Raw genomic sequence first — 54,372 nt, 5'->3', positions numbered from 1 at the left:
CTTCATCGACAACGACGAGGACGGGATACCAATGATCGCGCTCGGCATCGAACAGGCCGTTGAGGAAGATGCCGGCGGCGCGCATCTGGCCCTCGGCATCAACACCTTCGAGATTGAGGACGGCGGAGACGCGGTGCTGGCGGATGCGGCGGGCGATCTCCTCGAGTTCGTTCTCCTCGCGATCGGCATCCACGACGACATGGCCATAACGCTCCGACAGGGTGACGAAATCACCCTCGGGATCGATGACGACCTGCTGCACCCAGGCCGCGCTCTGTTCGAGCAGACGGCGCAGGAGATGGGACTTGCCCGAGCCGGAATTGCCCTGCACCAGAAGGCGCGTGGCGAGCAATTCCTCGAGATCCATGGGAACGGGCGCGCCGTTCGGCTGAACGCCCAGTTCGACCGCTACCTGCATTTCCGGAGAGGGCCTGACCTTTTGTTGAGCGCCCTTTTAGCATGGCCGCCGCAGGAGTCCCGCACTGCGAGACCGCGTCCACAGATTCGCCTGCTCAGTCGAGGATTTCGTACTCGATGGGCTTGAAGGCGTAATTGTTGGACTGGAGCGCCGAACAGGCCGTAAGGCCGATGACGAGATCCATCTCGGCCTCGAAGACCACGTGATCGCCGGCCTTGCTGAGCGGCGGCTCGACCTTCAGCTCGCCGGAGGCGCCGTCGACCGTGACGTTCATGAAGACGTTGAAGGCCACGGGGATCTGGTCCGGCCCGATGCCGAAGGGCGCCAGCGCAGCCGCCAGATTGCCGAAGCAGCCGCGATGCGGGTGCTCGTCGCCGTAGATGATGCGAAACGTATCCGCCGAACACGGCGTCAGCAGGAAATCATGGCGGCCGACGTGGTCTTCGAGGATGCGCAACATGATGTTGCTGCGGTTCGAATAAAGCGGATCGCCGGTGGTGAGGAAGATTCGACTGGCGTAATCGAGGGTGCGGCCCGACGAGATGACCTCGCCGAGATCGTGCGCATTGAAGGCCAGCAGGTCGGCGACCTGCTCGCCCTGCGGGTCGATCACTTTCAGCCGCTGACCCTTGCGAAGCGGAAACGCCGTGCCGGAGCGCGGCGGGATTTCATGACGCATCGGCGAGGTTCCGCGACGGGGGATGGAACGGGCATTGCCAATCATTGGCCACCGCACGGCCGCTGTATTGCCGGGCGGCCGAGGCCTCGCCATGACGCGCGATCATGGGATTGGGCGTGCCGGCCAAAGCGAGGTCGCGTTCGAGGATGCTTTCGCGCAGACGCTCATACTTTCCCTGTTCGCGCAGCATTTCGAACTGGCGGCGGATGTTGAAGACGATGGCCGGAGCTTCGAAGCGCCGGGCCGGGCGGCTGGCGTTCGGGTGCAGGCCCACGATGAAGAAGGCCTCGCCGCCCACGCTGAACGAGAAATGCGGGCTTTCGGGGTCGGAATCGACTTCGGGATCGTGCGGCACACCGCGCCAGGCGTCCTTGTCCGCCAGGGATTGCAGGCGCTGCCACATATGCCCTTCGAACTCGGCTTCGGAGAGGGTGCGGGGCTCCTCGAAAAGGACGACGAGGCTCTGGAACAGATTGGGTTCGGCCCGGTAGCGCTGGGCCAGTTCGAACAGAGCCGGATAGATCCGCAGATCGTCCCAGCCCGATGTCATGTCACGGGCGCGGATGATTTCCATCTGATCGCGCGCAAGCGCCGACTTGGCGCCGACGCACGAGAAATCGGGCGCGCGGAGAAAGCGCTGGAAGCGTTCGGACAGATCGTTTTTGGAGACAGACATGAAACGCAGAACTCGTGCGGACCGGACTCAAGGTACGCACGAGAACGCCGGTGGTTCCCGCCCGCACCATGAAGCGGGCGAGCTGTTGCGAAACTTAGTTATCGCGCACTTCTGTCTCCGGACGGTCGTCGCCCTCGGCGACTTCCTGGTGCCAACGGCCCTTCTCGTCCTGATATTCGATGCCGTCGGTTTCACCTGCGAGCGCCTGTTCGGCGGCGGCGTTCTGGGCGGCGGCAAGCGCGTCATCATGGGAGGCGAAGGTCTCGGAAAACACGTCGGCGACCTTGTAGGCCCAGCCGCCATTGTGCTCGACGATCTCGTAAGTGACTTTGGTCACGGCGTTTTCTCCCTCGGCTCAAACCTGATCTTCGCCTCAACGCAAAGCGCGGCGAGGCGTTCCTCATCGCAGGATAGATCATGGATCCGCGAGGTCGAAAGCACGGGAGATTACGTGTTCACTTCTGTTTGTTCGGAACCGGCTGAAACCCTTGCTCCTTAGAACCGTTCTTTTCTTGGCTGGGCCGCGATGGTCCGTAGAAACCCCGGGGAAGAACCTTGACCGATCATGCCCACAGCGGCGGCGGCCTCAACCGCCGCAACTTCCTGACGGCGTCCGCGACAGGCGCTGCCTCCCTGCCGCTCGTTTCACGCGTTTCGGCGCAAGGCTCCCCGCCGCCGGCGGCGAACGCCGACCCCCGCGCACCGGTCGACGTGACACTGAAGGTGAACGGCCGCGATCATTCCCTGAAGATTGACGGACGGACCACGCTGCTCGACGCCCTGCGCGAGCATGCGGGCCTGACCGGCTCCAAGAAGGGCTGCGACCAGGGCCAGTGCGGCGCCTGCACCGTGATGGTGGACGGTACGCGCGTGCTGTCGTGCCTGACACTGGCGGTGATGGCGCAAGGCTCGGAGATCACCACGATCGAGGGGCTTGCGGCCAATGGCGCGCTGCACCCGATGCAGCAGGCCTTCATGGACCACGATGCCTTCCAGTGCGGCTATTGCACGCCCGGACAGATCATGTCCGCGGTGGCCTGCGTGAACGAGGGCCATGCCGAAACCGACGACGACATCCGGGAATATATGAGCGGCAATCTGTGCCGTTGCGCCGCGTATCCGAACATCGTCGCCGCCATCAGGCAGGCCAAGACCGAGATGGGGAAAGCCTGATGCGCCCGTTCGTCTACCAGCGGGCGGACGCGCCCGAAGCCGCCATTCTCGCCGCCCGCCCGGCCGGCACCGAGGCCAAGCCGCCGACCGAGGCGGCGACGCAGTTCATCGCCGGCGGAACGAACATTCTCGACCTGATGAAGCTCGACGTGATGCGGCCCGGCACGCTGGTCAACGTGAAGCAATTGCCGGCCGAGATCGCCATGAGCGATGCGGGGCTTCGCCTTTCCGGCGCGGTGCGCATGGCGCAGGCGGCGGAGGACGACAATGTGCGGCGCGATTTCCCGGTGATCGCCGACAGTCTGAAGCTCGCGGCCAGCCAGCAGATCCGCAACATGGCGACGCTCGGCGGCAATGTGCTGCAGCGGACGCGATGCGCCTATTTCCGCGACGTGACGTTTGCGCAGTGCAACAAACGCAATCCGGGCTTGGGCTGCGCGGCGCTGGACGGCCACAACCGGACGCACGCCATTCTGGGCACGAGCGACGCCTGCATCGCCACCTATGCCGGGGATTTCGCGCAGGCCTTGATCGCCCTCGACGCCCAAGTGGAAATCGCGGGACCAAGCGGGGCACGCGCCATCCCCTTCGCGGAATTGCACCGGGAACCCGGCGACACCCCGCATATCGAGACCGTTCTGAAACCGGGCGAACTCATCACCGGCTTCATGGTGCCGAATGGCGCGTGGACGCGTCGCTCGCTTTACCTGAAGGTACGCGACCGGCAATCCTATGCCTTCGCCACAGCCTCGGCCGCTGTGGCGCTCGACCTCGACGGCGGCACCGTGCGCGAGGCGCGCATTGCGCTTGGCGGCGTGGCGACGAAACCGTGGCGCGCCCGCGAGGCCGAGGCCGCTTTGCGTGGAAAGATTCTGGACGAGGCGGGCGCGAATGCCGCCGCCGAGGCTGCCTTCCGCGACGTCCGTACCTTCGAACACAATGCCTTCAAGGCCGATCTGGGCAAGCGCACTCTGGTGCGCGCTCTGCTCGATGCCGCCCGCATGGAGATTCCCGCATGAGCGCCGCCGCCCCCGAACCGAAGGCGAATATGGGCCGACCGATCGTGCGTTACGACGCACGCGCCAAGGTGACCGGCGCCGCGCGCTATCCGTCCGATCAGAAGGTGGATCGCCCGGCCTTTGCCTATCTGGCGATGAGCGGCATCGCCAAGGGCACGATCACCGAACTGGACGAGAGCGATGCGCGTGCCGTGCCGGGCGTGCTCGAGATCTTCACGCACAAGAACACCGACGACCTCGTGCAGACGAAATACAGCGCGAGCGGCGGCGGAGCGTCGACCTCCATGCAGGGCTTCGGCCCCGAGATCCTGCACGCCAAGCAGATCGTGGCCATGGTGGTGGCCGAGACCTATGAGGCCGCGCGCGAGGCCGCCTTTCGGCTGAAGATTTCCTATGAGGAAGAGGCGCCGTCCGCGACCTTCGATTCACCCGGCGCGGAGGCGCAGGATGCCGGCATCATCGCCGGCGCGGTGACGAAGGCCAAGGAATGGCTGAGCACCGGCGACGCGGAAAAGGCCCTGGCGGATGTCGCCGTGACCGTGGACGCCGAATATCTGATGCCGGCGCAGCACCACAACCCGATCGAGCTGTTCACCACGACGTGCGTGTGGGACGGCGGCAAGCTGACGATCCACGAACCCAGCCAGTTCGTCTACGGGCTGAAGAACGCCGTGGCGGAACGGCTCGACATGAATGCCGACGACATTCATGTCGTCAGCGCCTTCGTGGGCGGCGGGTTTGGCGCCAAGGCGCAGATGACGCCGCGCACCGGCCTCGTGGCGCTGGCCGCGCGCAGGCTGAACCGGCCGGTGAAGCTCGTCGCCACCCGCGACCAGGGCTACACGGTCTCGACCTATCGCGCCGAGACGAAGCATCATGTGAAGCTCGGCGCCGACGAGAAGGGCAAGCTCGTGGCTTATTGGCACGAGGGGCAGGAGGTGACGTCGCGCCCGGACGCCTATTCGGTGAAGGGCACGGACGAGACATCGCACCTCTACCATTTCGGCGCCGTGCACACGAAAGTGGACATCGTGCATGCCGACCGTGGCACGCCGGGCTTCATGCGCTCGCCGCCCGTGGTGCCTTACGTCTATGCGCTGGAAAGCGCGCTCGACGAACTGGCGGTGAAGCTGAAGATGGACCCGGTGGAGCTGCGCCGCGTCAACGATTCCATGACCGACAGCTTCGGCAAGGAATATTCCAGCCGCTCCCTGATGACCTGCTACGACGAGGCGGCGAAGGCGTTCGGCTGGGAGAAGCGCAATCCGGAGCCGCGCTCCATGCGCGATGGCGACTGGCTGATCGGCTGGGGTTGCGCCACGGCCGTCTACCCGACGCATGTCGGTTCGGCCGCCGTGCGTGTGCGGCTCGGCTCGAACGGCAGCCTGCTGGTGCAGACCGCCGCGCACGATCTCGGCACGGGGGCCTATACCGTGATCGGCCAGATGGCGGCCGAAGAGCTCGGCATTCCGTTCGAGCGCCTCACGGTGGAATTGGGCGACAGCACATTGCCGGCCGCCCCGGTGGCGGGCGGCTCCAACACCACCGCCAGCACCTGCTCGGCCGTGCTGAAGGCGTGCAATTCCATCCGCGCCAAGCTGTTCGAGGCCGCCGCTGCGCCCGATGGCGAGCTCTCCGGCGTGCCAAATGGACAGATCCGCATGCAGGAAGGCCGCGCGGTCGCGGATGATGGGCGTGCCGCCGATCTTTCCGCCATGTTCCGCAGGCTGGGCGTGACGCAGATCGAGGAATACGCCGAGTTCATCCCCGAAGGCGCGGGCGAGGATTCCATCGCCAAGCTCTACAAGGGCACGCCCACCTTGCTTGGCGGTTCGCAGGGCAAGAAGCTGATGTATGCGCTGGGCGCGGAATTCGTCGAGGTGCGCGTCAATGTCCGCACGCGTGAGGTGCGCTGTTCGCGTGCCGTGGGAGCCTTCGCCGGCGGCCGCATCATGAACACCCGTACGGCGCACAGCCAGTTGATGGGCGGCATGATCTGGGGCATTTCCTCGGCGCTGCACGAGGAGACGGAGATCGACCACAAGCGTGCGCGCTATGTGAACGACAACATCGCCGAATACCTCATCCCCGTGAATGCGGACATCGGCGAGATCGAGGTCATCATGATCCCCGAGGAGGACCACGAGGTGAACCCGGCGGGTGTGAAGGGACTGGGCGAGCTTGCCAATGTGGGCACGGCCGCGGCCATCACCAACGCGGTGTATCATGCGACCGGCATCCGCGTGCGCGATCTCCCGGTGAGGATCGAGGACCTTCTGGCATGACGCAGCCGGACGCGCTGACGATCGCCGGGGCCGATTGGCCGGAATTCGGCCTTGTCGACGATGTGCGCCCCGCCATGGCGGCCGCGCGCGCCCGCGGCAGGCCGGCGGCGTTGGCGACGTTGTACAACGCGGAGGGCGGCGCGCCGCGCGGGATCGGCGCGCAGATGCTCATCACCCACGACGACGTGTCCGGCTACGTCTCCGGTGGCTGCGTGGAAGCCGATATCGTGCATCATGCGATGGCGGTTCTGGACAGCGGGGCGCCCTGCCGCCTCGTCTACGGGCGCGGCGGACCTCTCGACATCCGGCTGCCCTGCGGCGGGCGTATCGAATTGCTGATCGAACGGCTGGCGCCGGACGACGAGGCCGTGGGAAATTTGTTGGCCCTGACCGAACGACGGCAGCCAGGCCTGTGGTTGAGCGATGGGACCTCCCGCGCGGTCCTGACGGAACGCGAATGCCCGCAGGACCTGCCTCCCTCCCTGGCGGAGGCCCTGGTGCGCTTCCAGTGCGGTTCGCACGGGAATTCGAGCGCCTTCCATCGCCTCTACCAGCCGGTGCAGCGGCTCGTCGTGCTTGGGGCCGATCCGACCTCCCTCGCGATCGCGCGCATGGGCGCCCAGATGGGACAGGATGTGGTTCTGGTGCGGCCAATCGGGCCTGAAGCGCCACCGATGGTGGACGGATTGACGTATTCACGCGACCGGGCCGCGCATGCGCTGGAGGAGATCGCGCCGGATCGCTGGGCCGCAATTGTCGTGGCCATGCACGACGATGTGGGCGAGCACGATGCCCTGATGGCGGCCCTGCCCTCCAATGCGTTCTATGTCGGCCTTCTCGGAAGCCGCCGCCGCCTGGCGGACAAGCTGGAACGGCTGACGCGCGATGGAATTCCGGAAAACCTGATCAGCCGACTGCACGCGCCGATCGGCCTTCCCATCGGCGGATCATCGCCCTGGAACATCGCGTTGTCGGTTCTGGCGGAGATCACGCAGGAAGCCCATTCGGCGCAACAACGCATCTGGCCGAAGGTGGATGAACAGGCGGCCTGACGCGCCCAATTATAGCGCGATCGTGCTGGCGGCCGGCGAAGGCCGGCGGTTTGGCGGCCGCAAGCTTCTGGCCCCCCGGGGGGATGGCGTTCTGCTGGACGGGGCGCTGCGCGCCGCATTGGCCACGAACGCGGCGGACATCATCGTGGTGACCGGGCCGGATCGCGGCGAGATCGAAGCGGCGGTCCGGGCGTGCGCCGGCTCGGAAAGGCGGCTGCGTTTCGTGCATGCCGAAGACTATCGAGAGGGGATGGCCGCGAGCCTGCGGGCGGGCATTGCGGCCGTGCCCGCCGAGCACGAGGCCGCGCTGATCCTGCTGGGGGACATGCCGCGGACGCCACCCGGAATCGTTCGGGATCTTTGGTCCGCATTGGGGCCGCAGCATCTGGCGGCGGCGCCGGTCCATCGCGGGCGCAGAGGACATCCGGTGCTGATCCGGCGCGCTTTATTTGCGGACATCGCGACGTTGCGCGGCGATCGCGGTGCGGGCGCGCTACTTGGCGGATTGGGCAGCGCCCTTGCCCTCGTCGAGACCGATGACGCCGGAACGCTGTTCGATGTGGATCATCCGGGCGATCTCGACGCTTCAAAGCTGGCATCGGGCGACATCAGAGAGTAAAGGCGGGTTCCATAGACGATGCAAATGACTACATTTGCGTCGGGATCGAACAAGGACCTGGACCCATGCTGCTGGACAATATTGCCGAAGCCATCTGGAAAGAGCACGCGAAAGCCGCCGGACAGCCCGGCTCGCTGGCCGATGCCCCGGCCGACATCCGCGAGCGTTTCCAATCCTATGCCCGCGCCGCGCTGGTCGCGCTCTCCACGCCGACCTCGACCATGCTGGCGGAAGGCAACCGCGCCCTCTCGGCCTGGGAGCATTCCGAGCACTATCGCAGCCCGATCGGCGGCATCTGGAAATCGATGCTGGCGGCCGAGCTTCCCGAGAAGGAAGCCAAGACGGTGCGCGACAGCTTCGACGAGGTCTGAGGCCGCTCCGGCGCCTCTTCCGGGATCCTCGCCCCTTTTCCCGTGAGCCGGCCCGGCATCGGGCCGACAATGGACGGACACGATATGGCCGCTGCCTCCGCCTCTTCCGGCAATCCCCTGCTCGCCGAATGGAACGCACCGTTCGGCACGCCGCCGTTCGAGGCGATCCGACCGGACGATTTCGGGCCGGCCTTCGAGGCGGGCCTTGCGGAAAGCCGTGCAGGACTTGCGGCCATTGCCGAGCAGGCGGAGGAACCGAGCTTCGCCAACACGATCGAGGCGCTGGAAGGCAATGGCCCGATCCTGCGCCGTGTCGCGTCGGTCTTCTTCAACCTGGCCGGTGCCGACACGAGCGATGCGATCGAGGCCATCGAGCGCGAGATGGCGCCCGTGCTGGCGCGCCTGTCCAACGAGATGTTCCTGAACGGGCGCTTGTTCGACCGCATCGCGGCGCTCCATGCGCGCCGTGACGAGTTGGACCTGACACCCGAACAGGCTCGGGTGCTCGAGCGCTACCACACAATGTTCGTGCGCAATGGCGCGGCCCTGCCGGAGAGCGACAAGACGCGCCTGGCCGAGATCAACGAGCGGCTGGCCAGCCTCTCGACCGCGTTCGGCCAGAACGTGCTGGCGGACGAACGCGCGTGGATACTGCAGCTGACCGCCGACGATCTCGATGGCCTGTCGGAGGCGCAGATTGCCGCCGCGGCAAAGGCAGCGCAGGATCGCGGCGTCGAGGGCTACGCGATCACGCTGGCCCGCTCCAGCATCGAGCCGTTCCTGCAATCCTCGCGCCGACGCGACCTCCGCGAGACGGCGTTCCGAGCCTGGATCGCACGGGGCGAGAATGCCGGCGCGACCGACAACCGGCCGATTATTGCGGAGATGGTTAAGCTGCGGGCCGAATATGCCCGCCTGCTGGGCTATGAGAGCTTCGCGCATTTCAGGCTGGCCGATGTGATGGCGAAGACTCCGGACGCGGTGCGCGGCCTGCTCGATTCCGTGTGGACGCCGGCCAAGGCGCGTGCCGAGGCCGAGCAACGCGATCTGCAGAAACTGGCCGCCACGCGCGGCGACAACATCGACATCGAGGCCTGGGACTGGCGCTTCTACACCGAGGCGGTTCGCAAGGAGCGGTTCGACCTCGACGATGCCGAGATCAAGCCGTACCTCCAGCTCGACAACATCATCGCCGCCGCCTTCGACACCGCGACGCAGCTGTTCGGCGTGACTTTCCAAGAACGCCATGACGTGCCGGTCTACCATCCGGACGTGCGCGCCTGGGAGGTGCTGGACGCGGAAGGCGGCCATGTCGGCCTGTTCCTCGGCGATTATTTCGCGCGGGCCTCGAAGCACAGCGGCGCCTGGATGAGCTCGTTCCGAGACCAGGAGCGGCTGGCCGGAGAAGTGCGGCCGATCATCGTCAACGTGATGAACTTCTCCAAGCCGCCGGAGGGCCAGCCGGCCCTGCTGGGCATGGACGACGCCCGCACCCTGTTCCACGAATTCGGCCACGGCCTGCACGGCCTGCTCTCGGACGTGACCTACCCGCTGATCTCGGGCACCAGCGTGGCGCGTGATTTCGTGGAACTGCCCTCACAGCTCTACGAGCATTGGCTGGAGCAGAAGGAGGTGCTGAGCCGCTTCGCCGTGCACCACGAGACCGGCGCACCGATGCCCGACGAGATGCTGGAGCGCCTGCTGGCCGCGCGGCGCTTCAACCAGGGCTTCGCCACGGTGGAATATACCTCGTCCGCGCTGCTCGATCTCGACATCCATTTGCTGCCGGACGCCGCTGGGCTGGACGCCTCCGCGTTCGAGCGCGAGGCGCTGGAGCGGATCGGCATGCCCGCAGCCATCGTGATGCGCCACCGCACCCCGCATTTCGGGCACATCTTCTCCGGTGGCTATTCGGCGGGCTATTACTCCTATCTGTGGTCGGAGGTGCTGGACGCCGATGCCTTCGACGCGTTCCGCGAGGCGGGCGATATCTTCGATCCGGTCGTTGCGCGCCGGCTGAAGGATTTCATCTATTCAGCCGGCGGGCGGCAGGACCCGCACGAAGCCTATCGCGCCTTCCGGGGCCGCGACGCCTCGCCTGAGGCCCTGCTGAAGAAACGCGGGCTCGACATCGCCGATCTACAGACCGGGGAAGTGTGAGCGGTTAGAAACAGGCCGGGTGCGTTCCTATATCCGGGAAAAGCCCAACACACGGAGCATTTCCATGGCCGTTACCGCCCATACCTCGAAGCTCGGCTTCGACCTCAGCCCGATCGATTCGTACGAGAGGGAAGAACTGGCGCAGGACCTGACGCCGGAAGAGCGCCACATCCTGCTCGAGCACGGTACCGAGCGGCCGTTCTGCGGCGTGTTCAACGGCAGCAAGGAAGACGGCATCTTCACCTGCCGGCTGTGCGGGCTGCCCTTGTTCCGTTCCGGCGCCAAGTTCGATTCCGGCACGGGCTGGCCGAGCTTCTTCGCACCCGTCTCGCCCGACCACGTCAAGATCGTGCGCGATACCAGCTACGGCATGGTGCGCGAGGAGGTGCGCTGCGAGCGTTGCGACAGCCATATGGGCCACGTCTTCCCGGACGGCCCGCGCCCGACCGGCCTGCGCTTCTGCATGAATTCGGCGTCGATGAGCTTCGTGCCGGAAGGCGGCGAATTGCCCGACCTGCTGGAACGCGACGAGCCTCGGACGATCTGAGGCCCCGCGATCAGGCCGCGAGGCTGATGCTCTCCCGCACCTCGGCCGCGATCTCGTAGGACCGCAGCCGGGCCTTGTGATCGTACATCATGGAGGTGAGCATCAGTTCGTCCGCGCCCGTGAGGCGGATGAAATCCTCGATGCGCTCGCGCACCATGTCCGGCGTGCCGATGGCCGTGCAGGACAGCACCGTTTCCAGCATTGCGCGGGCGCGTGGATCGAGGTTTTCCAGATAGTTCGGCACCGGGGGCGGAAGCTTGCCGGGTGTGCCGGTGCGCAGCGCCACGAAGCTCTGTTGCGCGCTGGAGGCGAGAAGTCGGGCCTCCTCCTCGTTGTCGGCGGCAAAGACATTGTAGCCCAGCATGACGTAGGGCTTGGCGAGTTGTTCGGACGGCTGGAAGTTGCGCCGGTAGATGTCGATGGCAGGCATGAGATCGCCCGGCGCGAAATGCGAGGCGAAAGCGTAGGGCAGGCCGAGATGGGCCGCAAGCTGCGCGCCGAAGGTGCTGGAGCCGAGGATCCACAGCGGTATGTCGAGCCCCGCGCCGGGCACGGCCTTGAGCGCCTGGTTTGGCCCCGGCTCGGCCAGGAAGGCCTGCAATTCGATAACATCGCGCGGGAAGGCGTTCGGGTCGCTGTCGAGATTGCGGCGCAGCGCGCGTGCCGTGAGCGGGTCCGAGCCCGGCGCACGGCCGAGACCGAGGTCGATGCGGCCCGGGTACAAGCTCTCCAGCGTGCCGAACTGCTCGGCAATCTGCAGAGGGGCGTGGTTCGGCAGCATGATGCCGCCCGCGCCGACGCGAATCCTGGAGGTGGCCTCGGCCAGGTAGCCGATCAGCACCGAGGTGGCCGCGCTGGCCACGCCCGGGATGTTGTGGTGCTCGGCCACCCAATAACGATTGTAGCCCCACGCCTCGGCATGCTGCGCGAGGTCGCGGCTGTTGCGGAAGGCCTGGGCGGCGGTGCCGCCCTCGATGATGGGGGAGAGGTCGAGGACCGAAAAAGGTATCATGCCGCCCATGTGGGGCATGGCGCGGCACTTACCAAGATGTGCGCTACAGAATTCAGCCGAGTTCGATCTCGCGCTCGACGACATGCTCCAGCGGCCCGTCGGGCGAGGTGAGCGTCATCTTCAGGCGCAGCATCGGCCCCGTGACCTGACCGGAGGCGACGAGCTTCTCGACCTCCTGCTGGGAGGTGATGCCGACTTCGCGCAGAAATTTGCGCAGCGCTGCATTGAAAGCTTCGGCGTCCATGATTTCCTCCGGTTCTGCATGTCTTGACCGCGTCCAGCGCATAGCTGGGGCGATGCACTCACTTCATCAAGGGCGGGCGCGAGGAATGCAGAAACACAAAGAGCGGCCAACGGCCGCTCCTGGTAGTCGCCGTCCCTTGGGACGGAGATGCTCCTGACCTCAGACGCGGAACGCGCTGGCCGGAATGCCGAGAATGGCAAGATCCCGATGGGAAGGAGTGTGGTGATTGCGGGCAGCCTCGCCTGCGCGAATGGCGGCGCCGAGCATCTGGAAGAAGCTGAGGATCGTTTTCATCTGTCTGGTTTCCCTTTCTCTGTGAGGAGAAGATGGGGGCAAACCACACGCATGAGGAGTGTTTTGAATCACGTCCCGCCATGCACTGAATGCATGACGTTTCCGTAGGATTGCGTAGCTGGCAGTAACCGGTTTTTCACGAGTCTCGGCGCCGCCTCAGCCGCGGCCCGCCAGACCTGCGTCCCACAACGCCATCGCCGCCCGGACGATGGCCTGGAGATCCGCTTGCGTGGCCCCGTCGCGGGCCTGGATGGACAGGCCGCCGGACACCGCCACGACGAAGCGGGCCAGCGCCTCGACGGGGATGCCCGGCGGCAGCTCATCCTGCGGCGCACGCGCCAGCCGCTCCGTGACACGGGTGAGGAGACCTTCCCGGGCGGCGCGCTCGCAGATTCCGAGATCGGCATTTCCCTCGGGCCCTGCCGCCGACAGCATCACCATGCACCCGACGGAGACGCCCTCGCCGGCTGCGACGCCGAGACTGGCTGCGGTGTCCATCAGGAGGGCCTCGACGGCGCCGCGCGCGCTGGGCTCTTTCGCCGAGCGGCCCCAGACATGGCTGTCATATGTGCTCGAATAATGCTGCAGCGCCTCGGCATAAAGCGCTTCCTTGCAGCCGAAGGCGGCGTAAAGGCTGGTGGCACCGATGCCGAGGGCCGATGTGAGATCCGAGATCGACGTGGCCGCATAGCCCTTGCGCCAGAAGATGCGCATGGCCTCGCCCAGAGCCCGTTCCCGATCGAAGGAGCGCGGACGGCCCCGCGAAACGGGAGAGTCAGAATTGGGCGACGATTTTTGCATCGATCATTTTATAAATCGATTGACGGCGGCCGGCAACGCCCCTAGCCTTTCTGCATCGATCATTGCAGAAGTGGAAAAACATCATGGCCGATTTGACCGGAAAGCGGGCTCTTGTGACGGGAGCGTCGCGTGGCATCGGGGCTGCGATCGCCAACGCGCTGGCAGAACGCGGCGCCGACGTCGCGATCACCTACCAGCGTTCGTCCGAGAAGGCGGCGGAGGTGGTGCGGGCCATCGAGGCCAAGGGGGGCAAGGGCGTTGCGATTCAGGCCGATGCGGCCGATCCCGAGGCGGTGAAGCGGTCTGTGCAGGAGGCGGTGGCGCAGCTCGGCGGGCTCGACATCCTCGTCAACAATGCCGGCATCGCCTATGGCGGCTCGGTCGAGGAGATAGACCTCGCGGACATCGACGCCCTGCTCCACGTCAATGTGCGCTCCGTGGTGCTGGCCTCGCAGGCGGCGATCCCGCATCTGCCGGAAGGCGGGCGGATCATCTCGATCGGCTCCTGTCTGGCAGAGCGCGTGGGCTTTCCGGGCGTCACGGTCTATTCGATGACGAAATCGGCCCTTCTGGCCTTCACGCGGGGCCTGGCCCGCGAACTCGGCCCGCGCGGCATCACGGTGAACCTCGTCCATCCCGGCGCGACCGACACCGACATGAACCCGGCCGATGGCCCGAATGCGGACGGCCTGCGCGCCCTGACGCCGCTCGGCCATTTCGGCACGCCGGACGATATTGGAGAAGCGGTCGCGTTTCTCGCGGGTCCGGGTGCGCGGCAGATCACGGGCACCGGGCTTGTGGTGGATGGCGGGGTGAATGCGTGAGGATAGCCGGCAATTAAGCCGGTGACGCAATCGTATAGAGTTGAGCCTCGATCGCCGCTTTGTCGAGAATCGACCAGACCTCCGCGATCCTACCGTCGCGGACGGTGTAGAAGACATTCTCGGCAAAGCGCACCTTCCGGCCGTTCACCGGCAGATCGAGAAAGGTGCCCTTCGGCGTGCAATCGAACATAAGCCGCGCCGCCACGTGCGGCGGCTCGGCCACCAGAAGTTCGATGTTGAAGCTGAGGTCCGGGATGTCACGGTAATTGCCTTCGAGCATTTCGCGATAACCGGCGAGGCCGAGCGGTCGTCCGTTATGATGCACCTCGCCATGGACGAAGCGGCCGAGATGGTCCCAGATCTGCCGATTCAAACAGGCGATATAGTCGCGGTAGAGCTTAGTAAGGTCGAGGGCGTTCAAATCGATGTCAGTTATCGACTTCCGGAGCGTTCCCCTTGCCGAGATGTATGGCATCTCGCCACCAGCCTTCTGTGCGCTTCGAGACATCGTCTAAAAGCCGAAGATGATCATCGTTCATTCCTCGGATCAACATAGATAGGCGCCCCGCCAGCTTAGCAGCTATCTCAATAAAATCCGAAAGCTCGTTATACGTGATGAACCGCTCCACGTCCGCTGAACTAATATGGACGAGGGAACCGTTCCTAAAATGTTGAAGATTTCCAAATGCATCAAAATTGATGCGTCCGTATTCAGATAAATAACCGATAATATTCTCGGAACATGTATTGTCGTTGAATATAGGCAAATCGGCAACCGAATAGCGCTTGATCAACTCCAGGCACACGTCGCCGCGACGTAGCAGAGACTTAATAACTTGAAAGCTGATATCAGCGTCCCTGTCAAACAAGGCGTGGATGCGAATAGCGCTCATCAAAGCAGCTTCATTCCGATAGAGCGATGCCAGTTGGGCTACATCACCATCGGGATGAATACTGTTATGCAACACCCCATTCGCTGAGCTGAACAGAGCCCAGCCTTGCATGGCGTGCCGTGTCCAGTTGCGAAGTTTGCCCTCCGCAACCGCGATGAAATCTGCCGCCTCTTCGGGTGTCCAATTGGCCAAGCGAGATTGGCGGCAGCTTCGCCCCCTCATTCCCAGCTCAGCGCGCCGCCGTTCTGGTATTCGATCACGCGGGTCTCGAAGAAGTTCTTTTCCTTCTTGAGGTCCATGGCTTCCGACATCCAGGGGAACGGGTTCTCGGCTTCCGGGAAGACGGGGGCGAGGCCGATCTGGGCGCAGCGGCGATTGGCGATGAAGTGCATGTATTGTTCGCACAGGGCCGCGTTGAGACCGAGGAAGCCGCGGGGCATGGTGTCCCGGCCGTAGGCTGCTTCCAGCTCGGCCGCTTCCTTCAGCATGGCCCGGACCTCTTCCTGGAAGTCCTTCGTCCAGAGATGCGGGTTTTCGATCTTGATCTGGTTGATGACGTCGATGCCGAAATTCAGGTGAATCGATTCATCGCGCAGGATGTATTGGTACTGCTCCGCGATGCCCACCATCTTGTTGCGGCGGCCGAGCGACAGGATCTGCGCGAAGCCCGTGTAGAACCACATGCCCTCGAACACGACGTAGAACGCCACGAGATCGCGCAGGAATTGCTGATCGCTCTCATGGGTGCCGGTGGCGAAGTTCGGATCGTCGAGACCCTGCGTGTGCTTGAGCGCCCAGGCCGCCTTGTCGGTGATGGAGGGCACTTCGCGGTACATGTTGAAAAGCTCGCCCTCGTCGAGGCCGAGGCTTTCCACGATGTACTGGAAGGTGTGGGTGTGCACCGCCTCCTCGAACGCCTGACGCAGCAGGTATTGCCGGCATTCGGGGTTCGTCAGATGACGGTAGATGGCCAGCACGATGTTGTTGGCGACAAGGCTTTCGGACGCCGCGAAGAAGCCGAGATTGCGCTTGATGGCGTGGCGCTCGTCCTCCGTGAGCCCGTCGCGCGACTTCCACAGCGCGATGTCGGCCTGCATGGAGATCTCGGTCGGCATCCAGTGATTGTTGCAGCCCGACAGATATTTCTCCCACGCCCATTTGTATTTGAGCGGGAGAAGCTGGTTCACGTCGGCGCGGCAATTGATCATGCGCTTGTCGTCGACGGAGACGCGGCCGCCCGAGCGATCGATCTCGCCGAGACCCGTGGCGTCGCCCTCGCCCTCCGGGAGGAGAGGGTCGGGAGAAACCGCCGTCGCGTCAGCGGCTTTCGGCGTGGTGTCGGACCAATCGAGTATCATGTGCGTCCTCATTCTCCGCCGGCACGGCGTCGCGGAGCGTTCTGTGGATTCTGGGGCGGCGCCGGCTCAAGGCCAGCGCCGCGGGAGCGGCCTACTGGCACGCCTCGCAGGTAGGATCCTCGATCGAACAGGCGTTTTGAACCTGGATGAATTCCGGCACCGGCGCGGGGGCGACAATTGCCGCCGCCGGAGCGGCCGTAACGGTGCCGGCCGAAACCGCGTTGAGCTTGCCGTCGGTGCCCTTCAGCGTGGACTTCTCCACATGAGTGGCCGAGCGCGAGCGCAGGTAATAGGTGGTCTTGAGGCCGAGCTGCCAGGCCAGACGGTAGAGCTGGTCGAGCTTCTTGCCGTTCGGATTGGCGATGTAGATGTTGAGCGACTGGGCCTGGTCGATCCATTTCTGGCGGCGCGAGGCAGCCTTGATGAGCCAGGACGTGTCGATCTCGAACGCCGTGGCGTAGATGGCCTTCACATCATCCGGCACGCGATCGATCGCGCCCAGCGAGCCGTCGAAATATTTGAGGTCCGACACCATCACCGCGTCCCACAGGCCGCGCTCCTTGAGATCGCGCACGAGGTGCGCGTTTACCACCGTGAAATCGCCCGACATGTTCGATTTCACGAAGAGGTTCTGGTAGGCGGGCTCGATGGACTGGGCGACGCCGCAGATGTTGGAGATGGTGGCCGTGGGCGCGATGGCCATGGTGTTGGAATTGCGCATGCCGATGGTGACGACCCGCTGGCGCAGGCTGTCCCAATCGAGCCGCGAGGAACGGTCCATCTCGGCGGTGACGCCGCGCGCCTCGTCCAGCAGCTTGATCGAGTCGAGCGGCAGGATGCCACGCGACCACAGCGAACCTTCGAAGCTGGCGTAGCGGCCGCGCTCGGCGGCGAGATCCACCGAGGCCGAGATGGTGTGGTAGGCGATGGCCTCCATGCTCTCGTCGGCGAATTCCACCGCCTCATCGGAGGCGTAGGGGATGCGCAGGATGTTGATGGCGTCCTGGAAGCCCATCAGGCCGAGGCCGACCGGACGGTGCTTGAGGTTGGAATTGCGGGCTTCCGGGATCGTGTAGAAGTTCACGTCGATCACGTTGTCCAGCATGCGCATGGCGGTCTTCACCGTGCGCTCCAGACGGGCGTGGTCGAGCTTGCCGCCCTCGACATGGGCCGCGAGGTTGACCGAGCCGAGATTGCAGACCGCGACTTCGCTGTCGGAGGTGTTGAGCGTGATCTCGGTGCAGAGGTTCGAGGAATGGACCACGCCGATGTGCTGCTGCGGCGAGCGCAGGTTGCACGGATCCTTGAAGGTGATCCACGGATGGCCGGTCTCGAACAGCATGGTGAGCATGCGGCGCCACAGATCGGTCGCGCGGACCTCCTTGTGCACCTTCATCTCGCCGCGACGGGCCTTCTCCTCGTAATGCGCATAGCGCTCGGCGAACTTCGCGCCCGTCAGGTCGTGGAGGTCGGCGGTCTCGTCCGGCGAGAACAAAGTCCACACGCCATCGGCCTCGACGCGCTGCATGAACAGGTCCGGCACCCAGTTTGCCGTGTTCATGTCGTGCGTGCGACGGCGGTCGTCGCCCGTGTTCTTGCGCAGATCGAGGAATTCCTCGACATCAATGTGCCAGGTCTCGAGATAGGCGCAAACCGCGCCCTTGCGCTTGCCACCCTGGTTGACCGCGATGGCGGTGTCGTTGGCCACCTTGAGGAACGGCACCACGCCCTGGCTCTCGCCATTGGTGCCCTTGATGTGGGCACCGAGGCCGCGCACGCGCGTCCAGTCATTGCCGAGGCCGCCGGAATATTTGGCGAGCAGAGCGTTGTCCTTGATGGACTTGAAGATGCCGTCGAGATCGTCCGGCACGGTCGTCAGGAAGCAGGACGAGAGCTGCGGGCGCAGCGTGCCGGCGTTGAAAAGCGTCGGCGTCGAGCACATGAAGTCGAACGAAGAGATGAGGCCGTAGAACTCGATGGCCTTGGCCTCGCGGTCGATCTCGCGGACGGCGAGACCCATGGCGACGCGCATGAAGAAGGCCTGCGGCAGCTCGAAGCGCACATTGTCGGAATGCAGGAAATAGCGGTCGTACAGGGTCTGCAGGCCGAGGAACTGAAATTGCTGGTCCCGCTCCGGCTTGATGGCCTGGGCGATACGCGTGACATCGAAGCGGGCGAGTTCCGGGTCGAGCAGTTCGAGCTCGATGCCGCGCTTCACATAGGCCTGGAAGTAGGCGGCATAGCGCTCGCCCATTTCGGCCTGGGTGGCCTGGGTGGGACGACCCTCGATGAAGGAAAGGGCTTCGCGACGCAGCCGGTCGTTCAGCAGGCGGGCGGACACATAGGCGTAGTTCGGCTCCTGCTCGACGAGGGTGCGCGCCGCCATGATGAGCGCAAGCGACAGTTCGTCCTGCGTGATGCCGTTATAGAGATTGCGGCGGGTCTCGGCGAGGATCGGATCGGCGGAGGCACCGTCCAGGCCAGCGACGGCTTCGGCGACAAGCGCCTGAAGGCGCGTCTCGTCGAGCGGCAGAAGCTGGCCATCGGGATGGCGCACCTGGAGAGCGGGCGCGGCCGGTGCGGTCTTCGTGACGGCGGCCTGCTCCTCGCGACGGGCGCGGGCGCGGTCCTCGCGGTAGAGCACATAGGCGCGGGCGACCTTCTGGTGCTCGCCGCGCATCAGCGCGAGCTCCACCTGGTCCTGGATGTCCTCGATGTGCAGCGCGCGATCGGAATCGACGCGACGCGTCAGGGCGGCCACGACCTGCTCGGTGACGGTCTCGACCGCTTCGTGCACTCGGCGCGAGCCCGCTGCGCCCTGCCCCTCGACGGCGAGGAAGGCCTTGGTCACGGCGATCTGGATCTTCGACTGGTCGAACGTCGTCACGTCGCCATTGCGCTTGATGACGTGGAAGGTCGGCGTCGAGCCGGCGGCGGGCGGGGTCTTTGGCGTGTTCACGAGCTGAACCGGCGTTCCCTGGCCCAGGCGGCCAGCCTCAACGTTAAGTCCCATCTTAGCCCCATATATGGTTGTTAGGAGACGCCATTGCACTAGGTGTGCCGCAAATCTTGATCCCAACGTGGTCCGATTCTGGAGAGAGAGCGAGTCCGAATGTGAGCTGTGGACAGGCTGTGGGGCAGCTGCTGGCTTAATTCGGGGGCGTGTGACTGCTCCACAACATATTGTACATGAGCACCATGGATACCCATGATCTGCTCGTTCAACCTTTATTTCCTGCTCGGACACAAGGCTCACGGCTGTGGATAGCGGGACAAAATGACCGGCACTAACCCTCTTATCTAAGCCATCAATCCGATCAAACTCACATAAAGAAATCTGCATATCCTTATTGACTCATGCGTTTCGCTTTGCCAGATTGGTCCTGTCGAGGTTCTGCTGGCGTTCTGCGTCGGCAGCTAAGAGGGAATCCGGAAGGGCGTGACCCAAGCCGGAGCTGCCCCCGCAACTGTGAGCGGCGAGCCCGGGTCCGATACGTCACTGGTGTCCGCACCGGGAAGACGGGCCAAGGCCGTGACCCGTGAGCCAGGAGACCTGCCCCGGCCAAGTGAACGTCCTCGGCGGGGTGCACGATGGATCGCGGTTCTTGCGCCACGCGGGCGGCCCTTCCGGGCACGCCCTCGCCGCGCCACGCGATCCCATGCCCCGTCGTCATCAGATGGGGTTGAGAAGCATGTCGGTTGTTGTCAGCAGTTTGGGCTTTCCGCGCATCGGGCCGCGCCGCGAGCTGAAGAGCGCCCTCGAATCATCCTGGTCGGGCAAGACCTCGCCGGATGCTCTTGCGGAGACCGCGAAGGGTCTGCGCGCCGCGAACTGGCAACGCCAGAAGGCGCTGGGTGCGACCGCTATCCCCTCCAACGATTTCTCGCTTTACGACCACGTGCTCGACACCGCCGTGATGGTGGGCGCGGTGCCGCAGATCTATGGCTGGACCGGCGGTAAGGTCTCGGTGGAGACCTATTTCGCGATGGCGCGCGGCACCCATGGCACCAATGTGTGCGAACACGGCCATGTCCACAGCGGCGGTGGTCTGCCGGCGCAGGAAATGACCAAATGGTTCGACACGAACTATCATTACATCGTGCCGGAATTCACCTCCGGCCAGAGCTTCGAACTCGCCTCCTCCAAGGCGGTGCGGGAGTTCCGCGAGGCCAAGGCGCTGGGCATTCACACCCGCCCGGTGCTGGTGGGACCCGTGACGTTCCTCAAGCTCGGCAAGAGCCAGGAGCAGGGCTTCAATCCGATCTCGCTGCTGCCGGGCGTTTTGCCGGTCTATGCCGAGGTGCTGAATCAACTCCACGCCGAAGGCGCAGACTGGGTGCAGATCGACGAGCCTGTGCTCGTGCTCGATTTGAACGATGCCGAGCGTGCCGCGCTGAAGACGGCCTATGCGGAACTGGCGAAGGCCGTTCCGGGCCTGAAGATTCTCGTGGCCACCTATTTCGGCGCGCTGGGCGACAATCTCGACGCCGCTCTTTCTCTGCCGGTCGCGGGCCTGCATGTCGACCTCAAGCGTGGCGAGGGTCAGCTCGAAGCGGTGCTCGCCGGTGCGCGGAAGGATCTCGTGCTTTCGCTCGGCGTGATCGACGGGCGCAATGTGTGGCGCGCGGACCTGGAAAAGACGCTCGACGTGCTGGAGCCGGTGGTTGAGGCGCGCGGAGCGGAGAACATCATCGTCTCGGCGTCGTGTTCCTTCCTCCATGTGCCGATCGACCTCGAGCAGGAGGCGAGGCTCGACCCGGACGTGAAGTCCTGGCTGGCCTTCGCCGCGCAGAAGATCGGGGAGCTCTCCATCCTCGGCCGGGCACTGGATGAGGGCCGCGACGCGGTTGCGGACCAGCTGAAGGCTTCCGCCGAGGCGGCCGCGGCGCGCAAGAGCTCGCCCAAGATCCACAATCGCGCCGTGCAGGCACGCCTCGCCGCGGTGACGGCGAAGGATTCGGAGCGGGTGCCGTTCGCGGAACGCCGGGCGCTTCAGCATGATGCGTTCAAGCTGCCGCTCTATCCCACGACCTCGATCGGCTCGTTCCCGCAGACCGAGGACGTGCGCAAGGCGCGCGCCGCCCATACGCGAGGCGAGCTGTCCTCCGAGGATTACAAGGCGTTCCTGCGCCAAGCGACGGAAGAGGCCGTGCGCTGGCAGGAAGAGATCGACGTCGACGTGCTGGTGCACGGCGAATTCGAGCGCAACGACATGGTGCAGTATTTCGGTGAGCAGCTCTCGGGCTACGCCTTCACCCAGCACGGCTGGGTGCAGAGCTTCGGCTCGCGCTATGTGCGCCCGCCGATCATCTTTGGCGACGTCTCACGCCCCGAGCCGATGAGTGTGGAATGGTCGGGCTACGCCCAGTCCCTGACCGAGCGCCCGATGAAGGGCATGCTGACCGGCCCCGTCACCATGCTGTTCTGGTCGTTCATCCGCGACGACATTCCGCGCGCCGACACCTGCCGCCAGATCGCTCTCGCGATCCGCGACGAGGTGGTGGACCTGGAGGCCGCCGGCATCGCCATCATCCAGATCGACGAACCGGCGATCCGCGAGGGGCTGCCGCTGCGCAAGGCCGACTGGCAGGCTTATCTGGACTGGGCGGTGGAGAGCTTCCGCCTGTCGGCCTCCGGCGTGAAGCCGACGACGCAGATCCACACCCATATGTGCTATTCGGAGTTCAACGACATCATGCCCTCGATCGGGGCGATGGACGCCGATGTGATCTCGATCGAGACCACGCGCTCGCAGATGGAGCTCCTTGACGCCTTCATCGACTACAAATACCCGAACGAGATCGGGCCCGGCGTCTACGACATCCACTCGCCGCGCGTGCCCTCCACCGAGGAAATGGTCGATCTGCTGGGCAAGGCGCGCGAGCGTCTGTCGCCGGACCAGATCTGGGTGAACCCGGATTGCGGCCTGAAAACCCGCAAATGGGACGAAGTGAAGCCCGCTCTGGTCAATATGGTGGAAGCGGCGAAGATCCTGCGCGCCAAGGCCTGACGTCAGACATCCCGCATGGAAGGCCCGGATATCTACCGGGCCTTCTCCCCTGCGCACGGCAAACGTGCACATTTACCTCGAATTGCTGCTTTTTTGCTCTTCCGGAGCGGGTGCTTTCAGGCGAGACTCCCTTTTTGGTGCCCCGCACCGATTGTGGCGAGTTTCCCCATGGGTATCGAAACGTCCACCCGCACCAACGACCGCAAGCTGCCGCGGCCGATCATCATCACCTCACATCCCGGAACCGCCGGCATCATGCCGGCCCATCTGCGCTGGGGCGCAGGCGAGCAACGCGCGCGTGGCCCCGTAATCGCGACGCCCAGCGCGCCGGGCCGCAATGCCATCGGCGCCCATTCCGGAGCCTATTCCCTCTACCGCGCACTGGCCGTGGCGGCGGGGCAACTCGATGCCGCACACCGGCCCGATCTGACCAACACCGCGCCCGCCGAGCCGATCGGACCTTTTCCGCAATGGAGCGCGGCGGACAAGATCGTCTCACTCGACCCATGGGGTCATATGCCGGGCGCGGCGTTCGGCAAGGAAATGGCCGACGGGGTCGACATCCGACCCTCGATCGCCGTGACCAAGGCGCACATCAACATGCCGGAAATCGGCGCCGCGCTGGCCGCCGGGCGGCTTGCTGCCGACGGCGACATTCTGTGCGCGAATGGCGACGTGCGCGTCACCAAGATCGCCATCGAGCCGGTCTGGCAGCTGGCCGGCGTGGCGCGGCGCTTCGGCATCGCCGAGACCGAGATGCGGCGAGCCCTGTTCGAACACACAGGCGGCATGTTCCCCGAACTGGTGACGCGGCCCGACCTCTCGGTGTTCCTGCCGCCCATCGGCGGAACCACGGTCTATCTGTTCGGCGACACCGGCAAGCTCGGCCGCCCGGAGACGAAGATCGCCTGCCGCATCCACGACGAATGCAACGGCTCTGACGTGTTCGGCTCGGACATCTGCACCTGCCGTCCCTATCTCGCGCATGGCATCGAGGTGTGCGTGGAGATGGCGCAGAGGGGCGGCGTCGGCGCCGTGGTCTACAACCGCAAGGAAGGGCGCGCGCTCGGCGAAGTCACGAAATTCCTCGTCTACAACGCCCGCAAGCGGCAGGAAGGCGGCGACCGGGCCGAGGCCTATTTCGAGCGCACCGAATGCGTGGCCGGCGTGCAGGACATGCGCTTCCAGGAATTGATGCCGGATGTGCTGCACTGGCTCGGCATGAGCCGCATCGACCGTCTCGTCTCGATGAGCAACATGAAATATGCGCCCATCGTGGCCAGCGGGATCGAGGTGGTGGAGCGGGTTCCCATCCCGGACGAATTGATCCCGGCCGACGCGCAGGTGGAGATGGACGCGAAGAAGGCCGCGGGCTATTTCACCGACCAGGTGCCCGGCTTGAATGAACTGAAAAAGGCAAAGGGCCGTGAACTCGAGGCTTGATGCCAGCGAACCTGACACAACCGGCCGACGCAATCGCGTGGCTGAAGACGCCTGAAGCCATCCGCCAGCGGTGCCATGCCCTGCTCGCCCTCGGCGAGGCCGGAACGCTTGGCCATTTCACGCTGCATCTGGACCGGATGGAGGCCGCGGCCGATTTCGTGGCCGACGTGATCCGCGCGAATTATCCCGCGCTCGACATCCCCTATCATTCAAGGTGGCGGCATTTCACGGCCGGCGGCATCGACCGCTGGAGCAAGATCGCCGGGGCGATGTCGCTCCTCGATGTCAGCGAAATCGCCCGCATGCGGTTCGATCTTTGCGTGCCGAGCGTGCTGCTGGACGCGGGCGCCGGGCCGAACTGGGCGTTCGAGGAGCCGGGAACGGGATTGCTTCTGACCCGCTCCGAAGGGCTGGCGGTGGCGAGCCTGCACGGTTTCGTCGAAGGGGCATTCTCATCCGATCCGCACAACCGGCTGCTGGCCGACGCGGCGGGGCTGGAGGCGGTGACACCGCAGACCATCGAGGCGATGTTCCATGTGCGCGCCGACAATCCGTTGCTGGGCGTGCCGGGACGTGCGGACCTGATGCACCGACTGGGCGAGGTGCTGCGCAACCGGCCCGATATTTTCGGGCCGTTCGAGCCGCGCATCGGCCACATGTACGATCATATCAAGAGCCGTTTTCCCCAACAGGTGCCGGCGACCGCCATCCTTGAGACGGTGCTCGACGCATTCGGGCCGATCTGGCCCTCGCGCGTCGAGCTGCAGGGCGAGAATCTGGGTGATGTCTGGCGGCATTCGCAGGTGGCGGCAAACGACCTCACGGACGGGCTGGTGCCGTTCCATAAGCTGTCGCAATGGCTGACCTATTCCCTGATCGAAATCTTTCAGGATGCCGGAGACGAGGTGACGGATGTCGGCGCGCTGACCGGCCTGCCCGAATATCGCAATGGCGGATTGTTCATCGACCTTGGCGTCATCACGCTCCGGGATCCAGCACTCTCGGAGACGCCTCTGCCTGTGGAGCACGAGGCTGTGGTGGAATGGCGGGCGCTGACGCTCGCGCTGCTCGACCGCCTGGCGCCGCCGGTGCGCGCGCGGCTGGGCCGCAGCGAAGACGACATGCCGCTGGCCTGCGTGCTGGAAGGCGGCACCTGGGCGGCGGGACGCAAGATCGCACGCGAATTGCGCGTGGATGGCGGACCTCCGTTGACGATCATCAGCGACGGCACGGTGTTTTAGGAGAGCGAGATGGACCGATATCCGAATGTTGTTCTGGTCGATCATCCGCTCGTCCAGCACAAGCTGACCCTCATGCGCAAGCGCGACCAGCCAACAACGGATTTCCGGCGGCTGGTGTCGGAAGTGGCGCTGCTGCTGGCCTATGAGGTGACGCGGGATCTGCCGCTCGAGACGGTTGAGATCGAAACGCCGCTGGAGCACATGACCGCGCCCATCCTCGCCGGAAAGAAATTGTGCTTCGTGTCGATCCTGCGCGCGGGCAACGGCATCCTCGACGGCATGCTCGACCTCGTACCCTCGGCTCGCGTCGGCCATATCGGGCTCTACCGCGACCCCGAGACCCTGGTACCGGTGGAATATTATTTGAAACTGCCCGACGATCTGGGAGAGCGGCTGGCGGTGGTGGTGGACCCGATGCTGGCAACGGGCCATTCGGCGGCGGCGGCGATCGACCGGCTGAAACAGGCCGGTGCCACGCAGATCCGCTTCGTGTGCCTGCTGGCTGCGCCGGAAGGCGTGGAGGTGCTGTCGAAGCACCATCCGGACGTGCAGATCTTCACCGCCTCGGTGGACCGCCAGCTCGACAGCCATGGCTATATCCGCCCCGGCCTGGGCGATGCGGGCGACCGGCTGTTCGGGACGAAGTGATTACACGACCGGGCGCGGCGGCGGCAGGCGCCGCTGCACGCCCTTGAAGACGTGGACCATGAAGGCCGAGGCGACCAGAGGCGTGGTGAGATTGACGATCGGGATGGCCATCAAGGCCGCGATCATCAGGCCGCCGATGAAGACGCGGCCTGAATAGGCCTTGCGCACCGCCTTGGCCTCCTCCTCCGGCAGGAAGCGCATAGCCGCGAATTCGAAATATTCGCGGCCGAGCAGATAGCCGTTGGCCACCCACCAGATGATGAGATTTACGCCGGGCACAAGCAGCAGGACGAGCGCGCCCAGATTCACGGCAAGTACGAGCAGCGCGAAACGCACGGCGAGCAGGATGGAGCGGCCGGTCGGCAATTCCTGCCCCGGCACGTCGCCGGGGTAATGCTCGGCCTCGACGCGCGCGGCGATATTGTCCTGGAAGAAGCCGGCTACGAGCGAGACGACGGGCCCGATCAGGAAGATGAGCGCGACGAAGATGCCCATGCCGCTCAGAATGCTGGCGATGAGATCGTAATTCGGGTTGTTCAGGTCGATGAAGCGCGTGACGAGCGTCTGCAGCAAGACGCCGAGCAGGACGAGAAAAACGAGCGCGAGCCCGATCGTCTTGAAGAGCGTCGACCGGAATTGCGGGGAGAATGCCTGACGAAGGGCGAGAAGAGCTGCCTGGATCATGTGCCGGTTTCTCCTCGCCTTATGCCCGGATCAGCCCCTCAGCGTCGCCCCGGTCGCCTTTGCCACGCCGGACACGATCTTTGCGGACACGGCCTCGATCTCGGCATCGGTCATCGTCTTGTCGCGAGGCTGGAGCGTGACGGAAACCGCCAGCGATTTCCGGCCATCGGGTACGCCCGTGCCCTCATAGACGTCGAACACATCCGCCGAGGTGATGAGCTTGCAGTCGGCCTGCTGGACGGCGCGCAGGACGTCGGCTGCCTTCACGGCGCGATCCACGACGAAGGCGAAATCACGGCTGAGCGGCTGCAGGTCGGCGCGGTCGAGCGGCGGCCGGGATTTCGTGGCCTTGGCCTTGGGCGCCGGGAGCGCATCGAGCACGATTTCCACGGCGACGAGCGGGCCATCGACATCTAGCGCCTTCAGCACGCGGGGATGCAGCTCGCCGAAATGGCCGAACACGTTCTGCGGGCCGAGCTGAAGTGTGCCCGAGCGGCCGGGATGGAAATAGGAAGGCGCGGTCTGCGCGATCTGGAGGCGGTCGGCAGGCACACCGAGCGCGTTCAGAAGCGCGATGGCATCCGCCTTTGCATCGAAGGCGTCGACATTCGCGGCGCGCGCGGCCCAGTGACGGCCGGCGCCCTCGGGCTTGGCGGTGCCGCGACGCAAGGCCGTGGCGGCCATGCGCTGATCGTTCGGACCGGCGCCGAGGAAGATCTGGCCGACTTCAAACAGGGCTACATCCGCCATGCCGCGATCGGCATTGCGCTGCGCGCCCATGATGAGGCCCGGCAACAGGCTCGGCCGCATGTCGGACAGATCGGCCGCGATAGGATTGGCCAGCGCCAGTTCCGGCTTGCCGCCGCCGAACATCTCGGCATGCGCCTTCGGCACGAAGGACCAGGTGACGGCTTCCACTAGGCCACGGGCCGCCAGCGCACGGCGCGCCGTGCGTGCACGCCGCTGCAAAGGCGTGAGAACGGGCCGACTGATACCGTCGAGGCGCAGCAGCGGCGTCGACTCGACACGGTCGAGACCGACGATGCGCACGACCTCCTCCACGAGATCGGCCTTGCCATGCACATCCGGACGCCAGCTCGGTGGGGTGACGCTGAGCACGTCGCCGAGCGGCATGGAGACGAAGCCTAGCCGGTCGAGCACGGCTTTGATCTCGTCTTCCGGCAGATCGAGGCCGGTCAGGCGCTTCACCTCGGAAACGGGGAAGCGCAGCACGGGGCGATCGTCCGGGATCTTGCCGACGAGGCTGATTTCGGACGCTTCGCCGCCGCAGAGATCGAGAATGAGCTGCGTGGCGAGTTCGAGGCCCGGAATCGTATAGGCCGGGTCGACGCCGCGCTCGAAACGATGGCGGGCGTCGGAATGAACACCCAGGCGACGTCCGGTCTGGGCGATGTTGAGGGGGGACCACAGCGCGCTCTCGATGAGAACGTCGACGGTGTCGTCCGTGCAGCCGGTGGCCTCGCCGCCCATGATGCCGGCCATGCTCTCGGCGCCATTGTCATCGGCGATCACCACCACATCGGTGTCGAGCGCGTAGGTCTTGCCGTCGAGCGCAACGAGGCTCTCGCCCGCACGCGCGCGGCGCACCACGAGATCGCCCGCGACCTTGGCGGCGTCGAAGACGTGCAGCGGACGGTTGCGATCATAAGTGAGGAAATTGGTGATATCGACGAGCGCGTTGATCGGACGCAGGCCGATGGCGCGCAGCTTCTTCTGCAGCCAGTCCGGCGACGGCCCGTTCTTCACTCCACGCACGAGGCGCAGCGCGAACGCCGGGCACAGCGCGGGATCGTCGAGTTCGAAACGCAGCGCCACGGGATTTGCGAAGGCTCCCGGCACGGATGAGGTTTCGGTGGTCGTGATCTCGCCGAGACCGGCGGCCGCAAGGTCGCGCGCCACACCGGACACGCCCAGGCAATCCGGGCGGTTCGGTGTCACTGCGATCTCTATGACCGGATCGTCGAGGCCCATGAGGGGCGCGAAGGGAACGCCGATAGGCGTGCCCTCCGGCATCTCGATGATGCCATTGTGCTCGTTCGAGAGGCCCATCTCACGCTCGGACACCATCATGCCCTGCGAGACCTGGCCGCGGATTTCTCCGGCCTTCAGCACCATGCCGGAATCCGGCACGAGAGCGCCTTCACGACCGAGAACCGCAATCATGCCCGTGCGCGCGTTCGGGGCGCCGCACACGACCTGAATGAGGTTGCCATCGCCCGGATCGACCTTGCAGACACGCAGCTTGTCGGCGTTGGGATGCTGGACCGCCTCAACCACACGCGCCGTCTTGAACGGCGCAAGCGCGCGGGCCCGATCCTCGACCGCCTCGACTTCGAGGCCGACCGCCGTCAGCTTTTCGGAGACAGCGTCGAGCCCGGCGTCGGTGGACAGATGCTCTTTGAGCCAGGAGAGGGAAAACTTCACGAGCTGAGCCCTCCGATCAGGCTCGGCAGGTCGAGCGGGCGAAATCCGTAATGCTGGAGCCACCGCTGGTCCGCCTCGAAGAAGGCGCGCAGATCGGGCATCCCGTATTTCAGCATGGCCACGCGGTCGATGCCCATGCCCCAGGCAAAGCCCTGCCATTCGTCGGGATCGAGCCCGCAATTGCGCAGCACGTTGGGGTGAACCATGCCGCAGCCCAGAATCTCCAGCCAGTCATCGCCCTCGCCGAAGCGGATCTCAGACCCCTGACGCGAGCAGCGGATGTCCACCTCCATCGACGGCTCGGTGAAGGGGAAGAAGCTCGGGCGCATGCGCATCTCAACGCGCGGCACCTCGAAGAAGGCCTTGCAGAATTCCTCGAGAACCCATTTCAGGTTCCCCATGTTCGCCGTGCGGTCGATCACCAGCCCCTCGACCTGATGGAACATCGGGGTGTGGGTCTGGTCGCTGTCGTTGCGATAGGTGCGGCCCGGACAGATGATGCGGATCGGCGGTTCCTGCGCCCGGAGCGTGCGGATCTGCACCGGCGAGGTGTGGGTGCGCAGCACCTTGCGCTCGCCGCTCTCGTCGGGCGCGAAGAAGAAGGTGTCGTGCATCTCGCGGGCGGGATGGCCGACCGGGAAATTCAGCGCCGTGAAATTGTGCTCGTCGTCCTCGACGTCCGGTCCTTCGGCGATGGCGAAGCCGAGATCGGCGAAGATCGCCGCGATTTCCTCGGTGACCTGGCTGATGGGGTGCAGGCGGCCGAGATCGCTGCCGGTCGCGCGGACGGGAAGGGTGACGTCGAGCGCCTCCGCCGCGAGCCGCGCATCGAGGGCCGCCTCGGCCAACGCTTCCTTGCGGGCGGCAATGGACCCGGCAACGCGATCGCGCAGGCCGTTTATGGCCGGGCCGAAGGTCTTGCGCTCCTCCGGCGACATGGTGCCGAGGCCCTTGAGCTGTTCGGAGATCGAGCCCTTCTTGCCGAGCGCCGCGACGCGGATCGCCTCGAGCGCGGGCTCATCGGCTGCGGCGGCAATGTCCGAAAGCAGGGAGGCTTCGAGCTGTGCGAGGTCGCTCATTGCGGGGAGCCCGGATTGAGACGCCCTCCGGAGGGCCGGAGGGCGTGGTGATGTTTCAAACTATGGTTCCCGCCCGGCGAACGTGCCGAAACGGGAGAAGCCACATGACGCTGCCGGGCCCTCAGGCCGCCGGCAGGGCCGCCTTGGCCTGTGCGACCAGCGCGGAGAAGGCCGCCGGCTCGCGGATGGCGAGGTCGGACAGAACCTTTCGGTCGATGGTGACGCCCGCCCGGGAGAGACCGTCGATGAAGCGCGAATAGGTCAGGCCGCCATCACGAACCGCAGCGTTGATGCGCTGGATCCAGAGAGCGCGGAACGTGCGCTTCTTGTTCTTGCGGTCGCGATACGAATACTGCATCGCCTTGTCCACGGCCGCCTTGGCGGCGCGGATCGTGTTCTTGCGACGACCGTAAAAGCCCTTGGCGGCCTTGAACGTCTTCTTGTGCTTGGCGTGCGAAGTGACGCCGCGTTTTACACGGGACATGGTCTTATCCTTTCAGCGCAGCGGCTCAGCGAGCGGACCCGTAGGGGAAGAAGCTCTTGATGATCCCGGCGTCGGCATCCGACAGGATCGTCGTGCCGCGCTGGTTGCGGATCTGAGCGTTGGTGCGCTTGATCATGCCGTGGCGCTTGTTGGCCTGGCCGGCGATGACCTTGCCGGTACCCGTGAGCCGGAAGCGCTTTTTCACGCCCGACTTCGTCTTCATCTTGGGCATTTTGCTCTCCATATAGAGGATGGCCCCAACTGCCGTGACGGCGGAGGCCAAGCGAAACCCCCCGCCACGGCAGCCCTTTTCAGCCGGACAGGAGAGAAGGTGCGGTTTCTAGCGGGAGAGCCCGCAGAACACAAGGGGGCTCAAGACGATCACTCATGGTTAGCGAAACCTTGAAACACCCCGGAAAATTTAGAGCAAGAGATCAGATTTCATTCGCTTCAATCATGCAAAACTCAGAATCCATCTGCACACGTCCCAAGATCGGGAGTATGAAGCCGACAAATGTTTCAGCGAAATGCAAATTGGAGTCCGGCCATGTCTCTTCTGAAGCGGCTGCGGGGCGATGAAAAGGGTGTCGCGATGGTGCTGTTCGCACTGTCGCTGCTGCCGATCATGATGGCAGCGGGTGCCGCGGTGGACTACACGCGCGCCGCACAGGTGAAGTCGGAACTGCAGAGCCGGCTGGATACGGCAGTTCTTTCCGGCGCCAGCAAGGACAGCGGGAAGGAAGCGGCCGCCCAGGCGCTGCTCTCCGCCGCCGACCTGCCCGCCGGCGCCACGATCGTCTCCACCAAATTCACGGCCAAGGGCGAGGATCTGAGCGGAACGGTAACCGCCGACGTTTCCACCAGCATGATGAAGATCATCAACGTGCAGACGCTGCCGGTGACGGTGACCAGCACGGCGCGGCTGATGGTGACCACTCACGAGGGCAACAATACGCCTGATGAGGAGGTGGTAACGCCCGGCTCCCCGGTCTGCATCCTCGTCAAGAACGCCAATGCCGACCGCGCCTTGACCATCAACAGCGGCGTGACAATCAACGCTCCGAGCTGCGAGATGCACATCCGCTCGACGTCCGGCTCTCCGGCCACGATGGACAACGTCCAGGACGTGAATATGAAGCGGCTGTGCTTCAAATCCCCGAAGTTCAACACCAACAGCACGAATTCCGCCGTGGAGAAGAACTGCCCGGCCATCGAGGATCCGTTTGTCGACAAGATGCCGACGGTGACCGTGCCGACGAACAATTGCTCGACCCGCAACGGCGGCTCCTATGACGCGAACAGCAACGGCAAGGATCTCGTGCTGGCGCCGGGCGATTATTGCGGCCTCAACTTCAACAGCGGCTTCAACAGCGTCACCCTGAAGGCCGGCAAGTACCGAGGGCTTAATCTCGGTGGAGCAAAGACCTTCAACCTGAACCCGGGCTTCTACGAGAACATCAACATCAACAGCGGCATCACAACCGTCAACTTCGCGCCCGGCCTCTACATCTGGAAGGGTTCGACCAACTTCAATTCGGGCATCAAGTTCGTTGGCAAGGGCGTCACCTTTTATTACCCGGACGCCAATTCCTACATCCAGTTCAACGATCGTGTGGAATCGGACCTCCGCGCTCCCGAGAGCGGCACCTATGCTGGCATCCTGTTCTTCGAGGCCAAGAACCTTTCTTCGTCGGGATTTACGATCAACGGCAATGCGAACCAGTATTTCGAGGGCCTGATCTATTGGCCGAGCCGCAACGTGACCTTCAATTCGGCGTCGACGGTCAACTCGAACAAGATTTCCATCGTGGTCGACAAGCTGCTGCTCAATGGCGGGCTAAACTGGAAGATCGAGCCTGGATCAGGCGCGTTGCGTAACCCCGATACGGTGACGGTTACCCCCGGCAAGCCAGGTGAGTCCCTCACCGCACGCAATGTGCGGCTGGTGAACTGACGCACCGGCCATCAAAGAAAAAGGGCGCATCCTTCGGGATGCGCCCTTTTTTGTTCCGCCTTGCGGCTGCAATCAGCGCGGCGACAGGATCATGACCATCTGACGGCCCTCAAGCGACGGCTCGCTCTCGACCTTGGCGATGGGAGCGACTTCGTCGCGCACTTTCCAGAGCAGGTTCAGACCCAGGTTCTGATGGGCCATTTCACGTCCGCGGAAGCGCAGGGTAACCTTGACCTTGTCGCCTTCGTCAAAGAAGCGGCGAACGGCCTTCATCTTGACCTCGTAATCGTGGTCATCGATGTTCGGCCGCATCTTCACTTCCTTGACCTCGACGGTCTTCTGGTTCTTGCGCGCCTCAGCCGCCTTCTTCTGCGCCGCGAACTTGTGCTTGCCGTAATCGAGGACCTTGCAGACCGGCGGCTCCGAATTCGGAGCGATCTCGACCAGATCCAGACCGGCTTCCTCGGCAATGACGAGGGCGTCCTGGATCTGCACGATGCCTCGGTTCTCGCCTTCAGCGTCGATCAGCTGAACGGCAGGAACCCGGATTTCCCGGTTGATGCGCGGTCCATCTTTCTGGACGGGCGCGATAGATCTCATCGGACGGCGAATGGCAGCGTTCTCCTGATTGTTTCGATAACGCGCGCGCAAGCCGTGCTCACGCGCTGCGCGCGGAGGATGAGTGATTTTTCGACGATGTCAACTCGGTAGGCGCGCAGTTTACTTCCCTTATGTAGTTGGGCATCTGACAACCACAATGGAGAAGCCCCGTGGAACGTTTCGCCCATCTTGAGAACGCCGGACGCCGCCTTGCGGTTCGCACCCTGCCGGGCACCGGTCCTGCAATCATCTGGCTGGGCGGCTTTCGCTCCGACATGATGGCGACGAAGGCCTCGCATCTGGTGCAATGGGGCGCGGAAACGGGACGGGCTGTGGTGCGGTTCGATTATTCCGGCCACGGCGAATCGGAGGGGCGGTTCGAAGACGGCACAATCTCGGACTGGCTGGACGATGCGCTGGCGGTGATCCGCGCCCATGGCGGCCCGGCGCCGATCCTCGTCGGCTCCTCGATGGGCGGGTGGCTTTCGCTCCTCGCGGCGCGGGCACTGGCGGCCGAGGGACAGGCGCTCTCAGGCCTCGTCCTGATCGCGCCGGCACCCGATTTCACGGAAGATCTGATGTGGGCAGAACTCTCGGAAGAGGCCCGCGAGACCATTCTGCGCGAAGGCGTCTATCATCTTCCGTCGCAATATTCCCCGGAGCCCACGCCCATCACCCGGAAATTGATCGAGGACGGCCGCAATCACATCCTCCTCGACGGGCCGTTGCGGATCGGCGCACCGATCCACATCCTCCAGGGCAAGGAAGACCCCGACGTGCCCTGGCAGCATGCCATGAGGCTGGTGGAGCATCTGCCCGAAGATGACGTGATCGTCACGCTCATCAAGGACGGGGACCACCGCCTCTCGCGCCCCGAGGATCTGGCGCGCATTCTTTCTGCGGTCGAAGGCATCGCCCGCTGAGGATTTCTGGCTCGAATCCACGGAACGCTCTATCGTCCATGTCCGTGCTGCGCCGTCTCTTCACTGCTTCGCGCCCTCGGGCGCCCGAGCCCTCCAGACTCGAAATCCGGGTCGGCGGGCAGCCGCTGACCATCCATGTGCGGCGTCATCCCAAGGCGCGGCGCATCACGCTGCGGCTGCGTCAGGCACGGCGCGACCTCGTGCTGACGCTGCCGCCACGGGTGAGCCTGAAGGCGGCGCAGGCCTTCGCCGAGCGGCAGATCGAATGGATCGCCGCAAGGATCGGTACCCTTCCGGAGACGGTTCATTTCGTGGCGGATGCCCATGTGCCCGTGCGCGGGGTGCCCCACCGCATCGTCCATGCCGGCGCGCGCGGCCTGACCCGCATCGAGGCCGGGGCCGATGGCGCGCCGGCGATCGCCGTGCCGGGGCCGCCCGACCATCTGGCCCGGCGGGTGCGGGATTTCCTGAAGGCGGAGGCGCGGCGCGACCTGGAGCGCGCGACGGCCATCTATGCTGCTGCGCTCGACGTCAGCGTCGGGCGGATCAGCATCAAGGACACGCGAACCCGGTGGGGCTCGTGCTCGTCGTCAGGCGCCCTCGCCTTTTCCTGGCGCCTCATCCTGGCTCCGTCCTTCGTGCTGGATTACGTGGCCGCGCACGAGGTGGCGCACCGGCGCGAGATGAACCACAGCGCGCGATATTGGGCGGTGCTGCGTGGCCTCTGCCCACATACGGACGAGGCCGAGGCCTGGCTCAAGGCGCACGGCGCAAGCCTGCACCGCTACGGGCCGGAGCCGGCAATTCCCGCTATCCCCCGAACAGCCGTTTGAAGAAATCGATGGGGTTTCGCACCGGTTCCTGAGACCGCGCCGGGCGGCCGCCGCCCCAGCGATCTCCCCGCTCGCGCGGGGGCGGGGCATCGGCGACGATCGTGGTGTCGTGCACGCCGGGAAGAGCCGCAACCGGCACGCCGCGATGGGCCTGCGTCATGAAACGGTTCCAGATCTCGACGGGCAGGCCGCTGCCGGAGGCGCGCTTCGTGGGCGAGGCGTCGTCATTGCCAAGCCAGACCACCGTGACCAGTTGCCCCGTAAAGCCGGCGAACCAGGCATCGCGGAAATCCTGACTGGTGCCGGTCTTGCCGGCCGCCGGCCAATCGCCGAGATCGGCCTTTCGCGCCGAGCCGATGCGCAGCGTCTCCGACATCATGCGGTTCATCATGGCGACATACGGGGCAGCGACGACGCGCCCAACGCCCGTGCCGCTGCGCTGATAGAGCACCTTGCCGTTTTCCGCGGTGCGCACACGAAGGACCACGTGGGGCACCACGCCGTAGCCGCCATTGGCGAAGGGCACATAGGCGCCCGCCAATTCCAGCGGCGTGACCTCCGACGTGCCCAGCGCGATGGAGGCATTGGGCTGCAGCGGCGATGAGATGCCGAGCCGCTCGGCGACGGAGACGACGTTGGCCGGCCCGGCCTCCATCGCCACGCGCACGGCGACCGTGTTGAGCGAGGTGGCGAGCGCCTGCGTGAGCGTGACCGGCCCGTGATATTTCTTGTCGAAATTCTCGGGCGCCCATTTGCCGATGCGGATCGGCCCATCCTGAATGATCGTTTCGGGCACCATGCCCTGCTCGACGCCCGTCAGATAGACGAACGGCTTGAAGGCGGAGCCGGGCTGACGACGGGCGGCAACGGCCCGGTTGAACTGGCTCTGGGCATAGGAGCGACCGCCGACGAGCGCCTTCACCGCGCCGTTTCGATCAAGCGCAACGATGGCGCCCTGGGACACGCCGAGCGCTTTGCCGCGCTCCGACAGACCACCCACCAAAGCCTGTTCGGCCTCGGCCTCCAGAAGCGGGTTGATCGTGGTGTCGACGATAACGTCTTCCTCGATCGTGCCGACGAGATCGTCGAGCTGATCGACCACCCAATCGGCGATATAGCCGGATGCGCCTTCGCTGCGGGGCGCGGCGATGTCGGGGCCGGTCTTTCGCGCGGCCGCGGCTTCCTTGGCGGTGACATAGCCCTGCTCCGCCATGGCGGTGAGCACGGTCTGGGCGCGGGCCTGAGCGGCTTTCGCATCGCGCGTCGGTGCAAGACGGGACGGCGCCTTGACGAGACCGGCCAGCATGGCGGCTTCCGACAAGGTGACGTAGGCCGACGGCTTGCCGAAATAACGCTGCGAGGCCGCCTCCACCCCATAGGCGCCGGCGCCGAAATAGACGCGGTTGAGATACAGTTCGAGGATCTCGTCCTTGCTCATCCGCGATTCCAGCCACAGCGCGAGAAGCGCCTCCTGGATCTTGCGCTCCATCGAGCGCTCCGGCGTGAGGAACAAGTTCTTGGCGAGCTGCTGGGTCAGCGTCGAACCGCCCTGCACCACATCGCCCGCCCGGATATTGACGACAGCCGCACGCAGGAGGCCCATGGGATCGACGCCCCAATGCGAGCGGAAGCGCTGGTCCTCGATGGCGATGAAGGCTTGCGGCAAATAAGCCGGCAGATGCCGCAGATCGACCTTGGCACCGACGCCATCGCCGCGAACGGCCAGCGTGGAACCATCGGCCGCCACGAGGGTGACGCTGGGCGCGCGCTTGGGAATCTGCAAGGCGCGGATATCCGGCAGCTTGGCGGCCTCGTAGGCGACGAGGCCCGCAATGCCGATACCGGCGATCAGTGCCAGCAGGAACACCGAACGCAGCAGAAAGCGCCACGGGATAAGGCTGCGCCGCCGACGACCGCTCTTGCGGCCCCCGCCGGACCGCGCCTTCTTCCGCAATGGGTGAGCACGCCTGCGATCTGCCATGTCGAATCCGGATGCGGGATCATCGTCCTGCGGCGCACGGTCGGCGCGCAGGGGCGGATCCTCGTCGTTTCTGCGGCTCCATCCGGGTTCGCGCACGGGATAGGGATCATCATCCCTGCGGCGACGGCGGCCGGGGCCCGGAGATCCGCCAGCGCGATCGGCCGCAGACAGGCGCAGATCCAGCACTTCCTCGGGATGCGAATCGAAGCGCGGTTCCTTCTTCTCCCGCCGCTTCCTGCCCCCGAAGCCCATCATCCCGCCCGTGCTCCTCGTCCCATCGGGCAAGCCGCGCCCGCGCCGTGCCCCGAAAGAGACGGCACATGCACTTTGAAGATGGCGGGTTTAAGGGATGTTAACCGTGGGGCGGAGCACCCTCCCCACGGGTTCATAAGGAAGGCGGATCAGCCTTCGATCTTCTTGCGGCGCGCGGCCAGCGTGCGCAGGCGCAGCGCGTTCAGCTTGATGAAGCCTTCCGCGTCGCGATGGTCATAGGCCACCGCGCCCTCCTCGAAGGTAACGAGCTCCTTGTCGTAAAGCGAATAGGGTGAGGAGCGGCCCACCACGTCGACATTGCCCTTGTAGAGCTTGATGCGGACCTGGCCGGTAACGAATTCCTGGCTCTTGTCGATGAGCGCCTGCAGCATTTCGCGCTCGGGTGCGAACCAGAAACCGTAATAGACCAGCTCGGCATATTTCGGCATCAGGCTCTCCTTGAGGTGGAGAGCGTCGCGATCGACCGTGATGCTTTCAATACCGCGATGCGCCTTGTGCAGGATGGTGCCGCCGGGCGTCTCATAGACACCGCGCGACTTCATGCCGACGAAACGGTTCTCGACGAGATCGAGGCGGCCGATGCCGTTTTCCTTGCCGAGCTGGTTGAGGCGCGTGAGGAGATTGGCGGGCGACAGGGCCTCGCCGTCGATGGCGACCGGATTGCCCGCCTCGAAATCCATCGTGATGTAGACGGGCTTGTCGGGCGCATCCTCGGGACGGATGGTGCGCTGGTAGACCAATTCCGGCGCCTCGTCGGCCGGATCTTCGAGCACTTTGCCCTCGGATGAGGAATGCAGCATGTTTGCGTCGACCGAGAACGGCGCTTCGCCGCGCTTGTCCTTGGCGATCGGGATCTGGTGCTGCTCGGCGAATTCGAGCAGGCGGGTGCGGGAGGTGAGGTCCCATTCGCGCCACGGCGCGATGATGGTGATCTCCGGCTCCAGCGCGTAATAGGCCAGCTCGAAACGGACCTGGTCGTTGCCCTTGCCGGTCGCGCCATGGGCGACGGCATCGGCGCCGACCTGGCGAGCGATCTCGATCTGCTTCTTGGAGATCAGCGGGCGGGCAATGGATGTGCCGAGCAGGTACTGCCCCTCGTAAAGGGCATTGGCGCGGAACATCGGGAACACGAAGTCGCGGACGAATTCCTCGCGCAGATCCTCGATGAAGATGTTCTCGGACTTGATGCCGAGCAGCTCGGCCTTCTTGCGCGCCGGCTCCAGTTCCTCGCCCTGTCCCAGATCGGCGGTGAAGGTGACGACCTCGCAGCCATATTCGGTCTGAAGCCATTTCAGGATGACGGAGGTATCGAGGCCGCCGGAATAGGCGAGCACCACCTTCTTGGGCGTCTTCTTGGTCATCAGGGCATTCCGTTGGAAGCGAGGGAGTGAAGTCGCGCGCACCTTAGTCAGGTGCGGGCTGGGCGCAAGACCGGTTTTCGACGCATGCCATCCGGAAAGCCCAGTGCGCTTGGCAGGGATGGCCGAAGACCTGATATGAGGGGCCTGCGCCGATATTGGAGGCATCATGCCGCTCAGCCCCGACGAACTCGAACGCTATTCCCGCCACATCCTTCTGCGCGAAGTGGGTGGGCCGGGACAGAACCGACTCCAGTCGGCGCGGGTTCTGTCGATCGGAGCCGGCGGGCTTGGCAGCCCTGCACTGCTCTATCTGGCCGCGGCGGGCGTGGGCACGCTCGGCATCGTCGATGACGACGAGGTGTCGCTGTCGAACCTGCAACGCCAGATCCTGCATGGAACCGACGATGTGGCTCGGCCGAAAGTGGACAGCGCGACGGACGCGCTTGGCCGCATCAATCCGCATGTGAAAATCGAATCTCACGCGTTTCGGCTGACCGAGGAGAATGCCGGGGATCTGATCGGCCGCTACGACCTCGTGCTCGACGGGTCCGACAATTTCCGCACCCGTTATCTGGCGTCCGATGCCGCGTTTCGCGCGAAACGGCCGCTTGTCATGGGCTGGCTCGGCACGATGGACGGCGCGCTGACCACCCTGCGCCCTTATTTGAAGGGGGAGGACGGCACGCCGAACCCGACCTATCGCTGCTTGTTTCCGGAACCGCCGCCGGACGGAACGATCCCCGCCTGCGAGGAAGCCGGTGTTCTGGGCGCGTTGGCCGGCATGATCGGATCGATGATGGCTCTGGAAGCCATCCGGCAGATCGTCGGCTTCGGCGATGACCTGACCGGCCGCCTGCTGATGGTGGATGCCCGATCCTGGCGGATCGAGGCCCTCACCTATGGATGGGACCCCGAAAATCCGCTCAACGGCGCACCGGCCGCCGTCGATGCCGTCAGTGAGTCCAGGTGAAGGGCTGGGCCGAAATCTTCACGGCCTTCATCACGCCTTTGCCGCCGCGCAATACGAGATAGCAGCTCTCGCGCTTTGCATCGCCGAGCTTCATGCAGAAGCCGGTTTCGGACAGGCGCCAATTGCCTTCGCTTGCCTGACCGGCGGCCGTCTTGCGGGTGAGCTTGCCGCCGGGCGCGAACATCAGTTCCGAGGTGCGGCCGCGATGATCCGTCGAAGTGATGGGCGTGCTGTCGAACAGTGTGCGCTCGAGATCGGACGGCTGCACGAGCTCCGCCGCAAAAGCTGGAGCGGCACAGGCGACCAGAACGGACGCCAGGAATATTGATCGGGCAATCATGGAAATCCCCATCGGAAAAGCGATGAGTCATGTACCCTATATGGAACATAAAGTGAACAGAAATTACAGCATGCTTGGCAGCACGCGATCCGGTGGACGATGATTGTCGAGGAAGGTGCGGATGTTGACGATCACCTTCTCGCCCATGTCGATGCGGCTCTCCATGGTGGCCGAGCCCATATGCGGCATCAGCAGCACGCGCCCCCGCCGCGCGAGATCCACCCAGCGCGGATCGATGTGGGGCTCGCCCTCGAACACGTCGAGCGCGGCACCGGCGAGGCGGCCCCGCTCCAAAAGATCGATCAGCACATCCTCATCGATGATCTCGCCGCGCGCGGTGTTCACAAGATAGGCATCGGGCTTCATCAGCCTGAGACGCCGACCTGACAACAGATGGTAGGTGGCGGGCGTGTGCGGACAATGGATCGACAGGATGTCGACCCGGGCGAGCATCTGGTCGAGGCTTTCCCAGTAGACGGCGCCGATGGCCTGCTCGATCCGCGCGGCCACCGGCTTGCGGTTGTAATAATGGACTTCGAGGCCGAAGGCACGGGCACGCCGTGCGACCGCCTGGCCGATGCGCCCCATGCCGAGAATGCCGAGCTGCTTGCCGGCAAGACGGCGCCCCAGCATCCAAGTGGGGGACCATCCTTTCCATTCCACGCCGTCCGGAATGATGCGGACACCCTCGGCGAACCGGCGTGGAGCGGCGAGGATCATCGCCATTGTCATGTCGGCCGTGTCCTCGGTGAGAACGCCCGGCGTGTTGGTGACCGTGATGCCGCGCTGCACCGCAGCCACCACATCGATGTGGTCCACTCCGTTGCCGAAATTGGCGATGAGCTTGAGGTTCTCACCGGCGCCCTCGATCAGCTCGGCATCGATCCTGTCGACGACCGTCGGCACCAGAACCTGGGCGGAGGCCATGGCCTCGCGCAGCTCTTCCCGGGACATCGGGCGGTCGGTCTCGTTCAGGCGCACGTCGAAAAGCTGGCGCATGCGGGCCTCGACCGGGTCCGGCAATTTCCGGGTGACGACGATCAGGGGACTGGAGCTCATGGGCGGTCCGGTGTTCGTTTGGTTAGGACTTCGTCAACGGCGACATGGTTAGTTTCACGATCTGACAGCGGTCACGATCGGTCCCGGAAGAATGGAGCTCCGCGCCATATTCACAACGACCGCAACGACCCCCGTTAGCAGGAAACAGGATGATCGGTCGAGCTTTGGCCATGAGAACTTCATTGCGGCTTAGTCTTCTGGGAATTGTGGCAGCTGTCATTGCCGGCGGCACGCTTCTTCTCGACGATGCTCCCAAGGGAACCGCCAGCCAGGCCCAGGCACAGCAGAAGGACGAGGATTCGAGCCGGATCGGCCCTGCGGGAGCCATCGCCGTGGGCGCCGTCAGCGGCCTGCCCATTCCGCGCTTCGTCAGCCTGAAATCCGACAAGGTGAATGTGCGCCGCGGTCCGGCGAACGACCACGAAGTGCAATGGGTGTTCACACGGGCGGGCCTGCCGGTCGAGATCACGGCTGAATGGGACAATTGGCGGCGTATCCGCGATTCCGACGGCGGCGAAGGCTGGGTGTTCCACAGCCTGCTGTCCGGCCGCCGCACCGCGCTGGTGGCACCGTGGTCGCAGGAAAAGAGCCTGTCGCTCTACCGCCAGAAGAACGCGGAGGCCGCCGTGGTGGCCCGGCTGCAGCCGAAGGTCCTGGCCAATGTCGAGCAATGCGACGGTACATGGTGCCGCGTTTCCGGCGATGGCTTCCAGGGCTTCATGCAGCAGGAGCAATTGTGGGGCGCCTATCCCGGCGAGAAGTTCGACTAGCCGGCGGGCTTCATCTCAACAGCGGGACACGGCCTCCAGGAGGCGGTCGATCTCGTCTTCCGTGTTGAAGACATGGGGTGAGACGCGCACCACCTCCGAGAGGCCACGCGCCGCGAAATCGACGGGCGTGTAGAAGGCGCCGATCGTGGTTACCACGATGCCCTGTCGCGCGAGGGCTTCGCACACCTCAATCGACGGGCGGGCGGCATGCGTGAAGGTAACCAATCCCGCCTGTTGGATGCCGGTATCCCGAACACTGATATTCGGCAGTGCGCCAAGGCCCATGCGGAGACGTTTGCCCAAGGTCTGGATGCGCTCGTGAATACAGGCCGGCCCAGCCGACACATGCTCACGCAGGGCCGTGCATAAGCCGAGCCGCACGGCCGTCGACAGGCCGGCGCGCTCGAAACCGGCTGCGCCCTCGCGCGGAACCGGGCCCTTTTCCGCGAGCCTGGCCGAGAAATAATCGACGAGCAATGGCGGATGCCGGTCGGCGAACGACGCCCGGACATAGAGCAGCCCGCTGCCCTGAGGACCGCGCAGCCATTTGCGGCCCGGTACCGTGAGGACGTCACAGCCCAGATCGGCCACCTCGGCGGGGAGCTGCCCAACGCCCTGCGCGCCATCGAGCAGGAAGGGGATGCCCGCCTCCCGCGCGATGCGGCCGATGCCGGCCGCCGGCTGCACCGCACCATTGCCCGAGGCGACCCACGTGATGGCGATGAGCTTGACCCGTTCATCCATCCGGGCGGCCAGCGCCTCAAGGGAGACCGTGCCTTGCGGATCGTTCGGTATTGTTTCGACATGGCTGCCCGTGCGCGCCGCCAGATGGAGAAGCGCCGCGTAATTGCCGCCCCATTCCGAATTGCCGGTGAGAATGACGTCACCCGGGCCAAGGCGGATGGCGGCCAAAGCTGAATGCCAGCCCTGCGTGTTGCTGGTGGTGAAAACGACGTCGGCAGGCGCGCAGCCGAAGAGCGTGGCGGCGTCCTTGATGCCTGCGGCGAGACGATCCTCAACCCGGGCCGCCGCACGCTGGACGCCGAGCTCGGCTTCGGAGCGCGCATGGTCAGTGATCGCATCGACGACATTGCGCGGCATCAAGGATGAGGAAGCGTTGTTCAGATAGACCGCGTTGGCGGTGCCGAGCGTTTGGGCACGGAGCGCCGCGATATCGAGGGATGGGCTGGTGTGCTGATGCATGCCCGTATCCTGTCAGGCCGTGGCAGACCCGCCAAATGAAAACAGGCAAAGAAAAAGGGCCCCGAAGGACCCTTGATCATGTCGGAGATGCGACGCGATCAGCTGTTGCGGCCCTTGCGGCGCAGGCGGACCACGACGTCGACACGGGCGATTTCCATGCCTTCAGGCGCCTCTGGCAGGCCATCGAGCATAATATGAGCGCCGGGAATGTCCATCAGCTGATTCTCGCCCTCCACCAGGAAATGGTGGTGGTCGGACACGTTGGTGTCGAAATAGGTCTTCGCACCATCGACCGCGACCTCGCGCAGGAGGCCCGCTTCGGTGAATTGATGAAGCGTGTTGTAAACGGTTGCGAGCGAGACCGGCACGCGCGCGCGCATGGCCTCTTCATGCAGGATTTCCGCCGTCACATGACGGTCGCCCTTGGCATACAGCAGGCGGCCCAGCGCGATGCGCTGACGCGTCGGACGCAGGCTGACGCTGCGCAGAAGCCCGCCCACATCACGCGCCACGCAAGCGCTCGGCCGAAGGCCGCAATCCAAAGGCTGCATTGCAGGAGAAGTCGCACCGGCAAGTGCCGTCTTTTCGGCCATCAATCCCATTCCGTCAGTGGCGAAGTTAGGACGATCGCCCCCGCGGGCAGTCCTCATTTGTCACAATATCAAAAAGATGATGGTTCCCGCAACCCTTAGCTGGCTGCAGGCTTTACGCCGCCGAGATCCTCCCACTCGATGACGCGGGCGTCTGCCCCCAAATGGTAGACAAGAGGGGCGCCCGTCTGCAGCTGGCGCTCGACGATGGTGTCCGGATCGTGATTCTCCAGCACCATAATCAGAGCCCGCAGCGAATTGCCATGCGCCGAGACGATGACGCGCTTGCCGCTGAGAACCTCGGGCAGGATGTTCTGCACATAATAGGTCAGCGCACGGGCCAGCGTGTCGCGCAGGCTTTCGCCGCCGGGAGGGGCCACGGCATAGGAGCGACGCCAGGTGTGGACCTGGTTGATGCCGAACCGCGCGGCCGCATCATCCTTGTTGAGGCCGACGAGATCGCCGTAATCGCGCTCGTTCAAGGCACGATCCTTGATGACCGGCAGATCATGCTGGCCGATTTCACCCAGAATGAGATCCAGCGTGCGATAGGCCCGGATCAGCGTCGAAGTGAAGGCCATGTCGAATTCGAGGCCGGCGGCCTTGAGCTTGCGACCGGCTTCCTGCGCTTCATGAACGCCCCGTTCCGTCAGGTTCACATCCCGCCAGCCGGTGAAGAGGTTCTTCAGGTTCCATTCGCTCTGGCCGTGCCGGACGAGGACGAGGGTGCGCTCCATGGATATTCACCTCAAAGATCAGCAAGACCGAGAACATCGGCCATCGTGTAATGGCCGGGAGATTTACCACGCCCCCACAGCGCGGCACGAACGGCGCCGCGCGCAAAGATGGCACGATCGCCGGCGGCATGGGACAGGGAGATACGCTCCCCCTCGCCCGCCAGTATAACGGAATGCTCGCCGATGACGGAGCCGCCGCGCAGGGTCGCAAAGCCGATGGTTCCCTCAGGCCGCGGACCGGTGTGGCCGTCGCGGCTGCGCACCGAGGCCTCGGACAGGACGACATCGCGACCTTCCGCCGCCGCCTCGCCGAGCAGGAGCGCGGTTCCCGAAGGGGCGTCTACCTTGTGGCGATGGTGCATTTCGAGAATCTCGATGTCGAAGTCCGGCAGCGCCGCCGCAGCCTTCCGCACAAGGGCCGCCAGCAAGTTGACGCCGAGGCTCATATTACCGGAACGCACGACTATGGCATGACGGGCCGCCGCATCCACGCGGGCGATGTCGTCTTCGCTCATGCCCGTGGTGCCGATGACGTGGACGATGCGCGCCTGCGCGGCGAGGCCGGCAAATTCCAGCGTGGCCGCAGGCGAGGTGAAATCGAGCACGCCATCAGCCGAGGCGAAGAGCGGCAGGGCATCATCGGTGACGGCAATGCCCGCCTCCGGCACGCCTGCGAGCAGGCCCGCATCCTGGCCCAGAGCCGCGCTGCCGGGACGCTCGATGGCGCCGGCCAGCACGCAGCCCTCGGCTTCATGGACCGCCTGGATCAGCGAGCGACCCATGCGGCCCGCAGCACCCACGACGATCAGACGCATATCGCTCATTGCCCTGCCTTCCGCATCCGTCTGTGCCCCTTATTAGGGCGTTGTTGCCAGAGCGTGAAGGATCAGCCCTCAAGCCCCTCGACGACGACGAATTCCGCTTCGCAGCGACCATCGCGATGGGCCTTCGCCGCCTGATATTCCGGCGAATTCCAGCAATCCAGCGCGGCCTGGAAGCTCGGGAACTCGATGATCACGTTGCGATCGCGCGCTTCACCCTGCACCGCTTCGAACGTGCCGCCGCGAGCGAGGTATTTGCCGCCGAATTTGGCAACCACCGCCGGGCCCTGCGCCGCATATTGCTTGTAGCCTTCCGCATCGCTGACGCTGACTCGGCCGATCCAATATCCCTTGGCCATGGCTTCCTCCCTCTGCAAACGCGATTACCCGGTTCTATAGCGCTGATTCGATCTCCGCCACGATGGCTTCCGCCGACGACCGGGGATTCGCCGCTTCCATGATGGGGCGGCCGACGACGAGATAATCGACGCCGGCATGAATGGCCTCGGCCGGGGTGAGCGTGCGCTTCTGATCGCCACGTGCGCTGCCGGCGGGACGGATGCCCGGTGTGACGATGTGCATCGCCGGCCCCGCCACATGGCGCACGAGGTCGGTTTCGGCCGCCGAACAGACGATGCCGTCGATGCCGATGACACGGGCCTGCTCGGCCCGCACGCGCACGAGGTCGCGCACGGCGAAGGCATAGCCGGCTTCCGCCGCGTCGTGATCGTCGTAGGACGTCAGTGCCGTGACGGCGAGGAGCTGGAGCGGACTGTCGCCCCGTCCCTCGACCGCCGCGCGCATGGTCTGCGGATAAGCGTGGACCGTGACGAAGGTCGCGCCGATGCCGACGAGGCTTGCAATGCCGCGCTCCACCGTATTGCCGATGTCGTGGAGCTTGAAGTCGAGAAAGACCTTCTTTCCAGCCCCGACCAGACGCTCGGCCAGGTCCAGACCGCCCATGAAGCCAAGCTCATAGCCGATCTTGTAGAACGTGACGCTTTCGCCGAGGGCTTCGACGGCCGCCTTGGCATGGGCCAGATCCGTGTCGAGCGCCACGATCAGCCGGTCGCGGGCATTGTGCGGCGCGCTCATATCCATCTCATATCGTAAAGGCAGGTCAGGAATCGGCGGAGCGGCGATAGGTCCACACGCGTGCCGGGGGAATGTTGCGCCAGATGACCCGGCTGCCGCGCGCCGTGACATTGGGAGCGGCGAAGAGCGGAACGGGCGGCGCGACCATATAGGTGAACTGGCTGAAGGGCGCCCCGGGAACCGTCAGGCTGAGGCATTCTTCGAGGAGACGAGCGCGGTAGGGCACCGGCTTGGTCAGGAGCGGCAGGCTGGACACCACGCCGGCCAGAGGTTCATCGACAATTCCAGCCAGGACGTTGCGGACGTCATAGGCATCGCCCTGAATGACCGTCGCCTTCGGAAAGCGCTCGCGCAGCAGAGCGACGAAGGCCACATTGTATTCGACAAGAACGAGACGCTCCTCCGGAACGCCGCGCTCGATCAGCGCCTGGGTGACCGGCCCCGTGCCCGGACCCAGTTCGAGAATGGGCCCTGGGAGAGCCGGATCCATCGGCCGGGCCATCATGCGGGCCAGAGCGCGGCCGGACGGAGTGACCGATCCGATGATCAACGGCTTTTCGATCCAGGACCGGATGAAGCGCGCCTCGTCACCGAGGTTCGGCTTCTTACGTCGTCCGGGAACTAGTGGGGCGGACTGAACCATCGATCGTGTGCACTCGCATGTCGTTCGGCAGGGCGATCCTGAGAGCGGTCCGCCGTGTCATTCTTAATCAGGCGCTTCCGAACAGATCCTTCACGCGGGCAAAGAAGCCGTCGGATTCCGGATGGTTGACCTTCGATGAGGCGCCCCGGAACTCTTCCAGCAATTCGCGCTGACGCTTCGTGAGGTTCTTTGGAATCTCCACGTCAATTTGTATATAAAGATCGCCCAATTCGCGAGAGCGCAAGACGGGCATTCCCTTGCCTTTCAACCGGAACTGCTTTCCGGACTGGGTGCCCTCGCCGATCTTGAGCTTGGTGCTGCCGCCGTCGATGGTGGGAACTTCCACTTCACCGCCCAGCGCCGCGTCGGCCATGGCTACCGGAACGCGGCAATACAGGTCCGCGCCCTCACGCTCGAAAAAGGGATGGGGCTGCAGCGACAGGAAAATATAGAGATCTCCGGCCGGGCCACCGCGAAGACCGGCCTCGCCCTCTCCGGACAGGCGGATGCGGGTACCCTCCTCCACGCCCGGCGGAACATTGACCTGGAGAGTGCGCTCGCGCGTGACACGACCCGCGCCGTGGCAGCTCTCGCACGGATCGTCGATCACCTCGCCCCGGCCGTGGCAATTGGGGCAGGTGTGCTCCATGAGGAACAGGCCCTGCGTGGCGCGCACCCGGCCGGAGCCGCCGCAGGTGGGGCAGGCGCGCGGCTTCGAGCTGGCCTTGGCGCCGGAACCGCCGCAAGCTTCGCAGGTCACAGGAGTCGGAATGCGGATCTGCGCTGTCTTGCCCTGATAGGCATCCTCCAGCGAGATTTCCATGTTGTAGCGCAGATCGGAGCCGCGCTCGCGGCCGGACGACTGACGGCCACGCCCGCCGCCCATCATGTCGCCGAACATGCTCTCGAAGATGTCGGACATGGACGAGAAGCCCGCACCGCCGAAGCCCGGGCCGCCTCCGCCACCGTTCTCGAAGGCGGAATGGCCGAAGCGGTCGTAAGCCGCCCGCTTCTGCGGATCCTTCAACGCCTCATACGCCGCGTTGATTTCCTTGAATCGCGCCTCGGCCGCAGGGTCGCCGGGGTTGCGGTCGGGATGGCATTCCATCGCCAGCTTGCGGAACGCCGATTTCAGCTCGCCGTCCTTGGCCGTGCGTGTGACGCCGAGTGTTTCGTAGAAGCAGCGTGTCGCCATAGCCTAAACGTCACCGGATAAAGAGAAGGCCCCGGCGGGGAGCGTGCGAACACGCTCGCCAGACGGGGCCGAAAAAAGGAGCCCCTTCAAACATCCCAGGGGACGCTTTTCGGGGAAGGGGCTCATCGTGCCTCCGAAGCCGATCAGGCCGACTTCTTGTCGTCGTTGACTTCCTCGAAGTCGGCGTCAACCACGTCTTCATCGGTCTTGCTCTCCGACGAGGCGCCCTCGCCACCTTCGGAGCTCTGATTGTAGACGGCTTCACCGATCTTCATGGCCGCCTGAGCGAGAGTCGCGGTCTTGGCCTGGATGCCTTCGACATCCTCGGTGCCGAGAACCTCACGCAGCTCCGAGATGGCGGCTTCCACCGCAGCCTTGTCGCCGGCGGGGGCCTTATCACCAAGATCGGCAATCGACTTCTCGGTCGAATGGATCAGGCTTTCGCCCTGGTTGCGTGCTTCGACGAGCTGACGGCGCTTCTTGTCGGCTTCGGCATTGGCCTCGGCGTCCTTCACCATCTTCTCGATGTCGGCATCAGACAGTCCGCCCGAGGCCTGGATGCGGATCTGCTGCTCCTTGCCCGTGCCCTTGTCCTTGGCCGACACGTTGACGATGCCGTTGGCGTCGATGTCGAACGTGACCTCGATCTGCGGCATGCCGCGCGGCGCCGGCGGGATACCGACGAGATCGAACTGACCGAGGACCTTGTTGTCGGCCGCCATCTCGCGCTCGCCCTGGAACACCCGGATCGTCACGGCGTTCTGGTTGTCCTCAGCGGTCGAGAAGGTCTGCGACTTCTTGGTCGGGATGGTGGTGTTGCGATCGATCAGACGGGTGAACACGCCACCCAAAGTCTCGATGCCAAGCGACAGCGGCGTCACGTCGAGGAGCAGCACGTCCTTGACGTCACCCTGCAGCACGCCCGCCTGGACCGCCGCGCCAATGGCCACGACCTCGTCCGGATTGACGCCCTTGTGGGGCTCCTTGCCGAAGAACTGCTTCACGACTTCCTGGACCTTCGGCATACGGATCATGCCGCCGACCAGGACCACTTCATCGACATCGGACGCCGACAGGCCGGCATCCTTGAGCGCCTTGCGGCACGGCTCGATCGTGCGCTGGACGAGATCGTCAACCAGAGCCTCGAACTTGGCGCGCGTCAGCTTCAGCGTGAGATGCTTCGGACCCGAGGCATCGGCCGTGATGAAGGGCAGATTGATCTCGGTCTGCTGGGCGGACGACAGCTCGATCTTGGCCTTTTCGGCCGCCTCCTTCAGGCGCTGAAGGGCGAGCTTGTCGCTGCGCAGGTCGATGCCCTGCTCCTTCTTGAACTCGTCCGCGAGATAGCTCACGAGACGGTTGTCGAAGTCTTCGCCGCCGAGGAAGGTGTCGCCGTTCGTCGACTTCACCTCGAACACACCATCGCCGATTTCGAGGATCGACACGTCGAACGTGCCGCCGCCGAGATCGTAGACCGCGATGACGCCGTTGTTCTTCTTGTCGAGGCCATAGGCGAGAGCAGCGGCCGTCGGCTCGTTGATGATGCGCAGGACCTCAAGGCCCGCGATCTTGCCGGCATCCTTGGTGGCCTGACGCTGGGCGTCGTTGAAATAGGCCGGAACCGTGATGACCGCCTGCGTGACCGGCTGGCCGAGATGGGATTCCGCCGTTTCCTTCATTTTTTGCAGGGTGAAGGCGGAAACCTGAGCCGGCGAATATTTCTTGCCGTCAACCTCGACCCAGGCATCGCCATTGTCGCCACGCACGATGGGGAACGGCGACAGGCCCTTGGCCTTGACGACCTCGGCATCGTCGAAACGGCGGCCGATGAGACGCTTCACGGCGAAGATGGTGCGGGCCGGATTCGTTACCGCCTGGCGCTTGGCCGGCTGGCCGACGAGGCGCTCGCCATCGTCGGTAAAGGCAACGATCGACGGCGTGGTGCGCGCGCCCTCGGCGTTCTCGATGACTTTGGGCGTCGAGCCGTCCATGACAGCGACGCAGGAATTCGTTGTTCCGAGGTCGATTCCGATGACCTTCGCCATTTTCTCAAACTTCCCTTCTTTGCAGCGAAACCGAGCGGGCCCCGAAGCAGCCCGTTTTCCGAGGGCCGTCCCGCTCCATGAACGGGCGGCCGGTCCCCTTAGGAATTCCACGCCTGACGCGTGGTGATGGCGGTCATATAGTGAGGAGGTTTTGGCGCGCAAGACGCAAAATGCGCTCGGCGAAATGTGCGCGCCGGGCGCAAACACGCGACGGAGACCGCCGGCGCGCACGCGACCGGCGGATGTGCCCGACGTCGTCGTTCAGGCGTCTTCTTCGATGCTTTCGAGCACGCGGGTCAGGATGAGACGGACCTTGGCGCGCGCGTGCTCCTTCAGCTCGATCTCGGAATGCGACCCGCTGATCTGGAGCGGAAACTTCATGTTGAGGACGCTCGGTCCCTTGCCCGTATCGCATGCGATGCAGACCGATGCCGTGTTGTCGACAAGATCGACCTGCAGGTTCTTCATCAGATAATGGCTCATGGCATTCCCTTCGGGCATCGATGCGTGCCCTTCCCACAAAGAGTAATCTAGGCTGCATCGCAAGTTGGGGAAAGTCCGCAGCAATGTCTTCTCGCATCACGGTTTTTCCGGGAGCCGTCCATCTGCCGGGCTATCTGGACAGGCCAAGCCAGGAAAAACTGGCCGATATTCTGCGGCAGGCCCTCGGCGATGCACCCTTGTTCCAGCCCCGGATGCCGCGTACGGGCAAACCTTTCTCGGTGCGGATGAGCAATCTCGGCCCGTTGGGCTGGGTGTCGGACGAGACGGGCTATCGCTACCAAGCGGCGCATCCCGACACAGGCCGGCCCTGGCCTGCCTTGCCCGAGCTTTTGCTCAAGGCGTGGAAAGAACTTTCCGGCTATCCACACCCGCCGCAGGCCTGCCTCGTCAATTGGTACGAGCCGGGCGCGCGCATGGGCCTGCACCAGGACCGTGACGAGGAGGATTTCGCCGCACCGGTCCTGTCGCTCTCGCTGGGAGACAGCGCTGTGTTCAGGATCGGCGGCACGGATCGACGCTCCGCGACGCGCTCCGTGCGGCTCGAAAGCGGCGACGTGTTCATCCTGGGTGGAGAGGCACGGCTTGCCTTCCACGGCATCGACCGCGTGATTGCCGGATCGTCGAGCCTTCTGCCCGCGCCCGGCCGAATCAACCTGACGCTGCGGCGCGTGACGCGGCCGAAAGAGGTGTCTTCCTAGGAGAGATCAGCCCTCGGAAGGCTCAGGAGCGGGCTTCGGTGCGCCCTTGGAGACGCCCACCATGGCCGGCCGCAGGAGGCGCCCGGACAGGGTGAAGCCGGCCTGCACGACCTGGACGACGCTGCCGGACGGCTGTGCCGGATCGGGCACCTCGAACATCGCCTGGTGAAGGTTGGGATCGAACTTCTCGCCGGGCTGGGGTTCGACCCGGACCACGCCGTGCTTGGTGAGAACCGAGGCAAATTCCCGCCCTGTCAGCTCGACGCCTTCGGCGAGGGATTTGAGCGCGGCGTTGTCGGCTTCGTCCGGAACGGCGGAGAGGGCGCGATCCAGATTGTCGACCACCGAGACGAGATCGCGCGCGAACGCGGTCACCGCATACGCGCGGGCGTCGGAAATCTCCTTTTCCGTGCGCTTGCGGAGATTTTCCATCTCGGCGAGCGTGCGGAGCATACGGTCCTTCAGCTCGGAGTTCTCGGCTTCAAGCCTGGCGATATCCTCCGCCGGCTGCGGCGCCGCGTCAGCGGCCTCGCTCTCGGTCGCGGGGATTTCGGGCTTGTCGATATCGTTTGTGTCGCTGGTCATGGCGTGCCGGATATCAGAAAGCCGGCGCTGAAAATCAAGCCGCATTTTGGACGCGGCCGCGCTTTCTGCGGGTTGCCCGCCGGTCCTGGCAGGCTATGAAGGCGGATGCCACGCGAATTGACCCAGCCGCGCACCTTCTCCTCCAGCTCCGGACGTCTGCGCCTCGACACGCTGGTGAAGCTGCGCTGGCTTGCCATTGCGGGCCAGACGATCGCGATCTTTATCGTGTTCGCAGGCTTCGGCGTCCGACTGCCACTCGTTCCCTGCCTCGTCGTCATCGGCCTGTCGGCGGTGCTGAACACCGCTCTGCGGCTGATCTATCCCGTGACGCAGCGGCTCGATCACCGGCGGGCGGTCCTGCTGCTGGGATTCGACATCCTGCAGCTCGCAGCGCTTCTGGCGATGACCGGCGGCCTGGAGAACCCGTTCTCGGTGCTGTTCCTCGCGCCGGTGCTGATCTCAGCCACCAATCTGCCGCCCGCGCTGACCACGCTTCTGGGCCTGCTGGCCTTCGTCTGCTCGAGCCTGCTGGCCTTCTTCCACCTGCCGCTTCCCCTGCCAAACGGCGCGCCAGGGCTGCCGCCGCTCTATGTTGCCGGCGTGTGGGTGGCGCTGGGGCTCGCCCTCGTTTTCATCAGCGCCTATGCGTGGCGTGTGGCAGAAGAAGGCCGGCAATTGTCGGAGGCGCTGGCGGCGACCGAACTGGTGCTGGCGCGCGAGCAGCATGTCTCGGCGCTCGACGGGCTGGCGGCAGCAGCAGCCCACGAACTGGGAACGCCCCTTGCCACGATCCGCCTCGTCGCCCGCGAACTCGAACGGGCCATGCCCGCGGATGGCCCCTATCGCGAGGACGTGATCCTGCTGCGCGAGCAGGTCGACCGCTGCCGCGACATTCTGCAGAAGCTGACGTCGCTTCATGAGGACGAGGCGCCCCACGAGCATATGAGCATCCGCCATCTGATCGAGGACGTGGTGGCGCCGCATCGCGAATTCGGCGTGGAGATCGCGATCAATTCGGCCCGGGGGGACGACGAACCCGTGGGCCGGCGAAACCCCGGTGTGCTTTACGGCCTCGGAAATCTTGTCGAGAACGCCGTCGACTTCGCCCAAAGCCGGGTCTGGATTGATTGCGGCTGGAACGCGGACAATGTGTCGATCACAATCACCGACGACGGGCCCGGCTTCTCACCCGAGGTCTTGGCGCGTCTCGGCGAGCCCTATCTGACCACACGCAGCCGCCGCCCCGAGACCGACATGGAACGGCCCGGCCTCGGCCTCGGCGTCTTCATTGCCAAGACGCTGCTCGAACGATCCGGCGCTTCGATGGGTTTCGAGAACGGCGCACAGGGGGCCATCGTGCGCATCGTCTGGCCTCGCTTCGCGTTCGAGCGGGGCTCCAAACAGATCATAAAGACGTAATTGAGCTCTTCGCCCTTGTGTCTGCGTCACTTTGCACAATAGATGTGCGATTGTGACGTGAAGGTGTAGATAGAATGATGGTCGAGGAAAGCGCCGCTTCACCCGGCAATCTGTCGCTTCTCATTGTTGATGACGACAAGGCCTTTGTACAAAGGCTGGCTCGGGCGATGGAAAGCCGCGGATACAATGTGGCCGTGGCGGAAAGTGTACGCGACGGCTTGCAGCAGGTGGAACAGCACTGCCCTGGATATGCCGTGGTGGACATGCGGCTGGGCGACGGCAACGGGCTCGACGTGATCTCCGCTCTCAAGCAGCGGCGGCCCGACGCGCGCGGCATCGTGCTGACGGGATACGGCAATATCGCGACGGCCGTGACGGCGGTGAAGCTGGGCGCCATCGATTATCTGGCGAAACCGGCCGATGCCGACGAGATCCATGCGGCCCTGATGGCGCTGCCGGACCACAAGCCGACACCGCCCGAGAACCCGATGTCCGCCGACCGGGTGCGCTGGGAACACATCCAGCGTGTCTATGAATTGTGCGGGCGTAACGTCTCCGAGACTGCTCGTCGCCTGAACATGCACCGTCGTACCCTGCAACGCATCCTCGCCAAGCGCGCTCCGCGCTGAGGTTCAGACGTCAACGACCTCCGGGTCGCACAGGCGATGCAGCCGCAGGGCTGTGGTGTGGGCGAGATGAAGAGCGAGTTGGCGGCGTGTGGCGGCCGGCACGGGATGCTCCTGCGCCTCGCGGACGACCTGCCCCTCATACCGGTCGGCGAGGATGAGACCAGCGTCTTCCGGCAGCACGTCCGCAGGAAACCGGCAATCGACGGCGAAATAGAGCCGGTCGCAATGCGCGCGATAGTCCTGCCATTTCCGATCGGAATGGAAGTCCGCCAGGCAGGACTTTATCTCGACAATCCAGATCCGCCCTTTCGGGCAGAAGGCCACGAGGTCCGCACGGCGGCCTGAAGCAAGCGGGACTTCCGGCACGCAGGCGAGACCCAGCGAGCGCATCAGGCGCATCGTGCCGCGCGCGATATCGCTCGCCGCGAGGGATTGCCGGCCATCCGGCCGCAACCGCCGCTCGGGAGCAAAGGCCGACAGGATCACGTTTTGTTCCATCAGCGCACAAGACGCCGGCCGATCCCGGTGCGCAAGAGATTTCTGAGCGGGAGCCGGAAATGGGCCCGGCTCCCGCCCACATTCAGTGGGCGCCGTGCGCGTTTTTGCCGGCGCGATAGCCGACATCCTCGACGGCGAATTCGACGTCCATACGACCGGCCTTCTCGAAGACCAGAACCGCCGGCA

At 64.8% G+C, this 54,372-nt stretch carries 56 protein-coding genes and 1 riboswitch (2 of these 57 only partly in view); of the genes, 21 read left to right on the top strand and 35 right to left on the bottom strand.

The window, feature by feature from the left end; genetic code table 11:
• From ACQ6S1_RS10640 to ACQ6S1_RS10625, 4 genes are all read right to left on the bottom strand, one after another.
• A protein-coding gene (locus tag ACQ6S1_RS10640; RefSeq protein ID WP_445041150.1) for an ATP-binding protein crosses the window boundary here: on the bottom strand, window positions 1-418 show its beginning. Its footprint begins 1,079 nt before the window's first position; 418 of the gene's 1,497 nt are visible here — the first part of the coding sequence; its start codon is at window positions 416-418; the stop codon falls past the left edge of the window.
• A 94-nt stretch (window positions 419-512) separates the two neighbouring features.
• On the bottom strand, window positions 513-1,097 hold the full coding sequence (locus tag ACQ6S1_RS10635; protein ID WP_445041149.1) for a DUF1989 domain-containing protein: 585 nt from the start codon (window positions 1,095-1,097) through the stop codon (window positions 513-515).
• Window positions 1,087-1,773 carry a guanitoxin biosynthesis heme-dependent pre-guanitoxin N-hydroxylase GntA gene (gene gntA, locus ACQ6S1_RS10630; RefSeq protein ID WP_445041148.1) on the bottom strand — a complete coding sequence of 229 codons (687 nt, stop codon included), beginning with the start codon at window positions 1,771-1,773 and terminating at the stop codon, window positions 1,087-1,089. Before gntA ends, ACQ6S1_RS10635 begins: the two co-directional genes overlap by 11 nt.
• A gap of 94 nt (window positions 1,774-1,867) precedes the next feature.
• On the bottom strand, window positions 1,868-2,110 hold the full coding sequence (locus ACQ6S1_RS10625; RefSeq protein ID WP_445041147.1) for a hypothetical protein: 243 nt from the start codon (window positions 2,108-2,110) through the stop codon (window positions 1,868-1,870).
• Window positions 2,111-2,328: 218 nt separating this feature from the next.
• Here ACQ6S1_RS10625 and ACQ6S1_RS10620 point away from each other — a divergent pair, with 218 nt between their 5' ends.
• The 8 genes from ACQ6S1_RS10620 to msrB all read left to right on the top strand — a co-directional run bounded on the left by ACQ6S1_RS10620 (window position 2,329) and on the right by msrB (window position 10,999).
• Window positions 2,329-2,946, top strand: coding sequence for a (2Fe-2S)-binding protein (locus tag ACQ6S1_RS10620; protein WP_445041146.1), 618 nt, complete (start codon window positions 2,329-2,331; stop codon window positions 2,944-2,946).
• Window positions 2,946-3,965 carry an FAD binding domain-containing protein gene (locus ACQ6S1_RS10615; RefSeq protein ID WP_445041145.1) on the top strand — a complete coding sequence of 340 codons (1,020 nt, stop codon included), beginning with the start codon at window positions 2,946-2,948 and terminating at the stop codon, window positions 3,963-3,965. The genes ACQ6S1_RS10620 and ACQ6S1_RS10615 overlap by 1 nt, the downstream gene beginning before the upstream one ends.
• Complete coding sequence (locus tag ACQ6S1_RS10610) at window positions 3,962-6,250, top strand: xanthine dehydrogenase family protein molybdopterin-binding subunit (protein ID WP_445041144.1); 2,289 nt, start codon at window positions 3,962-3,964, stop codon at window positions 6,248-6,250. The genes ACQ6S1_RS10615 and ACQ6S1_RS10610 overlap by 4 nt, the downstream gene beginning before the upstream one ends.
• The gene (locus ACQ6S1_RS10605) at window positions 6,247-7,302 is read left to right on the top strand and encodes an XdhC family protein (RefSeq protein ID WP_445041143.1); all 1,056 of its coding nucleotides are present in this window, start codon (window positions 6,247-6,249) and stop codon (window positions 7,300-7,302) included. Before ACQ6S1_RS10610 ends, ACQ6S1_RS10605 begins: the two co-directional genes overlap by 4 nt.
• Window positions 7,286-7,921, top strand: coding sequence for a nucleotidyltransferase family protein (locus tag ACQ6S1_RS10600; protein ID WP_445041142.1), 636 nt, complete (start codon window positions 7,286-7,288; stop codon window positions 7,919-7,921). The genes ACQ6S1_RS10605 and ACQ6S1_RS10600 overlap by 17 nt, the downstream gene beginning before the upstream one ends.
• 65 nt (window positions 7,922-7,986) lie before the next feature.
• Window positions 7,987-8,292: a hypothetical protein gene (locus ACQ6S1_RS10595; RefSeq protein WP_445041141.1), complete on the top strand. Its 306-nt coding sequence runs from the start codon at window positions 7,987-7,989 to the stop codon at window positions 8,290-8,292.
• A gap of 84 nt (window positions 8,293-8,376) precedes the next feature.
• A complete protein-coding gene (locus tag ACQ6S1_RS10590) occupies window positions 8,377-10,452 on the top strand; it encodes a M3 family metallopeptidase (RefSeq protein WP_445041140.1) in 2,076 nt (691 codons plus the stop codon).
• A 64-nt stretch (window positions 10,453-10,516) separates the two neighbouring features.
• Complete coding sequence (msrB, locus tag ACQ6S1_RS10585) at window positions 10,517-10,999, top strand: peptide-methionine (R)-S-oxide reductase MsrB (protein WP_445041139.1); 483 nt, start codon at window positions 10,517-10,519, stop codon at window positions 10,997-10,999.
• Between the two features lie 10 nt (window positions 11,000-11,009).
• Here msrB and ACQ6S1_RS10580 read toward each other — a convergent pair whose 3' ends face one another.
• The 4 genes from ACQ6S1_RS10580 to ACQ6S1_RS10565 form a co-directional block, all read right to left on the bottom strand.
• Window positions 11,010-12,011 (bottom strand): LLM class flavin-dependent oxidoreductase, encoded by a 1,002-nt coding sequence (locus tag ACQ6S1_RS10580; RefSeq protein WP_445041138.1) that lies wholly within the window; start codon window positions 12,009-12,011, stop codon window positions 11,010-11,012.
• A gap of 52 nt (window positions 12,012-12,063) precedes the next feature.
• Complete coding sequence (locus tag ACQ6S1_RS10575; protein WP_445041137.1) at window positions 12,064-12,255, bottom strand: DUF6494 family protein; 192 nt, start codon at window positions 12,253-12,255, stop codon at window positions 12,064-12,066.
• 159 nt (window positions 12,256-12,414) lie between these two features.
• The gene (locus tag ACQ6S1_RS10570; RefSeq protein WP_445041136.1) at window positions 12,415-12,549 is read right to left on the bottom strand and encodes a hypothetical protein; all 135 of its coding nucleotides are present in this window, start codon (window positions 12,547-12,549) and stop codon (window positions 12,415-12,417) included.
• A gap of 156 nt (window positions 12,550-12,705) precedes the next feature.
• A complete protein-coding gene (locus tag ACQ6S1_RS10565; protein WP_445041135.1) occupies window positions 12,706-13,263 on the bottom strand; it encodes a TetR/AcrR family transcriptional regulator in 558 nt (185 codons plus the stop codon).
• A 170-nt stretch (window positions 13,264-13,433) separates the two neighbouring features.
• Here ACQ6S1_RS10565 and ACQ6S1_RS10560 point away from each other — a divergent pair, with 170 nt between their 5' ends.
• A complete protein-coding gene (locus ACQ6S1_RS10560) occupies window positions 13,434-14,174 on the top strand; it encodes an SDR family NAD(P)-dependent oxidoreductase (RefSeq protein ID WP_445041134.1) in 741 nt (246 codons plus the stop codon).
• Window positions 14,175-14,187: 13 nt separating this feature from the next.
• Here the strand turns inward: ACQ6S1_RS10560 and ACQ6S1_RS10555 are convergent, their stop codons facing one another.
• The 4 genes from ACQ6S1_RS10555 to ACQ6S1_RS10540 form a co-directional block, all read right to left on the bottom strand.
• Window positions 14,188-14,595: an ester cyclase gene (locus ACQ6S1_RS10555; protein ID WP_445041133.1), complete on the bottom strand. Its 408-nt coding sequence runs from the start codon at window positions 14,593-14,595 to the stop codon at window positions 14,188-14,190.
• A 7-nt stretch (window positions 14,596-14,602) separates the two neighbouring features.
• Window positions 14,603-15,259 (bottom strand): hypothetical protein, encoded by a 657-nt coding sequence (locus ACQ6S1_RS10550; RefSeq protein WP_445041132.1) that lies wholly within the window; start codon window positions 15,257-15,259, stop codon window positions 14,603-14,605.
• Between the two features lie 26 nt (window positions 15,260-15,285).
• The gene (locus ACQ6S1_RS10545) at window positions 15,286-16,422 is read right to left on the bottom strand and encodes a ribonucleotide-diphosphate reductase subunit beta (RefSeq protein ID WP_445041269.1); all 1,137 of its coding nucleotides are present in this window, start codon (window positions 16,420-16,422) and stop codon (window positions 15,286-15,288) included.
• Between the two features lie 94 nt (window positions 16,423-16,516).
• A complete protein-coding gene (locus ACQ6S1_RS10540) occupies window positions 16,517-19,438 on the bottom strand; it encodes a ribonucleoside-diphosphate reductase subunit alpha (protein ID WP_445041131.1) in 2,922 nt (973 codons plus the stop codon).
• A gap of 359 nt (window positions 19,439-19,797) precedes the next feature.
• Window positions 19,798-20,000: riboswitch (cobalamin riboswitch) on the top strand.
• 117 nt (window positions 20,001-20,117) lie between these two features.
• On the opposite strand from ACQ6S1_RS10540, the gene metE reads away from it, so the two are divergent.
• From metE to upp, 4 genes are all read left to right on the top strand, one after another.
• Window positions 20,118-22,436: a 5-methyltetrahydropteroyltriglutamate--homocysteine S-methyltransferase gene (metE, locus tag ACQ6S1_RS10535; RefSeq protein ID WP_445041130.1), complete on the top strand. Its 2,319-nt coding sequence runs from the start codon at window positions 20,118-20,120 to the stop codon at window positions 22,434-22,436.
• A gap of 168 nt (window positions 22,437-22,604) precedes the next feature.
• Window positions 22,605-23,879: a GTP cyclohydrolase II gene (locus ACQ6S1_RS10530; RefSeq protein ID WP_445041129.1), complete on the top strand. Its 1,275-nt coding sequence runs from the start codon at window positions 22,605-22,607 to the stop codon at window positions 23,877-23,879.
• Window positions 23,879-25,120 (top strand): URC4/urg3 family protein, encoded by a 1,242-nt coding sequence (locus tag ACQ6S1_RS10525; protein WP_445041128.1) that lies wholly within the window; start codon window positions 23,879-23,881, stop codon window positions 25,118-25,120. The genes ACQ6S1_RS10530 and ACQ6S1_RS10525 overlap by 1 nt, the downstream gene beginning before the upstream one ends.
• Window positions 25,121-25,129: 9 nt before the next feature.
• Entirely contained in the window at window positions 25,130-25,768 is a 639-nt protein-coding gene (gene upp / locus ACQ6S1_RS10520) for a uracil phosphoribosyltransferase (RefSeq protein WP_445041127.1), read from the top strand.
• On the opposite strand, the gene ACQ6S1_RS10515 is transcribed toward upp, so the two are convergent.
• The 5 genes from ACQ6S1_RS10515 to rpmI all read right to left on the bottom strand — a co-directional run bounded on the left by ACQ6S1_RS10515 (window position 25,769) and on the right by rpmI (window position 30,692).
• Window positions 25,769-26,452 (bottom strand): sulfate transporter family protein, encoded by a 684-nt coding sequence (locus ACQ6S1_RS10515; RefSeq protein WP_445041126.1) that lies wholly within the window; start codon window positions 26,450-26,452, stop codon window positions 25,769-25,771. It abuts the gene before it with no gap.
• A gap of 30 nt (window positions 26,453-26,482) precedes the next feature.
• Window positions 26,483-28,897 carry a phenylalanine--tRNA ligase subunit beta gene (gene pheT, locus ACQ6S1_RS10510; protein ID WP_445041125.1) on the bottom strand — a complete coding sequence of 805 codons (2,415 nt, stop codon included), beginning with the start codon at window positions 28,895-28,897 and terminating at the stop codon, window positions 26,483-26,485.
• Window positions 28,894-29,976 (bottom strand): phenylalanine--tRNA ligase subunit alpha, encoded by a 1,083-nt coding sequence (gene pheS / locus ACQ6S1_RS10505; protein ID WP_445041124.1) that lies wholly within the window; start codon window positions 29,974-29,976, stop codon window positions 28,894-28,896. Before pheS ends, pheT begins: the two co-directional genes overlap by 4 nt.
• A 121-nt stretch (window positions 29,977-30,097) precedes the next feature.
• A complete protein-coding gene (gene rplT, locus ACQ6S1_RS10500; RefSeq protein WP_445041123.1) occupies window positions 30,098-30,460 on the bottom strand; it encodes a 50S ribosomal protein L20 in 363 nt (120 codons plus the stop codon).
• A 25-nt stretch (window positions 30,461-30,485) separates the two neighbouring features.
• Complete coding sequence (rpmI, locus tag ACQ6S1_RS10495; protein ID WP_445041122.1) at window positions 30,486-30,692, bottom strand: 50S ribosomal protein L35; 207 nt, start codon at window positions 30,690-30,692, stop codon at window positions 30,486-30,488.
• 315 nt (window positions 30,693-31,007) lie between these two features.
• Here rpmI and ACQ6S1_RS10490 point away from each other — a divergent pair, with 315 nt between their 5' ends.
• Window positions 31,008-32,414 (top strand): TadE/TadG family type IV pilus assembly protein, encoded by a 1,407-nt coding sequence (locus ACQ6S1_RS10490; protein WP_445041121.1) that lies wholly within the window; start codon window positions 31,008-31,010, stop codon window positions 32,412-32,414.
• 72 nt (window positions 32,415-32,486) lie between these two features.
• On the opposite strand, the gene infC is transcribed toward ACQ6S1_RS10490, so the two are convergent.
• Window positions 32,487-33,026 (bottom strand): translation initiation factor IF-3, encoded by a 540-nt coding sequence (gene infC, locus ACQ6S1_RS10485; protein WP_445041268.1) that lies wholly within the window; start codon window positions 33,024-33,026, stop codon window positions 32,487-32,489.
• Between the two features lie 158 nt (window positions 33,027-33,184).
• Between infC and ACQ6S1_RS10480 the strand changes: the two genes are divergently transcribed.
• Both ACQ6S1_RS10480 and ACQ6S1_RS10475 read left to right on the top strand, forming a co-directional pair.
• A complete protein-coding gene (locus ACQ6S1_RS10480; RefSeq protein ID WP_445041120.1) occupies window positions 33,185-33,937 on the top strand; it encodes an alpha/beta hydrolase in 753 nt (250 codons plus the stop codon).
• Between the two features lie 38 nt (window positions 33,938-33,975).
• Window positions 33,976-34,770, top strand: a complete 795-nt coding sequence (locus ACQ6S1_RS10475; protein WP_445041119.1) for a M48 family metallopeptidase — start codon at window positions 33,976-33,978, stop codon at window positions 34,768-34,770.
• Here the strand turns inward: ACQ6S1_RS10475 and ACQ6S1_RS10470 are convergent.
• Entirely contained in the window at window positions 34,748-37,003 is a 2,256-nt protein-coding gene (locus tag ACQ6S1_RS10470) for a transglycosylase domain-containing protein (protein ID WP_445041267.1), read from the bottom strand. The two genes, ACQ6S1_RS10475 and ACQ6S1_RS10470, sit on opposite strands and share 23 nt — an antisense overlap.
• A gap of 149 nt (window positions 37,004-37,152) precedes the next feature.
• Entirely contained in the window at window positions 37,153-38,385 is a 1,233-nt protein-coding gene (locus ACQ6S1_RS10465) for an argininosuccinate synthase (protein ID WP_445041118.1), read from the bottom strand.
• Window positions 38,386-38,551: 166 nt separating this feature from the next.
• On the opposite strand from ACQ6S1_RS10465, the gene ACQ6S1_RS10460 reads away from it, so the two are divergent.
• Window positions 38,552-39,355: a HesA/MoeB/ThiF family protein gene (locus tag ACQ6S1_RS10460; protein WP_445041117.1), complete on the top strand. Its 804-nt coding sequence runs from the start codon at window positions 38,552-38,554 to the stop codon at window positions 39,353-39,355.
• On the opposite strand, the gene ACQ6S1_RS10455 is transcribed toward ACQ6S1_RS10460, so the two are convergent.
• Window positions 39,339-39,695, bottom strand: coding sequence for a hypothetical protein (locus ACQ6S1_RS10455; protein WP_445041116.1), 357 nt, complete (start codon window positions 39,693-39,695; stop codon window positions 39,339-39,341). The two genes, ACQ6S1_RS10460 and ACQ6S1_RS10455, sit on opposite strands and share 17 nt — an antisense overlap.
• A 63-nt stretch (window positions 39,696-39,758) precedes the next feature.
• Complete coding sequence (locus tag ACQ6S1_RS10450; RefSeq protein WP_445041115.1) at window positions 39,759-40,754, bottom strand: 2-hydroxyacid dehydrogenase; 996 nt, start codon at window positions 40,752-40,754, stop codon at window positions 39,759-39,761.
• A 170-nt stretch (window positions 40,755-40,924) separates the two neighbouring features.
• Here ACQ6S1_RS10450 and ACQ6S1_RS10445 point away from each other — a divergent pair, with 170 nt between their 5' ends.
• Window positions 40,925-41,524, top strand: a complete 600-nt coding sequence (locus ACQ6S1_RS10445; protein WP_445041114.1) for an SH3 domain-containing protein — start codon at window positions 40,925-40,927, stop codon at window positions 41,522-41,524.
• A 15-nt stretch (window positions 41,525-41,539) separates the two neighbouring features.
• Here ACQ6S1_RS10445 and ACQ6S1_RS10440 read toward each other — a convergent pair whose 3' ends face one another.
• The 10 genes from ACQ6S1_RS10440 to ACQ6S1_RS10395 form a co-directional block, all read right to left on the bottom strand.
• Window positions 41,540-42,727, bottom strand: coding sequence for an aminotransferase class V-fold PLP-dependent enzyme (locus ACQ6S1_RS10440; RefSeq protein ID WP_445041113.1), 1,188 nt, complete (start codon window positions 42,725-42,727; stop codon window positions 41,540-41,542).
• Window positions 42,728-42,825: 98 nt separating this feature from the next.
• Window positions 42,826-43,278, bottom strand: coding sequence for an iron response transcriptional regulator IrrA (gene irrA, locus ACQ6S1_RS10435; RefSeq protein WP_445041266.1), 453 nt, complete (start codon window positions 43,276-43,278; stop codon window positions 42,826-42,828).
• Between the two features lie 137 nt (window positions 43,279-43,415).
• Window positions 43,416-44,054: a 2,3-bisphosphoglycerate-dependent phosphoglycerate mutase gene (locus ACQ6S1_RS10430; RefSeq protein WP_445041112.1), complete on the bottom strand. Its 639-nt coding sequence runs from the start codon at window positions 44,052-44,054 to the stop codon at window positions 43,416-43,418.
• 11 nt (window positions 44,055-44,065) lie between these two features.
• Entirely contained in the window at window positions 44,066-44,869 is an 804-nt protein-coding gene (dapB, locus tag ACQ6S1_RS10425; protein WP_445041265.1) for a 4-hydroxy-tetrahydrodipicolinate reductase, read from the bottom strand.
• A 71-nt stretch (window positions 44,870-44,940) separates the two neighbouring features.
• Entirely contained in the window at window positions 44,941-45,234 is a 294-nt protein-coding gene (locus ACQ6S1_RS10420; RefSeq protein ID WP_445041111.1) for a DUF1330 domain-containing protein, read from the bottom strand.
• A 34-nt stretch (window positions 45,235-45,268) separates the two neighbouring features.
• Window positions 45,269-45,970, bottom strand: a complete 702-nt coding sequence (pyrF, locus tag ACQ6S1_RS10415) for an orotidine-5'-phosphate decarboxylase (protein WP_445041110.1) — start codon at window positions 45,968-45,970, stop codon at window positions 45,269-45,271.
• A 25-nt stretch (window positions 45,971-45,995) separates the two neighbouring features.
• On the bottom strand, window positions 45,996-46,613 hold the full coding sequence (locus ACQ6S1_RS10410; protein WP_445041109.1) for a class I SAM-dependent methyltransferase: 618 nt from the start codon (window positions 46,611-46,613) through the stop codon (window positions 45,996-45,998).
• Window positions 46,614-46,680: 67 nt separating this feature from the next.
• The gene (gene dnaJ / locus ACQ6S1_RS10405; RefSeq protein ID WP_445041108.1) at window positions 46,681-47,808 is read right to left on the bottom strand and encodes a molecular chaperone DnaJ; all 1,128 of its coding nucleotides are present in this window, start codon (window positions 47,806-47,808) and stop codon (window positions 46,681-46,683) included.
• Window positions 47,809-47,951: 143 nt separating this feature from the next.
• Complete coding sequence (dnaK, locus tag ACQ6S1_RS10400; RefSeq protein ID WP_445041107.1) at window positions 47,952-49,853, bottom strand: molecular chaperone DnaK; 1,902 nt, start codon at window positions 49,851-49,853, stop codon at window positions 47,952-47,954.
• Between the two features lie 261 nt (window positions 49,854-50,114).
• Window positions 50,115-50,336 carry a hypothetical protein gene (locus tag ACQ6S1_RS10395; RefSeq protein WP_445041106.1) on the bottom strand — a complete coding sequence of 74 codons (222 nt, stop codon included), beginning with the start codon at window positions 50,334-50,336 and terminating at the stop codon, window positions 50,115-50,117.
• Window positions 50,337-50,419: 83 nt separating this feature from the next.
• Here ACQ6S1_RS10395 and ACQ6S1_RS10390 point away from each other — a divergent pair, with 83 nt between their 5' ends.
• A complete protein-coding gene (locus tag ACQ6S1_RS10390; RefSeq protein WP_445041105.1) occupies window positions 50,420-51,055 on the top strand; it encodes an alpha-ketoglutarate-dependent dioxygenase AlkB in 636 nt (211 codons plus the stop codon).
• A gap of 6 nt (window positions 51,056-51,061) precedes the next feature.
• On the opposite strand, the gene grpE is transcribed toward ACQ6S1_RS10390, so the two are convergent.
• Window positions 51,062-51,640 carry a nucleotide exchange factor GrpE gene (gene grpE / locus ACQ6S1_RS10385; protein ID WP_445041104.1) on the bottom strand — a complete coding sequence of 193 codons (579 nt, stop codon included), beginning with the start codon at window positions 51,638-51,640 and terminating at the stop codon, window positions 51,062-51,064.
• Window positions 51,641-51,745: 105 nt separating this feature from the next.
• On the opposite strand from grpE, the gene ACQ6S1_RS10380 reads away from it, so the two are divergent.
• Both ACQ6S1_RS10380 and ACQ6S1_RS10375 read left to right on the top strand, forming a co-directional pair.
• A complete protein-coding gene (locus ACQ6S1_RS10380) occupies window positions 51,746-53,059 on the top strand; it encodes an ActS/PrrB/RegB family redox-sensitive histidine kinase (RefSeq protein WP_445041103.1) in 1,314 nt (437 codons plus the stop codon).
• A gap of 74 nt (window positions 53,060-53,133) precedes the next feature.
• Complete coding sequence (locus ACQ6S1_RS10375; RefSeq protein WP_445041102.1) at window positions 53,134-53,688, top strand: ActR/PrrA/RegA family redox response regulator transcription factor; 555 nt, start codon at window positions 53,134-53,136, stop codon at window positions 53,686-53,688.
• Between the two features lie 3 nt (window positions 53,689-53,691).
• On the opposite strand, the gene ACQ6S1_RS10370 is transcribed toward ACQ6S1_RS10375, so the two are convergent.
• Both ACQ6S1_RS10370 and ACQ6S1_RS10365 read right to left on the bottom strand, forming a co-directional pair.
• Window positions 53,692-54,186 (bottom strand): MmcB family DNA repair protein, encoded by a 495-nt coding sequence (locus ACQ6S1_RS10370; RefSeq protein WP_445041101.1) that lies wholly within the window; start codon window positions 54,184-54,186, stop codon window positions 53,692-53,694.
• Window positions 54,187-54,268: 82 nt separating this feature from the next.
• A protein-coding gene (locus ACQ6S1_RS10365) for a copper chaperone PCu(A)C (RefSeq protein ID WP_445041100.1) crosses the window boundary here: on the bottom strand, window positions 54,269-54,372 show its 3' portion. It continues 400 nt past the right edge of the window; 104 of the gene's 504 nt are visible here — the last part of the coding sequence; the start codon falls outside the window, past its right edge; the stop codon is at window positions 54,269-54,271.

This window comes from Terrihabitans aquatilis, from assembly GCF_052542005.1.
The sequence above is the reverse complement of the archived record's forward strand: the minus strand, read 5'-3'. Positions and strand labels throughout refer to the sequence as shown.

What these genes read in the sequence shown, in the direction of transcription:
- ACQ6S1_RS10635 (WP_445041149.1), bottom strand. Translation starts at nt 1,097, where the DNA reads ATGCGTCATGAAATCCCGCCGCGCTCCGGCACGGCGTTTCCGCTTCGC.
- gntA (WP_445041148.1), bottom strand. Translation starts at nt 1,773, where the DNA reads ATGTCTGTCTCCAAAAACGATCTGTCCGAACGCTTCCAGCGCTTTCTC.
- ACQ6S1_RS10615 (WP_445041145.1), top strand. Translation starts at nt 2,946, where the DNA reads ATGCGCCCGTTCGTCTACCAGCGGGCGGACGCGCCCGAAGCCGCCATT.
- ACQ6S1_RS10610 (WP_445041144.1), top strand. Translation starts at nt 3,962, where the DNA reads ATGAGCGCCGCCGCCCCCGAACCGAAGGCGAATATGGGCCGACCGATC.
- ACQ6S1_RS10605 (WP_445041143.1), top strand. Translation starts at nt 6,247, where the DNA reads ATGACGCAGCCGGACGCGCTGACGATCGCCGGGGCCGATTGGCCGGAA.
- ACQ6S1_RS10600 (WP_445041142.1), top strand. Translation starts at nt 7,286, where the DNA reads ATGAACAGGCGGCCTGACGCGCCCAATTATAGCGCGATCGTGCTGGCG.
- ACQ6S1_RS10595 (WP_445041141.1), top strand. Translation starts at nt 7,987, where the DNA reads ATGCTGCTGGACAATATTGCCGAAGCCATCTGGAAAGAGCACGCGAAA.
- ACQ6S1_RS10590 (WP_445041140.1), top strand. Translation starts at nt 8,377, where the DNA reads ATGGCCGCTGCCTCCGCCTCTTCCGGCAATCCCCTGCTCGCCGAATGG.
- msrB (WP_445041139.1), top strand. Translation starts at nt 10,517, where the DNA reads ATGGCCGTTACCGCCCATACCTCGAAGCTCGGCTTCGACCTCAGCCCG.
- ACQ6S1_RS10580 (WP_445041138.1), bottom strand. Translation starts at nt 12,011, where the DNA reads ATGATACCTTTTTCGGTCCTCGACCTCTCCCCCATCATCGAGGGCGGC.
- ACQ6S1_RS10575 (WP_445041137.1), bottom strand. Translation starts at nt 12,255, where the DNA reads ATGGACGCCGAAGCTTTCAATGCAGCGCTGCGCAAATTTCTGCGCGAA.
- ACQ6S1_RS10570 (WP_445041136.1), bottom strand. Translation starts at nt 12,549, where the DNA reads ATGAAAACGATCCTCAGCTTCTTCCAGATGCTCGGCGCCGCCATTCGC.
- ACQ6S1_RS10565 (WP_445041135.1), bottom strand. Translation starts at nt 13,263, where the DNA reads ATGCGCATCTTCTGGCGCAAGGGCTATGCGGCCACGTCGATCTCGGAT.
- ACQ6S1_RS10560 (WP_445041134.1), top strand. Translation starts at nt 13,434, where the DNA reads ATGGCCGATTTGACCGGAAAGCGGGCTCTTGTGACGGGAGCGTCGCGT.
- ACQ6S1_RS10540 (WP_445041131.1), bottom strand. Translation starts at nt 19,438, where the DNA reads ATGGGACTTAACGTTGAGGCTGGCCGCCTGGGCCAGGGAACGCCGGTT.
- metE (WP_445041130.1), top strand. Translation starts at nt 20,118, where the DNA reads ATGTCGGTTGTTGTCAGCAGTTTGGGCTTTCCGCGCATCGGGCCGCGC.
- ACQ6S1_RS10530 (WP_445041129.1), top strand. Translation starts at nt 22,605, where the DNA reads ATGGGTATCGAAACGTCCACCCGCACCAACGACCGCAAGCTGCCGCGG.
- ACQ6S1_RS10525 (WP_445041128.1), top strand. Translation starts at nt 23,879, where the DNA reads ATGCCAGCGAACCTGACACAACCGGCCGACGCAATCGCGTGGCTGAAG.
- upp (WP_445041127.1), top strand. Translation starts at nt 25,130, where the DNA reads ATGGACCGATATCCGAATGTTGTTCTGGTCGATCATCCGCTCGTCCAG.
- ACQ6S1_RS10515 (WP_445041126.1), bottom strand. Translation starts at nt 26,452, where the DNA reads ATGATCCAGGCAGCTCTTCTCGCCCTTCGTCAGGCATTCTCCCCGCAA.
- pheS (WP_445041124.1), bottom strand. Translation starts at nt 29,976, where the DNA reads ATGAGCGACCTCGCACAGCTCGAAGCCTCCCTGCTTTCGGACATTGCC.
- rplT (WP_445041123.1), bottom strand. Translation starts at nt 30,460, where the DNA reads ATGTCCCGTGTAAAACGCGGCGTCACTTCGCACGCCAAGCACAAGAAG.
- rpmI (WP_445041122.1), bottom strand. Translation starts at nt 30,692, where the DNA reads ATGCCCAAGATGAAGACGAAGTCGGGCGTGAAAAAGCGCTTCCGGCTC.
- ACQ6S1_RS10490 (WP_445041121.1), top strand. Translation starts at nt 31,008, where the DNA reads ATGTCTCTTCTGAAGCGGCTGCGGGGCGATGAAAAGGGTGTCGCGATG.
- ACQ6S1_RS10475 (WP_445041119.1), top strand. Translation starts at nt 33,976, where the DNA reads ATGTCCGTGCTGCGCCGTCTCTTCACTGCTTCGCGCCCTCGGGCGCCC.
- ACQ6S1_RS10470 (WP_445041267.1), bottom strand. Translation starts at nt 37,003, where the DNA reads ATGGGCTTCGGGGGCAGGAAGCGGCGGGAGAAGAAGGAACCGCGCTTC.
- ACQ6S1_RS10465 (WP_445041118.1), bottom strand. Translation starts at nt 38,385, where the DNA reads ATGACCAAGAAGACGCCCAAGAAGGTGGTGCTCGCCTATTCCGGCGGC.
- ACQ6S1_RS10460 (WP_445041117.1), top strand. Translation starts at nt 38,552, where the DNA reads ATGCCGCTCAGCCCCGACGAACTCGAACGCTATTCCCGCCACATCCTT.
- ACQ6S1_RS10455 (WP_445041116.1), bottom strand. Translation starts at nt 39,695, where the DNA reads ATGATTGCCCGATCAATATTCCTGGCGTCCGTTCTGGTCGCCTGTGCC.
- ACQ6S1_RS10450 (WP_445041115.1), bottom strand. Translation starts at nt 40,754, where the DNA reads ATGAGCTCCAGTCCCCTGATCGTCGTCACCCGGAAATTGCCGGACCCG.
- ACQ6S1_RS10445 (WP_445041114.1), top strand. Translation starts at nt 40,925, where the DNA reads ATGAGAACTTCATTGCGGCTTAGTCTTCTGGGAATTGTGGCAGCTGTC.
- ACQ6S1_RS10440 (WP_445041113.1), bottom strand. Translation starts at nt 42,727, where the DNA reads ATGCATCAGCACACCAGCCCATCCCTCGATATCGCGGCGCTCCGTGCC.
- irrA (WP_445041266.1), bottom strand. Translation starts at nt 43,278, where the DNA reads ATGCAGCCTTTGGATTGCGGCCTTCGGCCGAGCGCTTGCGTGGCGCGT.
- ACQ6S1_RS10430 (WP_445041112.1), bottom strand. Translation starts at nt 44,054, where the DNA reads ATGGAGCGCACCCTCGTCCTCGTCCGGCACGGCCAGAGCGAATGGAAC.
- dapB (WP_445041265.1), bottom strand. Translation starts at nt 44,869, where the DNA reads ATGCGTCTGATCGTCGTGGGTGCTGCGGGCCGCATGGGTCGCTCGCTG.
- ACQ6S1_RS10420 (WP_445041111.1), bottom strand. Translation starts at nt 45,234, where the DNA reads ATGGCCAAGGGATATTGGATCGGCCGAGTCAGCGTCAGCGATGCGGAA.
- pyrF (WP_445041110.1), bottom strand. Translation starts at nt 45,970, where the DNA reads ATGAGCGCGCCGCACAATGCCCGCGACCGGCTGATCGTGGCGCTCGAC.
- ACQ6S1_RS10410 (WP_445041109.1), bottom strand. Translation starts at nt 46,613, where the DNA reads ATGGTTCAGTCCGCCCCACTAGTTCCCGGACGACGTAAGAAGCCGAAC.
- dnaJ (WP_445041108.1), bottom strand. Translation starts at nt 47,808, where the DNA reads ATGGCGACACGCTGCTTCTACGAAACACTCGGCGTCACACGCACGGCC.
- dnaK (WP_445041107.1), bottom strand. Translation starts at nt 49,853, where the DNA reads ATGGCGAAGGTCATCGGAATCGACCTCGGAACAACGAATTCCTGCGTC.
- ACQ6S1_RS10395 (WP_445041106.1), bottom strand. Translation starts at nt 50,336, where the DNA reads ATGAGCCATTATCTGATGAAGAACCTGCAGGTCGATCTTGTCGACAAC.
- ACQ6S1_RS10390 (WP_445041105.1), top strand. Translation starts at nt 50,420, where the DNA reads ATGTCTTCTCGCATCACGGTTTTTCCGGGAGCCGTCCATCTGCCGGGC.
- grpE (WP_445041104.1), bottom strand. Translation starts at nt 51,640, where the DNA reads ATGACCAGCGACACAAACGATATCGACAAGCCCGAAATCCCCGCGACC.
- ACQ6S1_RS10380 (WP_445041103.1), top strand. Translation starts at nt 51,746, where the DNA reads ATGCCACGCGAATTGACCCAGCCGCGCACCTTCTCCTCCAGCTCCGGA.
- ACQ6S1_RS10375 (WP_445041102.1), top strand. Translation starts at nt 53,134, where the DNA reads ATGATGGTCGAGGAAAGCGCCGCTTCACCCGGCAATCTGTCGCTTCTC.
- ACQ6S1_RS10370 (WP_445041101.1), bottom strand. Translation starts at nt 54,186, where the DNA reads ATGGAACAAAACGTGATCCTGTCGGCCTTTGCTCCCGAGCGGCGGTTG.